At 62.8% G+C, this 57,671-nt stretch carries 30 protein-coding genes (1 of these 30 running past the window's edge); 11 read left to right on the top strand and 19 right to left on the bottom strand.

Annotated elements, in window-relative coordinates; translation table 11 throughout:
• Positions 1–36, top strand: partial view of an alpha/beta family hydrolase gene (locus AC07Y2_RS10585; protein WP_103386394.1) — the 3' end only. The gene continues 642 nt to the left of window position 1, outside the view; only the last 36 of its 678 coding nucleotides appear in the window; its start codon lies off the left edge, out of view; the stop codon is at positions 34–36.
• An 885-nt stretch (positions 37–921) separates the two neighbouring features.
• Positions 922–1,281 carry a DUF6124 family protein gene (locus tag AC07Y2_RS10580; RefSeq protein WP_039770060.1) on the top strand — a complete coding sequence of 120 codons (360 nt, stop codon included), beginning with the start codon at positions 922–924 and terminating at the stop codon, positions 1,279–1,281.
• Between the two features lie 116 nt (positions 1,282–1,397).
• Here AC07Y2_RS10580 and AC07Y2_RS10575 read toward each other — a convergent pair whose 3' ends face one another.
• The 5 genes from AC07Y2_RS10575 to inhA form a co-directional block, all read right to left on the bottom strand.
• Positions 1,398–1,817: a type II toxin-antitoxin system YafO family toxin gene (locus AC07Y2_RS10575; protein WP_039770062.1), complete on the bottom strand. Its 420-nt coding sequence runs from the start codon at positions 1,815–1,817 to the stop codon at positions 1,398–1,400.
• A gap of 6 nt (positions 1,818–1,823) precedes the next feature.
• Positions 1,824–1,970: a hypothetical protein gene (locus AC07Y2_RS10570; protein WP_165369536.1), complete on the bottom strand. Its 147-nt coding sequence runs from the start codon at positions 1,968–1,970 to the stop codon at positions 1,824–1,826.
• Between the two features lie 208 nt (positions 1,971–2,178).
• Positions 2,179–3,744, bottom strand: coding sequence for a methyl-accepting chemotaxis protein (locus AC07Y2_RS10565; RefSeq protein ID WP_039770064.1), 1,566 nt, complete (start codon positions 3,742–3,744; stop codon positions 2,179–2,181).
• A 102-nt stretch (positions 3,745–3,846) separates the two neighbouring features.
• Entirely contained in the window at positions 3,847–4,638 is a 792-nt protein-coding gene (locus tag AC07Y2_RS10560; protein WP_103386393.1) for a CPBP family intramembrane glutamic endopeptidase, read from the bottom strand.
• 133 nt (positions 4,639–4,771) lie between these two features.
• Entirely contained in the window at positions 4,772–5,458 is a 687-nt protein-coding gene (gene inhA, locus AC07Y2_RS10555; protein ID WP_103386392.1) for an isonitrile hydratase, read from the bottom strand.
• Between the two features lie 87 nt (positions 5,459–5,545).
• Here inhA and AC07Y2_RS10550 point away from each other — a divergent pair, with 87 nt between their 5' ends.
• Complete coding sequence (locus AC07Y2_RS10550; RefSeq protein WP_103386391.1) at positions 5,546–6,529, top strand: GlxA family transcriptional regulator; 984 nt, start codon at positions 5,546–5,548, stop codon at positions 6,527–6,529.
• Here the strand turns inward: AC07Y2_RS10550 and AC07Y2_RS10545 are convergent.
• The 6 genes from AC07Y2_RS10545 to AC07Y2_RS10520 form a co-directional block, all read right to left on the bottom strand.
• Positions 6,498–7,397, bottom strand: a complete 900-nt coding sequence (locus AC07Y2_RS10545) for an alpha/beta fold hydrolase (protein ID WP_103386390.1) — start codon at positions 7,395–7,397, stop codon at positions 6,498–6,500. The genes AC07Y2_RS10550 and AC07Y2_RS10545 overlap by 32 nt on opposite strands.
• A gap of 11 nt (positions 7,398–7,408) precedes the next feature.
• Positions 7,409–7,798, bottom strand: coding sequence for a hypothetical protein (locus AC07Y2_RS10540; RefSeq protein ID WP_074687651.1), 390 nt, complete (start codon positions 7,796–7,798; stop codon positions 7,409–7,411).
• A 453-nt stretch (positions 7,799–8,251) separates the two neighbouring features.
• The gene (locus tag AC07Y2_RS10535) at positions 8,252–11,230 is read right to left on the bottom strand and encodes an amino acid adenylation domain-containing protein (protein WP_103386389.1); all 2,979 of its coding nucleotides are present in this window, start codon (positions 11,228–11,230) and stop codon (positions 8,252–8,254) included.
• A gap of 165 nt (positions 11,231–11,395) precedes the next feature.
• A complete protein-coding gene (locus AC07Y2_RS10530; RefSeq protein WP_103386388.1) occupies positions 11,396–13,225 on the bottom strand; it encodes a glycoside hydrolase family 15 protein in 1,830 nt (609 codons plus the stop codon).
• Positions 13,218–14,018 (bottom strand): glucose 1-dehydrogenase, encoded by an 801-nt coding sequence (locus AC07Y2_RS10525; protein ID WP_103386387.1) that lies wholly within the window; start codon positions 14,016–14,018, stop codon positions 13,218–13,220. The genes AC07Y2_RS10530 and AC07Y2_RS10525 overlap by 8 nt, the downstream gene beginning before the upstream one ends.
• 115 nt (positions 14,019–14,133) lie before the next feature.
• Positions 14,134–15,138, bottom strand: a complete 1,005-nt coding sequence (locus AC07Y2_RS10520; RefSeq protein WP_103386386.1) for a terpene synthase family protein — start codon at positions 15,136–15,138, stop codon at positions 14,134–14,136.
• 295 nt (positions 15,139–15,433) lie between these two features.
• Here AC07Y2_RS10520 and AC07Y2_RS10515 point away from each other — a divergent pair, with 295 nt between their 5' ends.
• The 7 genes from AC07Y2_RS10515 (at position 15,434) to AC07Y2_RS10485 (ending at position 43,233) form a co-directional block, all read left to right on the top strand.
• Positions 15,434–16,606, top strand: coding sequence for an MFS transporter (locus tag AC07Y2_RS10515; protein WP_103386385.1), 1,173 nt, complete (start codon positions 15,434–15,436; stop codon positions 16,604–16,606).
• A gap of 71 nt (positions 16,607–16,677) precedes the next feature.
• Positions 16,678–17,418: a thioesterase II family protein gene (locus tag AC07Y2_RS10510; protein ID WP_039770083.1), complete on the top strand. Its 741-nt coding sequence runs from the start codon at positions 16,678–16,680 to the stop codon at positions 17,416–17,418.
• Between the two features lie 39 nt (positions 17,419–17,457).
• A complete protein-coding gene (locus AC07Y2_RS10505; RefSeq protein WP_039770085.1) occupies positions 17,458–18,441 on the top strand; it encodes a TauD/TfdA family dioxygenase in 984 nt (327 codons plus the stop codon).
• A gap of 186 nt (positions 18,442–18,627) precedes the next feature.
• The gene (locus AC07Y2_RS10500; RefSeq protein WP_103386384.1) at positions 18,628–22,029 is read left to right on the top strand and encodes a non-ribosomal peptide synthetase; all 3,402 of its coding nucleotides are present in this window, start codon (positions 18,628–18,630) and stop codon (positions 22,027–22,029) included.
• A complete protein-coding gene (locus AC07Y2_RS10495; RefSeq protein WP_103386383.1) occupies positions 22,026–29,861 on the top strand; it encodes a non-ribosomal peptide synthetase in 7,836 nt (2,611 codons plus the stop codon). The genes AC07Y2_RS10500 and AC07Y2_RS10495 overlap by 4 nt, the downstream gene beginning before the upstream one ends.
• A gap of 13 nt (positions 29,862–29,874) precedes the next feature.
• Entirely contained in the window at positions 29,875–42,201 is a 12,327-nt protein-coding gene (locus AC07Y2_RS10490; protein WP_103386382.1) for a non-ribosomal peptide synthetase, read from the top strand.
• A 75-nt stretch (positions 42,202–42,276) separates the two neighbouring features.
• Positions 42,277–43,233, top strand: coding sequence for an alpha/beta hydrolase (locus tag AC07Y2_RS10485; RefSeq protein WP_103386381.1), 957 nt, complete (start codon positions 42,277–42,279; stop codon positions 43,231–43,233).
• A 65-nt stretch (positions 43,234–43,298) separates the two neighbouring features.
• Here the strand turns inward: AC07Y2_RS10485 and AC07Y2_RS10480 are convergent, their stop codons facing one another.
• The 5 genes from AC07Y2_RS10480 to pvdM all read right to left on the bottom strand — a co-directional run bounded on the left by AC07Y2_RS10480 (position 43,299) and on the right by pvdM (position 51,223).
• On the bottom strand, positions 43,299–45,779 hold the full coding sequence (locus AC07Y2_RS10480) for a TonB-dependent siderophore receptor (protein WP_092163864.1): 2,481 nt from the start codon (positions 45,777–45,779) through the stop codon (positions 43,299–43,301).
• A 113-nt stretch (positions 45,780–45,892) separates the two neighbouring features.
• A complete protein-coding gene (locus AC07Y2_RS10475) occupies positions 45,893–47,542 on the bottom strand; it encodes a cyclic peptide export ABC transporter (RefSeq protein ID WP_085667888.1) in 1,650 nt (549 codons plus the stop codon).
• Between the two features lie 109 nt (positions 47,543–47,651).
• Positions 47,652–48,539, bottom strand: coding sequence for a dihydropyoverdine dehydrogenase (gene pvdO, locus AC07Y2_RS10470; RefSeq protein ID WP_039770096.1), 888 nt, complete (start codon positions 48,537–48,539; stop codon positions 47,652–47,654).
• A gap of 39 nt (positions 48,540–48,578) precedes the next feature.
• Complete coding sequence (pvdN, locus tag AC07Y2_RS10465; RefSeq protein WP_039770098.1) at positions 48,579–49,856, bottom strand: pyoverdine-tailoring periplasmic protein PvdN; 1,278 nt, start codon at positions 49,854–49,856, stop codon at positions 48,579–48,581.
• Positions 49,853–51,223, bottom strand: a complete 1,371-nt coding sequence (gene pvdM, locus AC07Y2_RS10460; protein ID WP_039770100.1) for a pyoverdine-tailoring dipeptidase-like protein PvdM — start codon at positions 51,221–51,223, stop codon at positions 49,853–49,855. Before pvdM ends, pvdN begins: the two co-directional genes overlap by 4 nt.
• Positions 51,224–51,442: 219 nt before the next feature.
• On the opposite strand from pvdM, the gene pvdP reads away from it, so the two are divergent.
• A complete protein-coding gene (pvdP, locus tag AC07Y2_RS10455; RefSeq protein ID WP_103386380.1) occupies positions 51,443–53,068 on the top strand; it encodes a pyoverdine maturation tyrosinase PvdP in 1,626 nt (541 codons plus the stop codon).
• A 57-nt stretch (positions 53,069–53,125) separates the two neighbouring features.
• Here pvdP and AC07Y2_RS10450 read toward each other — a convergent pair whose 3' ends face one another.
• The 3 genes from AC07Y2_RS10450 to AC07Y2_RS10440 are packed head-to-tail and all read right to left on the bottom strand — an operon-like array spanning position 53,126 to position 57,665.
• A complete protein-coding gene (locus tag AC07Y2_RS10450; RefSeq protein ID WP_103386379.1) occupies positions 53,126–54,520 on the bottom strand; it encodes an efflux transporter outer membrane subunit in 1,395 nt (464 codons plus the stop codon).
• A 7-nt stretch (positions 54,521–54,527) separates the two neighbouring features.
• Positions 54,528–56,501, bottom strand: a complete 1,974-nt coding sequence (locus AC07Y2_RS10445) for a MacB family efflux pump subunit (protein ID WP_103386378.1) — start codon at positions 56,499–56,501, stop codon at positions 54,528–54,530.
• Complete coding sequence (locus AC07Y2_RS10440) at positions 56,502–57,665, bottom strand: efflux RND transporter periplasmic adaptor subunit (protein WP_103386377.1); 1,164 nt, start codon at positions 57,663–57,665, stop codon at positions 56,502–56,504.
• Positions 57,666–57,671 lie beyond the last annotated feature (6 nt).

Raw genomic sequence — 57,671 nt, 5'->3', positions numbered from 1 at the left:
TTGGCGGCGGAGAGGGTTGCCGGGTTTCTTCGTTGAGGTTTGGTTTTGGGGTGTATATCCGTTGCTGCGGTTATGGCTGCTTAGGGTTCCGCCCTTACGGCGGGTCACTTTTGGCAAACGCCCCAAAAGTAACCAAAAGGTCTTGCTCCTACGTCCGGCCCGCTCGCTGAGGCTCGGGGTTCCTTCGCTCCGGGATTCATCCGGGGGCATCGCCTCCGGTTTGCTTCGCTGCACCTCCTCTCGATGTGTTTGGCTTCGCCAAACGGTCGCTGCGCTCCCACCCCCGGATAAATCCCTCCACTCAGCCTTCCGAAGTCGCCCGTGGATCAAGATCAAAAGCTGCAGCCGAGCTAACGCTCATCCTGTTGAGTGGTTAGGAGCCGATTGAAGTGCTGTTCAAAACCTGAGTTCAACTCGGTATCCCACGTCGGCGTACCTCGCCCAAACACTCCGTCAGTCCCCTCTCCCTCGGGGAGAGGGCTAGGGTGAGGGGTAAGGATTTCACTGACACACCACAAAAACTGAAAGCCCCCCAGCCCGGCATTTCCAGCGAATAAACACGATCGCGTCACCACGTTTAAAGTACACGAACCGTTACGCCATAAGGGCTACAACACCTTGCGTCGTTGCCTACGCGTACGCCAGAATCCGCCGGCTTACGCGGTTTGGAAAGGGCTATATCGTTTCCCTGTCACTGAAAAACAGTGATCGGGTTTGGTAGCCCGCTTCGAAACCGTCGTATGGCGTCACCATATGCAGTCCCTTATTTGGGGCTCAGATTTTATGGTGGGCATGCGCGGGGCTCCTTTGTGAGCGCCGGGTTTCCCGTTTCGACCGGTCTACCAACCCGCGTATGGCCACCACCCTTCGTTTGGTAGCGAGGGTGATGGCTCCTAAATATTCGAAACTGGAGTTAAATCTATGTTCAAAGCCACGCCTAACCCACCAGAAGCCGACCCAATCCTCCAAGACCCCGAGCTCGAGTCCCAAAAGACAAAAGAAGCCGCCGACCGCGCACTCGACTTTTACCTCGGCCCCGAAATTCCGAAGTACTTCCCACCCAAGGCCCGTCCCATCTACATGGTCGATCCCACGCTCGATGACGAAACACTGCTTGTCGAAGCCAGTGAATCACTGTCGTCAGCCAACGCCATGGCCGGCAATATCGCCAACTCGGTAAAAGGCCCGGAACGCAAACCGCTGCTGGCGCTGCAACAGCTGATCATGTTGAACGAGCTGCTGGTAAATCGACTGCTGGACAGGCTGCGCTTGCCACAGTAATCGCTGGTAACCGCGTGTAACGCCAAATCAAAAACAAAAAACCGGATAGCTCTCACTATCCGGTTTTTTGTTATCACCCACTAAATACATTTTCCGAGAACTGGCCAGCCAGTTAATCAAAAGTCGTCGAGGTCCAGATAGATGACTTTTCCCACGACCCATGGCTCAACAATCTCGTAATGCACCGTTCGCAGAAATGAACCCCACTCACTCCGGTTATGGGCATCCGGGCCAGTGATTGTCAGCAAAAGGTATTCATCCCGGAAAGCATCGTAGGCGTAGATAAGCCAGAAGTCGTTGTCAGGATCGTCAACCAGGGCAGTTCGATAATACTGGCGGTCTATTTTTGCCCACCGCGCCTGGGTCGCTTGGGTACTGGCCAGGTGGATGTGATGCATATCGCTGAGGTCGAGTCGTTCGTCTCGCCCAAAAATAGCGGGCAGTTCGCCGCACACTTTGTAGTTATAAAAATGAGCGGCGAAATTTTTCCAGTTGTTGATTTGTTCGAAAAGCGCAGAGATTTTGACTGCTGGCATCTATGGCTACTTTGTTATGGGTAGCTTGCCAGTGATCACATATTTATCGAACGCTTTCTGCCCATCACGCGCGGCTTGCCGGACATCAAGAAAAGTCAGTTCATCGCGAATGACTTTTTTGACTGGCTTGTCGATCTTTCTGGTGGTGGCCATCGGAGCCTCCAAAGGAGATGTATTCATACTGACCAGCTTAAGGGATTGGATTTCTACCGGCAAACGATAGAGCCGACCCCAAAGGTGCACCAGTCAGCGGATTCTGGCGTTCTTGTAGGGCATAGCGCCCCTATGTGTAGTCACGCGGTGAGCCACAATAAAAAACCCGGAAGCTCTCGCTATCCGGGTTTTTTGTATTGCAGAACAATCAGCGGTTAAACCGCTCCACCAACGAGTATTGCGTGTTGGCAGTCTTGGTCAGCTCTTCACTCAACAAAGCCGAGTTATGCGCCTGTTCCGAGGTCTGGTCCGCCAGTTCCGAGATGTTGCTGATGTTGCGGCTGATTTCTTCAGCCACGGCACTTTGCTCTTCGGTCGCGGCGGCGATCTGGGTGGTCATGTCGGTGATGTTGGCCACGGCTTCACTGATGCCGACCAGTGCCTGGTCTGCTTCCAGTACCCGCGCCACACCTTCTTCCGCCTGGCGATGGCCGGCTTCCATGGTTTGTACGGCGCTGGATGCAGTCTGCTGCAACTTGGCGATCAGGGCGTGGATCTGGCCGGTGGATTCGCTGGTGCGTTGTGCCAGTTGGCGGACTTCGTCGGCAACCACGGCAAAACCACGGCCCATTTCACCGGCACGCGCTGCTTCGATCGCGGCGTTGAGTGCGAGCAGGTTGGTCTGGTCGGCAATGCCTTTGATCACGTCGACCACGCCGCCGATTTCGTCGCTGTCCTTGGCCAGTTGGGTGACGGTCAGGCCGGTTTCACCGACCACGACCGACAGGCGCTGGATGGCTTCGCGGGTTTCGCCGGCGATGTCGCGGCCGCGGCCGGTCAGGCGATTGGCTTCCTGGGTGGCGTCGGCGGTGCGCTGGACGTGGCTCGCCACTTCTTGCGTGGTGGCGGCCATCTGGTTGACGGCGGTGGCGACCTGTTCGGTTTCCACGCGCTGACGTTCCAGACCGCTGGAGCTGTTGTGCGCCAGGGCGTCGGACTGTTTGGCCTGATCGGTCAGGTGCTCGGCGGTGTCCTGCAGACGGGTCAGGCAGGTTTTCAGGCGCGCTTCCTGGCTGAGGATCGACATTTCCAGACGCGCCTGGGCGCCACGGCTGTCGGTGTACATCTGCGCGATCAACGGGTCGGAGGTGGTCTGCTCGGCCAGACGCAGCAGGCGCTTGAGCCCGCGCTGTTGCCATTGCAGGCCCAGCAGGCCCAGCGGCACCGACAGACCGGCGGCGAGGGCGAAGCCCCACTGCGAGTTGAGGGTGGCGCCGATCATGAAGCTCAACTGGCTGACCAGAATGAACGGCAGCCAGTCCTGCACAATCGGCAGCCACTTGTCGCTCGAAGGAATCGCCGACTTGCCCTGGTTGATGCGTTGGTAGAGCGCTTCGGCACGGCGGATCTGTTCGGCGGTGGGTTTGACCCGCACCGACTCGTAACCGACCACCTGACTGCCATCGAACACCGGCGTTACATAGGCGTTCACCCAGTAATGATCACCGGTCTTGCAGCGATTCTTGACAATGCCCATCCATGGCAAGCCTTGTTTCAGTGTGCCCCACATGTGCGAAAACACCGCTGCCGGGACGTCGGGGTGACGGACCAGGTTGTGCGGCGCACGGATCAGTTCCTCACGCGAGAACCCGCTGATTTCGACGAAAGCGTCGTTGCAGTAAGTGATCACGCCTTTGGCGTCGGTTGTGGAAATCAACCGTTGCTGAGCCGGGAAAGTCCGTTCGCGTTGTGTAATGGGCTGGTTGTTACGCATGGTTTTTCAATCCGCAAGGCTTTGAAAGGTTGTCGGCGGGGTCGGCCATTTATTGAAATTTTTTTTCATTTATAAGTACGGCGTCGCAAAACGGCCCTTGCTTCAACCCGCGAGCATCGGATAGGTGAACAGGCCGAAATGCAGCAGGTTCAGACCAAAGTGCGTGGCGATCGCCGCGCCGAGCCCGCCAAAACGGTAGGCCAGACCATAGCCGACACCCGCCAGGCTCGCCAGCAACACCCAGTGCCAGCCGGCGCCCACATGCACCAGGCCGAACAGCAGGGACGCGAGCAGCAGCGCGAGGTTTTCGCCGTAGGGCAGGTGTTTGAAACGCCGGCTCAGGCCGCCCTGGATATAGCCGCGAAACAGAGCCTCTTCGACCAGCGTCACCAGCAGCAGATTGTTCAGCACCCACAGCCATGCCTGATCCGGCCACTTCGGCGCCCAAGTGATCATGCCCAGTAACACGGCGCCGCCCAACGCCAGAATCACGCTCAGCGTCAGTGCCAGCGCGGTGGCGTACACCGTCAGGCGCAATGAGCGTCGCGCGACGATCCACGGGCAGACCAATAGCAGCCAGAAGCCGATCAGCGGTTTGTCGAGATTCAGGTACATCGAGAACGGCACAGCGTTGTCGGTGAAGCGCTGGGGCTCGATGGCCCGGCCGTTGTAGAAACCCGGCAGCCAGTGCAGGGCCAGCGCCAGAGCCAGCACGATAAACAGGCCATGGCCGAGATAACGCCCGACCGGCACGGTTTGCTGGCGCACGGCGTAACCGGCGAAAACCAGCAGTGCAATGGAGATCAGCGCCAGCCAGCCGAGCTGGCCGAAACTCAGCGCCAATCCGTAACCAAGGCCGAGAAGCCCGAGATAGAGCCATGGCAGAGCTGTCATGGAAAGTCCTTGTGCACGATTTGTGGACAGGCTTTCTACACGGGTGGGGACGAGGGGACAAGTGAAGGTGTAGGGCTAAACCGGGACGCAGGCCCTGCGGGTTGGTCCCCGCAGGGCCTATGTTGCGCACGAATCAGCGCAGATTGAGCTTCGCCGCAGCACGCTCGGTGATTTCAGTGCGCAACTTCAATGAAGGCGCCGCACGCTTACGCGCCTCATCGACAACCGCACTCGGCGCCGTCTCCGGGCTGCCCGAATCAAACGGTGGCGCCGGCGCATATTCCAGCTGCAACTGCACCAGTTGCGCCGTATCGACACCGACCAGCTCTTGCGCCAACGTCAGGGCAAAATCGATCCCCGCCGTGATGCCGCCCCCGGTAAACAGATTGCCGTCGCGCACCACCCGATCCTTCACCGCAATCGCGCCCAGTGTCGGCAGCAGATCGTGATAAGCCCAATGCGTGGTCGCCCGTTTACCCTGCAACAGACCCGCCGCGCCGAGCACCAGCGAACCGGTGCACACCGACGTCACGTAACGCGCCTGCGCCGCTTGCGCCCTGATGAACGCCAGCGTCTGCTCATCTTCCATCAACGGCCCGACGCCTGCGCCGCCGGGTACGCAGATTACGTCCAGAGCCGGGCAATCCTCGAAGGTGGTGGTCGGTTTCAGCACCAGCCCGGTGCTGGCGGTGACCGGCACCAGATCCTTCCAGACCAGATGCACCTGCACCTCCGGCAACGAGGCCAGCACGTCGTACGGGCCGGTCAGGTCGAGTTGCTGCACCTGGGGAAACAACAGAAAACCGATCTGCAACGCCATGATTCTTCTCCGTGAAAGGGGTGGACGGCTTCACTGTAGGCGCGTAGGTTTTGGCGCATACGCCAATCAGCCCACGAATTACGCCAAATGCCGAAAACCATCCATGTCCTCGCATTCGCCAACGTGCAATTGCTCGATGTCACCGGGCCGTTGCAGGTCTTCTCCTCGGCCAACGACATTGCCCGCCAGCAGGGTTTGCCTGCGCCGTACGCACCGACGGTCATCGCCAGCGGCGGTGGGGCGGTGAACTCCTCTGCCGGGTTGGCGATGCTGGCCGAATCGCTGCCGGAGCAACCCAGCGATACGCTGATCATCGCCGGAGGCTGGGGCGTGTATGCGGCCTCTGAAGCTGCCGAGTTAGTGAGTTGGGTGCGAGAGCACGCGAACGGCTGCCGGCGCGTGGCTTCGGTTTGTACCGGCGCATTTCTGTTGGCGGCCAGCGGCTGGCTCGACGGTCGCCGGGTCGTCACCCACTGGACCCGCTGCGAACAACTGGCGCAGCAACACCCGCGCTTGCAGGTCGAGCCCAATCCGATCTTCATCAACGACGGCCCGGTCTGGACCTCGGCGGGCGTCACCGCCGGCATCGACCTGGCGCTGGCCATGGTTGAAGACGACCTCGGCCGCGACATGGCTCTGGACGTTGCCCGGCAACTGGTGGTGTTCCTCAAGCGCCCGGGCGGGCAATCGCAATTCAGCGTGACGCTGTCGCTGCAAAAACAGGGCAATCGCTTCGACGATTTGCACGCGTGGATCGCCGAACACCTGACTTGCGATCTGGGTATCCCGACCCTCGCCGAACAGGCCGGCATGAGCGAACGCAGCTTCGTGCGCCACTACCGCGCCGACACCGGCCAGACCCCGGCCCGCGCCATCGAACTGATCCGCGTTGAAACCGCTCGCCGGTTGTTGAGTGACACAGGTTTGCCGATCAAACGGGTCGCGGCCAACTGTGGATTTGGCAGTGAAGAAACCTTGAGACGCAGTTTCCTGCGGGCCATGGGCGTGACGCCGCAGGCGTATCGGGAGCGGTTTTCGGTCAGCGCTGCAGCAGATCCAGTAATGCCTTGAGCGTTTCGCCCGGCGCTTCCTCGGGAATGTTATGCCCGACACCCGCCAGCACCCGCCGCTCGTAAATCCCGGTGAAGTGGTGGGCATCTTCATCGTCTTCCGGCGCCGGGCCAACACCATCATCCGCACCGCACAGCGAAATCGTCGGCACGCCGATCGCCGGCTGTTTCTCCAGCGCCTGCTCCATCCCTTCCAGCGCCGGATCGCCCGGCGCATACATGAAGCGATGGCGATAAGAGTGAATCACCACCTCGACGAAATCCGGGTTGTCGAACGCCGGCGCGCTCAGCGGAAAACGCTCGGCGTTCCGCGCCCAGGTCGGTGACCACAATTGCCACAGCAACTCGCACAGCGCCCGACGATTCTGCGTCAGCCCTTCAACGCCACGGGGCGTGTGGAAGTAATACTGATACCAGAAGCGATGCTCGCTCTGCGGATCCAGCGGCTGGATCGAATTCGGAATGTCCTGCAGGTTGTAGCCATCGCCCGTCACCAACCCGCGCACCCGCTCGGGGAACAGCGCCGCCACAATGCACGCCGCCCGACCGCCCCAGTCGTAACCGCACAGCGTTGCTTGCTCGATCCCCAGTGCGTTCATCAAATCCAGCAGATCCTGCGCCAGCGCCGCTTGCTGGCCGGAACGCAACGTGTCCGGGCTGTTGAAACGGGTCGGGCCGTAACCGCGCAGATACGGCACGATCACCCGATAACCCTTGGCAGCGAGGGGCGGGGCGATTTCGTCGTAGGCGCGGGGGGAGTAGGGGAAGCCGTGGAGCAGGATGACCGGCATGCCGTTTTCCGGGCCGTGATGTTCATAGCCGATGGTCAGGCTTGGGGTCTGGCTGAATCGGATTTCGGCACGGGTCATGGAAAGTCTCCTTACACCTCGGCTTCCGCCACCTGATTGAAATACTTGCTGCGATCCGGGGTAAACGTCACCACCATCTTGGTCCGCGAGCAGGTCATGACCCGCTCGGCGCCCAGATCAATATCCAGATCCTCCCCGCGCAAACCCTGCCACTGGGCGAGGTATTTCAGTGATCCGTATTTTTCATTCTTCTTCAAGCTGCGACTGACCCCGCCTTTCCAGCCGAGTACCGGCAGTTCATCGGCACGGCAGCGTTGGGCGAGGTCGGGGAAGCGGGCGGCGCGCTGGCGGCCGATTTCCCAGCATTTGATCAGGCCCTTGTCGGCGGCTTCCCACAGTTCGTCGCGCTTGAGGCCGGTGCGCAGAGGGGTATCGATCTGGCGGTGGATGCGTTGGCTCATTCTGGTTCCTTGAATCGGGTTTTTATTGGACAGCTCCGCTGTGCCCGTTGCGGTGGATGGTAGGGGGGGATGTAACAGCTGGCAACAAGGTATTTCGGGGTGTAAGTGCGAAGGATGGGGAAGGCGTGCGGGGGGGGGATGAGTGTTTATCGGTGGTTAAACGCACATGGCGGCAGCCGGATGGCCGCTGATAACCCGCGTGGCCACGGTACAACAGGGTTCAGTGTTGGATGACTGAGGCGGGCATCAGGATATTCAAGTGGGGGGAGCTGACCCATTGACTCAGTCTTTTCCTACAAATTCTGAAGGGTAAAGGCATTTTTCTGACAATGTCTGGTGCTATTTCAGGTGGGAAGACAAGTACATAGATGACGGGAGATGACGGGAGATAACTGGACATGACGAAGTCGCATCGCGATGCGGTCATGCCCAGACGCACAATTGCAGTGTTGGTCACGCCACGAAAGGCGATTCCTGAATCTTTTTCAGGTACGGAGTCAGTAGTTTTGCGTCGAACTCCGGTTCTTGTATGCCACTGTCTTCAAGAAAACGCTGGACGTTGGTGCAGCCCCAAAGATAGGTGTTCTGGTAAAGCTCCACGGTGGACTGGTTGTTGACGATCTTGTCCCGAAACAGGCTCGACAGGGGGTAAAGCGGGGCTCGGGGGTTGGATTTCCAGAGATCGACCCAGTCGTTGAACGGCAGGCGGGTGAATGTCAGGCCGCAATGGGTTTCCAGACGAGCGAAAAAATCCTCAAGGGTCAGGTTTTTCTCGGGCGAGGGGATGAGATTGAATTTTTTGCCAAGGGCCAGCGGGTTGCGGGAAATTCTGCCAATTGCTTCGCACATGTAATCGACGGTCGTCAGTCCTTCGCGCAGGTTGGTCAGTGCGGGTATGGCTTTGAATGCCAGACAGGTCTGGATCAGACGGCTCCACCATTGATATTCGGCAAATTCGCCGGTACGGCTGTCGCAAGTGGCGTAACCCAGGCGAAAGGTCATCAGCGGCAGGCCTTTTTCCGCGGCCAGATCGGCAATCTTTTCCATGACCCATTTGCTGCGCACGTAGCCCAGGTCGGTCACGACGGCGGGCAGATTCTGATCGATGTCGTCGTGCTCATACATCGTGGTTTTACCCGTGTGCAAATGCCCCCAGCTGTACACCGAAATGGTCGACAGCAGGATCAGCGGTTTGAGTCGGCTGCGGGCGGCAAAGTCGATGATCTGTTTGAGCCCTTCAACATTGTCCTTCTTCATGTGGGAGTACGGCTGAATGAAATTGACCGCACTGGCGCAGTGGTAGACGACGTCAATCTGAATGCCCAACTGCGCGTACAACGACTGCTCCATTGCGAACTGCGGTTGTGACAGATCGCCGGGGAAAGTGACAATACGGGCCAGCGCATTGGCGTCGAGCTGAATTTTGTAGCGTTCAAGCGTGGCGGTCACACGTTGCCGGGCCAATGGAAGGCTGGCGGCCCTCACTGGACAATGAATCTTTGCATCGGTTGTCCTCAGCAGTGTTTCAAGCAAGTGAACTCCAATGAAGCCCGTTGCCCCGGTAAGCATGATGTGTTTCGGCTCTGTCAGTTGCGGCTCGCTGAAATGGTCGGGCGGAGCGAACGTCGACGGCAGGCTTATGTCGTCTTGCAGCGTGCGCACCGGCTCGCTTTGCGGTACTGGGGCACTGGCGTTCTTCCTTCGATTCAGCTCTGCGGCCAACGCTTTGATGGAGCGAAACTCGTAGAAATCCCGGACATACGCAGGGACCTGAAGGTGTTCCGAGATGTCGCGCAGCACTGCCGCCGCCATCAATGAGTGACCTCCGACCGCATAAAAGTCATCGCCAGTGGTGAAATCGGCATGGCCCAAATGCTTCTGCCAGATGGCAACGATGCGGGCCTCTGCTTCATTGGCGAAATCGATTGTCCGTACATCTCCGGATGCGGCGGCGAAGCGTGCCTGAAGTGCCTGTTTGTCCGTTTTGCCATTGAGGTTGCAAGGAATGGCATCCAGCAGAAAATAGCGCGCCGGCAACATATAGTCCGGCACTTCTTTTTTCATGCCGATTTTCAAAGCACTGATCAGGAGGCTTGCCTGTGCATCGGTCGTTGGCACGATGAAGGCAATCAGGCGTTTGCCGGCCGGCCCTTCGTTCGCGTCCACCCAGATGACTGCCGCCTTCACACCGGGCTGACGCGAGAGGACTGCCTCCACATCACCCAGTTCGATCCGGTAGCCGCGGATCTTCAGTTGGTCGTCGTTACGCCCCAGGTACTCAATGCTGCCGTCGGGCAGGAAGCGTGCGAGGTCGCCAGTGCGATAAGCCCGCAGGTTACAAGAAGGCAGTGTGATGAAGCGCTGCGCCGTCAGTTCCGGGCTGGACAGGTAGCCGCGCGCCAGGCATTGGCCGCTGATGAACAGCTCACCCATGCTGCCTGCTGAAACAGGCTCGAGTTTTTCATCCAGAATGAACACTCGTGTGTCAGCCACGGGAAACCCTATCGAGGACACACCTGGATCGCCGGACTGATCGAACCGCCGACACGTTGCATAGATCGTCGCTTCCGTGGGGCCGTAGTAATCCACCAATGTGTAGTTCAGGCGTTGAGTATCGATGGGCGGCAGTTTCTCACCCGCTGTAAACAGATACCGCAAGGCATGATTCGGGGTGTGGGGGTAGCCGATCAGTTCTCTGACCAGGGCCGTCGGAACATAGGCGTGGGTGATCGAGTGTTCGCGGTAGAAATCATGCAGGTCAGCAACGCTGCTGCGTATTTCATCCGGCAGGATGTACAGCCTGGCGCCTGCGCACAGCGTTGCCCAGATCTCCCATTGCGAAACGTCAAAGCTGGGGCCGACCATCATTGTCGTACGGCAGTCACTGTTCATCCCAAATCGGTCGTTGTGCCATTCGATCAGGTTCAGCAACGAATGGTGTTCAATCTCGACCCCTTTGGGCTGTCCCGTCGTGCCAGACGTGAAAATCACGTACACGACATCCTCGGCCTTGAGCATGAGCGATGGGGGGAGAGCAGATGAAGGGGCCTCGAGCAGGGTCTTGATGGATTGCTTGGGTACTGCACTATCCGTGGCATCGTCGCTGTCGGTCACCAGTACCACGTCAGCCCCGCATTGATCGATGATGCTGCGTTTGCGGCTATCCGGCAGGCGGGCATCGATCGGCACATGACAGGCGGTGGACTTGATGACCCCGAGCTGAGCGACGATCAGCTCGATGGACCGGTGCCCGATGATGGGCACCCGTTGACCCTGTTTGATGGCGTTCTGAATCAGATAGCTGGCGACTTTCTCACTTTCGCTATCGAGTTCAGCGTAAGTGACCTGTCGTTCAGGACTGTGGAGGGCAATGTGATGGGGAAGCTGCTTAACGTTCTGTTTGAAAAGCTCCAGGACAGTTTGAGGTTGCATGATGACGCTCCGGTCAGTGCCCCGTCCAAACCGCATTTTGTTCTTCGTAGCCAAAATATTGTGGGGCATCCTCATTTTAGGAAGCTGTGGGGAATCACGGTCCTTGCTGCCTAGAGCGTGTTTTCATAGGGGATAGCCAAGTGTGGAATATAAGGAAACGTTCACTCACGGCTGCCAGTAATTCTTCTCCCCACTCAACTTGCGATCAAGAAAACTCGCCGCACTGATCAACGCCAGATGGGTTAACGCCTGGGGCGTGTTGCCCAGATGCCGGCCGCGGTTGTCGAATTCCTCGGCGTACAACCCCAGCGGATTGGCGTAGCGCAGCAGTTGCTCGAATTCCAGATGAGCCTTTTCAACTTGCCCGGCGCGGGCCAGGCATTCGACGTACCAGAACGAGCACGCGGCGAAGGCGCCTTCAGTGCCGGACAAACCGTCGATGCCGGCATCGTCGTTGCGGTAGCGGTAAACCATGCCGTCGCGCACCAGATGTTTCTCGATGGCTTCCAGCGTCGCCAGCCATTTCGGATCCTTGGCGCTGACGAAGCGCACCAGCGGCATCAGCAGCATCGAGCCATCCAGCGCCGTGCCGCCCTGGTATTGCACAAAATGTCCGCGCTCTTCGTTCCAGAAGTTGTCCCAGATGTCGGCGTGGATCGCCTGACGGGTCTGGTCCCAGCGGGCGAACGGTGCCGGCAGCGAGCGTTTTGAAGCCAGGCGGATCGCCCGGTCCAGCGCCACCCAGCACATCAGTCGCGAGTGCAGGAAGTGATGTTGCTCACCGCGCATTTCCCAGATGCCTACATCCTTGGTCTGCCAGGTCTCACAGACCTGGTCGACCACTTCCATCACGTGTTTCCAGCCTTCGTGGGAAATCGCGTCGCCGTATTTGTTGACCAGATAAACGGCGTCCATCAGTTCGCCGAAGATATCCAGTTGAATCTGGTCGTACGCGCCATTGCCGATCCGTACCGGTTTCGCGCCGCCATGGCCGGACAAATGCGTGAGTTCGGTTTCCGGCAGTTCCTGGCGGCCGTCGATCGCATAGAGGATGTTCAGCTTCATCGACGACTGGCCGCAGCAGTCGCTGACCCGCCCGCGCAGCCAGCGCATGTAGGCGTTGGCTTCGTCGACAAACCCCAGGCGCATGAAGGCGTAGACGGTGAACGAGGCGTCGCGGATCCAGGTGTAGCGATAGTCCCAGTTGCGTTCGCCGCCGGGTGTTTCCGGCAGGCCGAAGGTGGCGGCGGCGAGGATTGCGCCGTGCTGGCGTGAGGTCAACAACTTCAGAGCGAGGGCCGAGCGGTTGACCATTTCCCGCCAGCGACCGCGATAGTTGGACTGGCCGATCCAGTCGCGCCAGAACTTCAGCGTGCGTTCGATGCACAGCTGCGCGGCGCCTTCGGCAAAGCGCGGATCGTCGCTGGCGCCGAGCATGAATGCGGCAGTCTGATTCTGCTTGAGGGTGAATTGCCCGACCGCCGCAGCGTGATCGACGCTCAAGGTTTGATCCGAGGCCAGGCGCAGCGTCGGCTGCCCGCTGGCGCTGAACAGCACATCCTGTTTATCGATGACGGCGCGGGTCTCAGCGCGGGCGTAGTCATGCCGAACGGCGCAGCGCAGGTGAAACGTCGCCTGCCCGCTGACCACCCGAACTCGGCGCATCAACAGCGGCAAGGCATCGTCGTTGTCGCCAATCGGCAGCAGATCGGTGATTTCCACCACGGCGTGGTCGCTGAGCCAGCGGGTTTGCAGGACATTGGTGTCCGGCAGGTAGATCTGCTCGCGCCGGGCATCGGGCAGGTCCGGCGCGAGCTGAAAAATCCCCGCGTCGGGGGTATCGAGCAGCGAACAGAAGATCGATGGGCTGTCGAACTCCGGCCAGCAGAAAAAATCCACGCTGCCCTTGTCATTGACCAGCGCGGCGCTGCGCAGGTCGCCAATGATGCCGTGGGCGTCGATGGGGCTTTGTCGTTCGGATTGATGCTCAGCCATTGCCACGGAACTCCGGATAGAGGCTCATGCCGCCGTCGATGAACAGGGTGGTGCCGACGATGTAGTCGGAGGCATCGGAGGCGAGAAACACCACCGCGTTGGCCACGTCCTCGACATCGCCGATGCGCCCGTAAGGGATGAGTTTGAGCAGGGCCTGGCCCGCATCGCCTTCGGTGGCGTCCTTATTGATGGCCGTGCTGATCGCCCCCGGCGCGATGCCGTTGATGCGGATGCGCTGGTGGCTGACTTCCTGAGCCAGGGTCTGCATCAACTGATCGACGCCGCCCTTGGACGCTGCGTAATTCACGTGTCCGGCCCATGGAATGCGCTGGTGCACCGAACTCATGTGGATGATCTTGCCGGCAGCCCGGGACACGCCTTCGCGCACGCCCTGGCGGTTGAAGATCCGCAGCGCGGCGCGGGCGCAGAGGAACTGGCCGGTGAGGTTGACGCCGATCACCGCGTTCCAGTCGGCCAGCGACATATCCACAGCCGCCGCGTCTTTTTGCAGGCCGGAGTTGGCCACCAGAATGTCCAGCGTTCCAAAGGCGTCGAGGGTCTGTTGGAACAGCCGCTCAACGTCTTCCTCCTTCGAGACATCGGCGCCGATGGCGATGGCTTGGCCACCGTCGGCGACGATCTGCCGGGCCAGCGCTTCGGCGGGCTCGGCCTGACGGTTGTAGTTGATGACCACGGCAGCACCGGCAGCGGCCAGGGCTTTGGCGGCACCGTGGCCGATGCCGGAACTGGCGCCGGTGACAAGAGCCACTTGGCGGGCGAGGGAAATCTGCATGAACGGTCGCGCCTTATGCGGGGATCTGATCTGCTGACCGGCATCCTTGAGTCAGAGTTCAGCGTGAATGCGAAGGGGCACGTAATCAAGTCGAGCCCCGCAGGGCTGGACGGGTTCAGATATGGTACCGGGCACTGTGTTTATGCCACTCCAGATTGCCACCGATCCATGTACTCAATCCTGTGAGATAGCGCCGCAATACCGGCGAGCGCGTGCCTTTCATCAGCGTTCCATGCAGGCGTTCGTATTCTTCCATCACTGCGTCATGGATATCGGCTGCCAGGTCGATTGCCTCTTGAAGCGAACAGTTGTGCCTGGCTGCCAGCAGATAAGGCAGCTTGAAGTCGCCGGTTTCGTTCAGGTGCTCTTTGTAAGCGGAATACAGATCGTTGACCAGAGTGGTCGCCAGCGAAGCCAGTGCGGTGATGTGGTGAATCTCTGGACGGGAATATGTGTTGGCCGGGACTTCGTAGCCGCCAATCGGATCGATCAATACCAGGCAAGGCCAGAAGCTGTTGACCTGCCGACTGGCCAGGTATTCGGCGACGGTGGGTTGAGTGCCATAGAGGCGCCAAGGACCTTCCGCCGCCATGGTGACGAACATGGCGATGGTGATCTGGCGTACCCGGGCGACTTGCGAGGGCGTGCAGAATTGGGCGACCCGTTTCATGTAAGCCAGCAATCCTCTGATCACTGGGTCGCGTATCTGCTGTTTTACGAGTTCTTTGTCGAACGGTGCAGGCACATAGGGCGGGTCGATCGCGGTGAGGGCGAACGATAAGTGTTCGGCCACTGTCTCGGGGCGACCGCCGAGGGATTGATCGTCGCAATAGTGATCGTCCACCGCAAACAACGCCGCAAAGCATTGCGCTGCGAGTAACAGTCGATTCGGATCATTCGTGTCGGCGTGGCACAGCATTGCATAGCGACCGAAGTCGCTGGCGCGGATTTTTTCCTCTTTGCCGGCAAAGATTCCCACGCTCGGTATCCAGGCCATCAGGCGATCGTTGACTTCCTGGCCCAGCGCATCATCAATGCGCGTAGGCGGCGGGCAGCGTACGGCGCGGATGATAAAGGGTGCAGTCGCGCTGCGTGGTGTCGGGGCAATGGATTGATTCATGGTGCGATCCTTTATTCGCGGTCGATTGTGGTGCTCACCGACGCGGTTCCTGGGCAGGGGTGACAGGTCCATGTAAAACCTTTGGCAGAATTTACGCACCTGTCAGGTTTGACAGGTGCGCAGCTCAATGGACGAGCGGTCAGCGACCCGCCCGAAGCGTCAGGCAGGCAATTGGCGAAGCCAAGACCCTGAACTTTTCGCGGGAGCACTCCCTTCACACTCCACCAACAATTCCTCGCTTCCCCGCCCGTCAGGCTTTGTGGCAACTTGGCCGCCCCTGATGAGGCTGCATCCGATGGCAAACCCTTACCGCGAACTGTTTAACGCCCCCGGCGCCCGGGCTTTTGTGATTGCCGCGATGATCGCGCGCATGCCGATTTCCATGACCGGCATCGGCGTGATCACCATGCTCTCGCAATTGACCGGCGGCTACGCGTTGGCGGGTGGGGTGGCGGCGACGTTTGCGCTGGCCACGGCGTTTTGTGCGCCGCAGGTGTCGCGACTGGTGGATCGCTTCGGTCAGGGGAGGGTGCTGCCGGTGGCGGCGCTGATCGGTGGGGGCGCGTTGTTGATGTTGCTGTTGTGCACCCGTTTGCAGGCGCCGACCTGGACCCTGTTTGTCTGCGCAGCACTGGCCGGTTGCATGCCGAGCATGTCGGCGATGGCACGGGCACGCTGGACCGAAATCTATCGCGGCCAGCCGCAGTTGCAGACGGCTTATGCGTTGGAGTCGGTGCTCGACGAAGTCTGCTTTATCGTCGGCCCGCCGCTCTCGGTAGGCTTGTGCGTCGGCGTGTTTCCCGAGGCCGGGCCGCTGGCGGCGCTGTTGATGTTGGCCATCGGCGTCACGGCGTTCGTCGCCCAGCGCAGTACTGAGCCGCCGGTGCATCCGCACGAATCGCAGCATCAGGGTTCGATCATTCGTTCGAGCGACGTGCAATGGCTGCTGGCGTTGATGCTCGCCATGGGCGTGATTGTCGGCGTGGTGGATGTGGTCAGCGTCGCGTTCGCCCAGCAGCAGGGTCAGCCGGCGGCGGCGAGCATCGTGCTGTCGGTGTACGCCATCGGTTCCTGTCTGGCCGGTATCGCCTTCGGTGCGATGCGCTCGAAGCTGCCGTTGCCGCGCCTGTTTCTCTACGGCGGTCTGGCGACCGCGGTGACCACTTTGCCGCTGTTGCTGGCGAGCAACATTTTCGGGTTGGCCGTCGCGGTGTTCATCGCCGGCCTGTTCTTCTCGCCGACCCTGATCGTGGCGATGGCGTTGATCGAGCGCATCGTGCCGCCGGCCAAACTCACCGAAGGCCTGACCTGGCTGGTGACGGGTTTGAGTATCGGTGTGGCCATCGGCGCGGCGGGTTCCGGCGCACTGGTGGATGCGTTCGGCGCCCGCAGCGGCTTCTGGCTGGCGATTGCCGCCGGGGCGGTGGTGCTGGGCTCGGCGGTGCAGAGTTTCCGTCATTTGAAGTGATCGTCACCCGGACTAATTCCCGTCGTGCCTCATCCGTTCTCTTTTACAGATAACCCATTGAGGTAAACGCGGTGACAAAGCTGACACTGCTGTGCCTGCCCTATTCGGGCGCCAGCGCCATGGTCTACAGCCGCTGGCGGCGCCAGTTGCCGTCGTGGATGCAACTGCAACCGGTGGAGTTGCCCGGACGCGGCGCGCGCTACGACGAACCCCTGCAAATCGACATGCGGGCCCTGGCCCGGCAACTGGCTCGCGAGCATAAACCTTCGCTGCAGGCGCCCTATGCGCTGTTCGGGCATAGCCTGGGCGCGCTGCTCGCGTGCGAGCTGGCCCACGCCTTTCGCGATCTTGGTGCACCCGAGCCGGTGGCGCTGTTCGCCTCCGGCACGGCCGCCCCGAGCATGCGCAGCGATTACGACCGAGGTTTTTCCGAGCCGCGCAGCGACGAAGAGCTGATCGAACAGCTGCGCACCTTTCAGGGCACCAGCGAGGAAGTACTGGCCAATCAGGAGCTGATGAGCCTGACACTGCCGGTCCTGCGCGCCGATTTCATGATGTGCGGACGCTTCACGCCGATCGAGCGGCCACTGCTCAATTGCCCGGTGCATGTGCTGGGCGGCAAGGAGGACCGCGCAACCACAGAACAGTTGATCGGCTGGAGCAAAGAGACGCTGGGCAGTTTTTCGGTGGACATGATGACCGGTGGGCACTTCTTCATTCATGAGCATGAAGCCCGGGTCATCCGCACGCTCAAGAATCACCTGGAAGCCCATCACCGGCGCCATGCGCTGTCGGCGGCACCGGCGCTGTAAGGCGCGGTTCACCTATCGAGTGTTTTGAGGAGGCCAGTCATGGCTGTTGCTGAGGGATTTTCCGTCCGTCCGTTGTTGCCGCATCGCGGTCGCCTGCCGCTGCTGGTGGAGGCGAGCGACGCCGATACCGATTTGCTGGCGGTGTTCGACGAATTGAAAGCGCTGGTCGATGAGCACCTGCTGCAAGACGGCGGTGTGCTGTTTCGCGGGTTCCGGCTGGAGGGTGCGGAGCGCTTTCGCGAGTTTGCGGCGAGCTTCGGCCATCCGCTGCTGAACTACGAGTTCGGCTCCACGCCACGTACCAACGTGACGCAGGGGGTATACACCTCCACCGAATACCCGGCGCACCAGAGTATTCCGCTGCATAACGAGCAGGCCTACTCCCGGGACTGGCCGATGAAGATCTGGTTCTACAGCATGATCGCGGCCAGGTCCGGTGGCGAAACGCCGATTGCCGACAGTCGCGAAGTGTATCGCCGGATTCCGCTGGCGATCCGCGAACGCTTTGTCAGCAAGGGTCTGATGTATGTGCGCAACTTCGGCAACGGCCTGGATGTGGCCTGGGAAGATGTGTTCAACACCGAAGATCAGGCAGAGGTCGAAGCCTACTGTCAGGCCCACGGCATTGTCTGCGAGTGGAAGGACGACGGTGAGCTGCGTACCCGCCAGACCTGTCAGGCGGTTGCCCGGCATCCGGTCACCGGGGACATGGTCTGGTTCAATCAGGCGCACCTGTTCCACATCTCCAACCTGCAACCGGAGGTGCGCGAGAGCCTGCTGGACATCGTCGATGAAGAAGACCTGCCGCGTAACGTCTACTACGGTGACGGTTCGCCCATCGAGGATGAAGTGTTGAGCCAGATTCGTGCGGTGCTCGACGAATGCGCCATCAGCTTTCCGTGGCAGGAGGGTGATGTACTGATGCTCGACAACATGTTGTCGGCCCATGCCCGCTCGCCGTTCGAAGGCCCGCGCAAGGTGATCGTGGCCATGGCCGAAGGTCACTCCCAGGACGCACTCTGACCCGTCGCATCAGTTGAGCGGGTGATTGTCGAAGCCGGTCGTGAGCCGGCTTCGGCGTTTGTGCGCCAGTCCCGGCAACCGTCGGCCGGTGATTGCCCGGCCCGCTAAATCATTGCGTTTGTCATTCGTTCTTGTTGATACGACCGGGCCTCCTGGTCACGCCGCCGATCAGCAAGGACCCAATGCATGAATGCCGCAGACGCACAGAAACTAGCCCGCCGCTTTATCGAATTGCCTCAGGACAAACGTCGTTTGTTTCTCGCCGGCATGGCCCGTGAAGGGATCAATTTTGCGCAGCTGCCCATGACCGCCTGCATTGGGGCCGCCGAGCGTGACGGCCTGTCCTATGCCCAGCAGCGGATGTGGTTTCTCTGGCAGATGGATCCGCAAAGCGCCGCCTACAACCTGCCGATGGCTGTGCGCCTGAACGGTGAGTTGCAGCCCGAGGCGCTGGAGCAGGCGTTCAGTCTGCTGGCGGCGCGGCATGAGTGCCTGCGCACCACGTTCGGTCAGGAGGGCGAGCAAGCCTTTCAGAAAGTCGCCGAACCGCAGCCCGTCAAGCTGACCCTCACTGACTTGAGCGCGTTGCCCGAGGAACAGCGCTGGCCGCTGGCCCGACAGCACATGATGGCGGAGGCCACGCAAGCCTTCGATCTGGAAAACGGGCCGTTGCTGAGCCTGCGTCTGCTGCGGCTGGACGCACAGGAACACGTGCTGTTGCTGACGTTGCACCACATCATTGCCGACGGCTGGTCGATGAACATTCTCATCGATGAATTCATGCGCACCTACGATGCGCTGGTGGCCGGGCGCGAGCCACAATTGCCGGCGATCACCGTGCACTACCGCGACTATGCGCTGTGGCAACGCAGCTGGCTGGAGGCGGGCGAGCGCGAGCGTCAGCTCGACTACTGGCGCGCGCAACTGGGCGACGAACACCCGGTGCTTGAATTGCCGACCGATCGTGCGTACCCGGCCCAGGCCAGTCACCGTGGCGCGCGTCTGGAAACGGTCATCGACGCCAGCCTGCGCCAGGATCTGAAGAACCTTGCCCAACGTCAGGGCGTGACCCTGTTCGTGGTCCTGCTGGCGGCGTTCAAGACCTTGCTGCATCGCTACAGCGGCCAGACCGACATTCGCGTCGGCGGCCTGATCGCCAACCGCACCCGCAGCGAAACCGAAGGCTTGATCGGCTTCTTCGTCAATACGCAGATCCTGCGCAGCGTGGTTACCGCGAACAGCCGTTTCGCCGATCTGTTGCAGAGCCTGCGCCAGTGCGCGGCCGGCGCGCAGTCCCATCAGGATCTGCCGTTCGATGCCTTGATCGAAGCCCTGCAACCGGCCCGCAGTCAGAGCCATAACCCGCTGTTCCAGGTGATGTTCAACCACCAGCCGCTGGTGACCGATTTGCAGCAGGCGCAGCTGGCATCCGGCTTGCGGGTCGGTTACCTGACCGAGGAACAACTGACCGGCAGCGGCCGGGAGCATGCGGCCACCAGCGATCTGATGCTCGATACCCGTGAAGAGGGCGAGCAACTGTTCGCCGCGTTCACCTACGCCACCGACATTTTCGACGAGTCCACCATCGCCGCGCTGGCCGGGCACTGGCGCAATGTGCTGGTGTCGGTCTGCCGTGATCCGCAGCAGTTGATCGGCAACCTTTCGATGCTGGACGTCGCCGAGCAGGAAAGTCTGATCCAGGCCACTGAAGAGAGTCCGCGACTGGACAGCTTTCAGACCCTGTTCGAAGCGCAAGTGGCGCGTACGCCCGAGGCGCCGGCGGTGATTCTGGCGAGCGAGCCGTCACCCTCGATCAGCTATGCCGAACTGAACCGGCGCAGCAATCGCCTGGCCCATCAACTGCGCGCCCGGGGTGTCGGCCCGGACGTGCTGGTCGGCGTGGCGCTGGGGCGTTCGCTGGAACTGGCTGTCGCCTTGCTCGCCGTGCTCAAGGCCGGCGGCGCCTATGTGCCGCTGGATCCGCAGACGCCGGGCGAGCGTTTGCGCCATGTGCTCGACGACAGCGGACTGAACCTGTTGCTGACCGACCGTCAGACGCTGGCCGCTCTGCCGGCTCTCGATGGCGTGCAAAGCCTGTGTCTGGATACGCTGCCGGAGGATGGGCTCAGCGACAATCTGCCGGTGACGGTCGAGCCGCAGAACCTGGCCTACGTGATCTACACCTCCGGTTCGACCGGTCGGCCCAAGGGCGTGTCGATCAGTCATGCCGCGCTGAGCGAGTTCATCGAGCGCGCCATCGACTACAGCGACCTGCGCGAAGGCGACCGGGTCTTGCAGTTCGCGACCAGCAGCTTCGATGGCTTCGTCGAGCAGTTTTTCCCGCCGCTCTGTCACGGCGCGAGCGTCGTGCTGCGCGACGCACGGCTGTGGGACAGCGCGACATTGCATCAGGTGATCCTCGAGCACGGCATTACCCTGGCCGACTTGCCGGCGGCGTACTGGTACTGGCTGGTGCAGGAATACGCCGCCCATCCTCCAGCGCATTTCGGTGCGCTGCGCCAGATACACGTGGGCGGCGAGGCGATGGCGGTGGACGGTCTGCGCCTGTGGCAGCAGGCCGGGCTGGGTCATGTGCGCCTGCTCAATACCTACGGGCCGACCGAGGCCACCGTGGTGTCGACGATCCACGACTGCTCGGCGCTGACCGCTGACGCCGTGTCGTGGCGCGGCATTCCGATTGGTCACGGTCTGGCCGCACGTCGTCTGTACGTGCTGGACGATGACTTGAACCTGCTGCCGCAAGGCGCGGTGGGCGAGTTGTACATCGGTGGTCCGGGCCTGGCGCGCGGCTATCACCGACAGCCGACCCTGAGCGCCGAGCGCTTTATTGCCGACCCGTTTGCCAGCGGCGAGCGCCTGTACCGCACCGGCGACCGCGCACGTTTGCGCGCCGATGGCGCGGTGGAATACGTCGGTCGCGTGGACCATCAAGTGAAGATCCGCGGTTTCCGTATCGAGCTGGGTGAAATCGAATCGCGCCTGCAGCAATGCCCGGGCATCCGTGAGGCCGTGGTGCTGGCCTTGCCGCTCAATGGCAGCCTGCAACTGGTGGCGTATCTGGTGGCCGATCAGGACGTGCTCGACGGGGTGGCCGGTCAGTCGGCGTTCCGTCAGCAGGTCAGGGCTTCGCTGCAAGCCAGGCTGCCGGACTACATGGTGCCGGGCCATCTGCTGCTGTTGGCGGAATTGCCACTGACGCCGAGCGGCAAGCTCGATCGCAAGGCCTTGCCGGCGCCGGACATGGACCAATTGCAGGTCGATTACCGCGCCCCGCAATCGGACGTCGAGCAAGCCCTGGCGCAGATCTGGGCGGATGTCCTGCAAGTGCCTCGCGTCGGTCTGGACGATCACTTCTTTGAGCTGGGCGGCCATTCGCTGCTGGCGGCGCAAGTGATCGGCCGGATCAAGAAACAGCTGAACGTGGTGTTGCCGCTGCGCAACCTGTTCGAAAAGCCGCTGCTCGGTGAACTGGCCCAGGCAGTGGCGCAGTTGGCCGACGGTGCAGCGGATAACGACTGGTCCGACATGGACCTGTTCATGAATGAATTGGAAGGAGAAGAAGTATGAGCGGCACCATGGCGGAGCGCATCGCTAAAAGGTTCGTCGGCTTGCCGCTTGAGCAGCGTCGGCTGTTTCTGGCCAGGCTGCGCGAAGAGGGCAAGGATTTCAGCCTGCTGCCGCTGCCGGTCAGTCGTCACGACTGCGCGCAGATCCCGCTGTCGTTCGCTCAGCAGCGTTTGCTGTTTCTCTGGCAGCTCGAACCGCAGAGCGCCGCGTACAACATGGCCGCCGGCCTGCGCCTGAAAGGACGGCTGGACGAAGCAGCGCTGACCCGCTCGTTCGATCACCTGCTGGCGCGCCATGAAGTGCTGCGCACGGTGTTCCGCACCGACGGCGACCAGCCGCATCAGGTGATCCTTGACCCGCAGGGTGTTGCGCTGGAACGCATCGACTTGACCGGTGTTGCCGCGCAAGAACGCGAGCAGGCGCTGGCCGAGCACGTGCAGAAGGTGACGGCGCAGTCGTTCGATCTGCGCCACGGCCCGTTGCTGCGCGCCAGTCTGTTTGGCCTGGCGGACGATGAGTTCGTGCTGGTGGTGAGCATGCACCACATCGCCTCCGACGGCTGGTCGATGGACGTGATGGTCAAGGAATTCGTGCAGTGCTATCAGGCGTTCAGCCTGGAGCGCGAACCGCAGTTGCCGGCGCTGGCCTTGCAATACGCCGACTACGCCATCTGGCAGCGGCGCTGGCTGGAAGCGGGCGAGGGCGAGCGTCAACTCGATTACTGGCGCCAGCAACTGGGTGAGGAGCATCCGCTGCTGGAAGTCGCCCCGGACTTCGCCCGGCCGCTGACCCAGAGTTTTGAAGGCCAGACCCTGAGCTTCGATTTCGGCGCGGATCTGTCGCGTCAACTCAACGGCTTTGCCCGTGCTCAAGGCATCAGTCTGTTCATGCTGGTGCTGGCCGGTTTTTCGCTGTTCCTCTCGCGTCACGCCGGCGAGCGTGACATCCGTGTCGGCGTGCCCAACGCCAACCGCAGTCGCGCCGAGGTCGAAGGGCTGATCGGCTTCTTCGTCAATACCCAGGTGCTGCGCTGCGAGGTGGATGAGCGAGGCAGTTTCGAGGACTTGCTGGCGCGGGTGCGCGAGGCGTCATTCGGCGCGCAGGCCCATCAGGAGCTGCCGTTCGAGCAACTGGTGGACGAACTGGTCGCCGAACGCACGTTGGGGCACAACCCGTTGTTCCAGGCCAAGTTCAACCAGAACGTCGGCATGCAGAAACAGCGTTCGATGGCGTTGCCGGGCCTGACCGTGGCGGAGTATCCGCTGGACAAGGACGGCACGCACTTCGATCTGGCGCTGGACATCACCGATGACGGCACGTTGATCCACGGGCAGATGACCTACGCCAGCGACCTCTATCGACACGCGACGGTTGAAGGTTTTGTCCCGGCGCTGCTTGGTCTGTTCGGTGCTCTGCTGAAAGCGCCACAAGCGCCGCTGCACACCGTGGCGACGGCATTGCCGAGTGCGCTCGCGGCACCGCGTGAACCGGCACTGTCGGTGTTGCAGCACTGGGAACGCGAAGTCGCGCGCCAGCCGCAAGCGCTGGCCGCGCGGGATCTGAATGGCGGCTTGAGCTTCCAGGCGCTGGATCAGGCTGCCAATCGCCTCGCGCATCATCTGCTGGCCCAAGGCGCGGTTGCCGGTCAACCGGTGGCGGTGCTGATGGAGCGTTCGCTCGACTGGCTGACGTGCGTGCTCGCGATCTTCAAGGCTGGCGCGGTGTATATGCCGCTGGACGTCAAGGCCCCGACCGCGCGCTTGCAGCAGATGCTCGGCGCCGCGAGGGCTCGCGCAGTGGTGTGTGTCGAGGGGGATTCGCGGGTGTCGGAACTGGCGGTCGCCGGTTGTCAGGGGCTGGCGTTCGATGCACAGCAATGGCAACACCAGCCGGTGACGGCCCCGGTCTGCGAGCTGTTGGCGCAGTCGCCGGCCTATGTGATTCACACCTCCGGTTCCACCGGCCAACCCAAGGGGGTGCTGGTCAGCCACGGTGCGTTGGCCAGTTACGTGCGCGGGGTGCAGGAGCGTCTCGATCCGGCGCCGGACACCAGCATGGCACTGGTCTCCACCATCGCGGCGGACCTGGGGTTCACCGTGCTGTTCGGCGCGCTGTGCTCGGGCCGTTTGCTGCATGTATTGCCGGAAGAGCTGGGCTTCGATCCGGATCGCTTCGCCGAGTACATGGCCGGGCACCGGGTGGGCATGCTGAAAATCGTTCCGGGACATCTGGCCGCCTTGTTGCAGGCGTCGCGGGCCGCCGATGTGCTGCCGGAGCAGGCGCTGATTGTCGGTGGCGAAGCGTGTTCGCCGACGCTGGTGGAGCGTGTGCGTCAGCTCAAGCCGGGTTGCCGGGTCATCAACCACTACGGCCCGAGCGAAACCACCGTCGGTGTACTGGCCCACGAAGTCGGTTCGCTGGAACCGGGGGCTCACAGTGTGCCGGTCGGCACGCCATTGGCCGGGGCCCATGTGTATGTGCTCGACGATGTGCTCAACAGCGTGGCCGATCAGGTTGCGGGCGAGCTGTACATCGGCGGCGACAGTGTTGCCCTCGGTTATCTGGGGCAGCCGGGGCTGACGGCCGAGCGCTTCGTTCCCGATCCGTTCGGGCCGGCCGGTGCACGGGTCTATCGCAGTGGTGACCGGGTGCGTCGCAATCGCCAGCAGGCGGTGGAGTTCATCGGGCGCGCCGACGATCAGGTCAAGGTGCGCGGGTATCGGGTGGAGCCGGCGGAGGTCGCCCGGGTGCTGCTCGGCCTGGACGGTGTCAGCGAAGCGGCAGTACTCGCGTTGGCGCTGGATGACGACCCGGCACGCCTGCAATTGGTGGCCTGGTGTGTGCCGGCGGCAGATGCAGCGCTGAAGGCGGAAACACTGCGCGAGCAACTGCAAGCCCGTCTGCCGGATTACATGGTGCCGGCGCAAATTGTCCTGCTGGAGCAATTGCCCCTGACCGCCAACGGCAAACTGGACAAGCGCGCCTTGCCGGTGCCGGGCGTGGTGACGCAGCGCTTCATCGCGCCGGTGGGCGAGATCGAGGAAAAACTCGCGGCGATCTGGGCCGATGTGCTCAAGCTCGAGCGTGTGGGCAGCACCGACAACTTCTTCGAACTGGGCGGGGACTCGATCCTCAGCCTGCAAATCATTGCCCGGGCCAAACGTCAGGGCATCAAGTTGAGCCCCAAGCAATTGTTCGAGAAGCAGACCGTCGGCCAGTTGGCGGCGGTGGCCAAACTGATCGAAGCCAAACCCGTGGCGGCAGCGCCGCAGAAGGTCGGCGGGCAACTGGCATTGCTGCCGATTCAGGCGCGCTTTTTCGAAACGCCGATTGCCCGGCGTCAGCACTGGAACCAGTCAGTGATGCTGCAGCCGCAGGTGCCGCTCGATGCCGGCCATCTGCAGGCCGCGCTGGCGGCACTGATCGAACAGCATGATGCGCTGGCCTTGAACTTCCAGGCGTCGGGCGATGTGTGGCAGGCAACCTTCCAAAAGCAACGCGACCCGGAGCTGCTGTGGGTGCGTGATCTGGACAGCCTGGATCAACTGACGGCGCTGGCGGATCTGGCTCAGCGCAGTCTGGATCTGCAACAAGGGCGACTGCTGCGGGTGGTGCTGGCGAATCTGCCCGGCGGTGAACAGCGCCTGTTGCTGGTGATCCATCACCTGGTGGTCGATGGCGTGTCCTGGCGCGTCCTGCTGGAAGACTTGCAGCTCGGTTACACCGCACTGGCCTCGGGCAAGCCGCTGGTGTTGCCGGGCAAGAGCAGCACGCTGCAGAGTTGGGCCGAGCACCTGCACCGTTATGCCCAGAGCGAAACACTGAGCCGCGAGCGCGAGTATTGGCTGACGACCCTGAGCGCGGGTGACGTGGAGTTGCCACGGGACTTTGCCCAGGACGTGCAGACTCAGGAACAGGCACTACGCGTCAGTTCACGCCTGAGCCAGGCACTGACCCACAAGTTGCTCAAGGTCGCCCCGGCCGCGTATCGCACCCAGATCAACGATCTGCTGCTCACGGCGCTGGCGCGGGTGTTGTGTGACTGGAGCCGACAGCCGTCGGTGCTGATCCAGCTTGAAGGCCATGGTCGCGAAGACCTGTTCGACGAGCTCGACCTGAGCCGTACGGTGGGCTGGTTCAGCAGCCTGTTCCCGGTGCGTCTGACACCGCAGGCAGTGCCGGGCGAATCGTTGTGCGCGATCAAGGAGCAACTGCGCGCCGTGCCAGGCAAAGGCATCGGCTATGGCGTGCTGCGCTACCTGACCGGCGCCGCCGAGCTGCGGTCACTGGCCTCACCACGGGTGACCTTCAACTATCTGGGCCAGTTCGATGGCGACTTCGGTGCCGCCGACGGCGCACTGTTTGTGCCGTCTGGCGAAAGCACCGGCGCCAATCAGGACCCTGCGGCACCGTTGGGCAACTGGCTGAGCATCGACGGTCAGGTGTATGGCGGCGAGCTGGAACTGACCTGGACATTCGGTTCGGGCATGTACCGCGCCGACACGGTGCAGGCACTGGCCGAGGCTTATCGCCTGGAGCTGGAACGGCTGATCGAGCACTGCTGCGACAGCGGCGAGGCCGGCGTGACGCCGTCGGATTTCGATCTGGTGACCCTGACGCAGGCGCAACTTTCGGCCCTGCCGATTCCGGCCCGGGAGATCACCGATCTGTACCCGCTGTCGCCGATGCAGCAAGGCATTCTGTTCCACAGCCTCAACGACCCCGACAGCCCGGCGTACACCAACCAGCTGCGGGTCGACGTGCAACATCTGGAGGTCGAGCGTTTCCGTCAGGCCTGGCAGCAGACCCTCGACGCCCACGACATTCTGCGTACCGCGTTTGTCTGGCCGAGCGACGCCGCTGCAGCGGTGCAAGTGGTTCGCCAGAGCGTGCAAATGCCGTGGAGCGTGCAGGACTGGCGTGGTCGAACCGACCTCGACGCAGCGCTGGAAAAACTGGCCGGCGATGATCTGGCCAGCGGTTTCGAGCTGACGGGGGCGCCACTGTTGCGGGTTTCGCTGGTGCGTACCGATGATTCGACGCATCACCTGATCTACACCTGCCACCACATCCTGATGGATGGCTGGAGTACCTCGCAGTTGTTCGGTGAAGTGCTGCAGCGTTATGCGGGCCTGACTCCGGTTGCTGCCCAGGGACGTTATCGCGACTACATCGAATGGCTGGGTCAGCGCGATCAGCCGGCGAGCCGGGAGTTCTGGAAGCACGCGCTGGCCGAGCTCGAAGAGCCGACGCGTCTGGTTAGTGCCGTGCCGACGCAGCCGTCCGGCGTCAGCGGTTATGCCGATCACCAGCACGTGTTCAGCGAACAGCTGACGGCGGACCTGAACCGTTTCGCCCGGGAGCAGAAAGTCACCCTCAATACCCTGGTGCAAGCGGCGTGGCTGGTGCTGTTGCAGCGTTACACCGGTCAGGACAGCGTGGCCTTCGGCGCTACGGTGGCCGGACGTCCGACCGATCTGCCCGGCGTCGAGCAGCAGATCGGCCTGTTCATCAACACCTTGCCGGTCGTGGCGGCGCCGTCCGCCGAGATGCCGGTCGAGCGCTGGTTGCAACACGTGCAGGGCCTCAACCTGGCGCTGCGCGAGCACGAGCACACGCCGCTCTACGAGATTCAGCGCTGGGCCGGACTCGGTGCGGGAGCGCTGTTCGACAGCATTCTGGTGTTCGAGAACTACCCGATGGCCGAAGCCCTGCAACAGGGGCCGGATACCGGTCTGGTGTTCTCGGCGATCCGCCGTCAGGAGCAGACCAACTACCCGCTGACGCTGGTGGCGGTTACCGGTCGCGAGCTGAGCCTGGGCGTCAGTTACGATCAGGCCCTGTTCGATGCTGCGACGATCGTCGGCCTGAGTCGTCAGCTCGAAAGTCTGTTGAGCCAGTTCCTCGGCAACGCCGCGCAACCGTTGGGCACCTTGCAATTGCTCGACGAGCCTCAGCGCAAGCAAGCGATCGACTGGGGCAAGGCCGGTGTCACGGCGACCGATTCGCGCACGGTGCTCGAGTTCATCGAGGCCCGTGTTGCACAGCGACCGGATGCGGCGGCGGTGATCTACGCCGAACAGCAGATCGACTATCGCCACCTCGACCGGCGGGCCAATCGGCTGGCGCACAAGCTGCAAGCGCTGGGCGTGGGGCCGGAGGTGCGCGTCGGTGTGTGCATGCGCCGTACCCCGGACATGCTGGTCGCGCTGTTGGCGATTCTCAAGGCCGGTGGCGCCTATGTGCCGCTGGATCCGGACTACCCGCAGGAACGCCTGCTGCACATGCTCGACGACAGTCGTGCGGCGGTATTGCTGACCGAGCCGGCGGCGCAGGCGATGCTGCCTGACACGTTGAGCGCCCAAGTGGTGCTGGTCGAGGAAAGTGAGCAATCGTTGGCCGAGTATCCGTCCACCGCGCCAATGGCCGGGATCACCGGGCAAAACCTGGCTTACGTCATTTACACCTCGGGTTCCACCGGCAAACCCAAGGGTGTGGCCATCAGTCACGCCAACCTCACTGCGCTGATCCAGTGGTCGCAAGGGGTGTACCGCGAGGAGCAGTTGCGCGGTGTGCTGGCGTCGACTTCGATCTGCTTCGACCTGTCGGTCTGGGAGATCTTTGTCACCCTGGCCAGCGGTGGCTGCATGGTGCTGGCGGACAACGCGCTGGCCCTGGCGGAGTTGCCGGCCCGCGAGCGGGTCACGCTGATCAACACGGTGCCGTCGGCGATTGCCGCGCTGCAACGGGCCGGGCAGATTCCGGCGTCGGTCGCGACCATCAATCTGGCCGGCGAGCCGCTGAAACAGAGCCTGGTGGACACGCTGTACGCGACCCCATCGGTCAAGCAGGTCTACGACCTGTACGGGCCGTCGGAAGACACCACGTATTCGACGTTCACCCTGCGCACCGCGCACGGTCAGGCCAACATCGGCCGGCCGCTGGACAACACCGTGGCGTACCTGCTCGACACGCAACTCAATGGTTTGCCGGCCGGTGTGGCGGCCGAGTTGTACCTGGGCGGCGCCGGCGTAACCCGGGGCTATCTGATGCGCCCGGGGCTGACCGCCGAACGCTTCGTGCCCAACCCGTATGCCGGCAACGGCGAGCGGCTTTACCGCACCGGCGACCTGGTGCGCCAGGGCGCGGACGACAACATCGAGTACCTGGGCCGCGCCGACCATCAGGTGAAGATCCGTGGTTTCCGTATCGAACTGAGCGAGGTCGAAGCGCGCCTGCTGGAGCAGGACGAGGTGCGCGAGGCGGTGGTGCTGGCGCAGGACGGCGCGGCGGGCAAGCACCTGCACGGCTACGTCGTGGCGGCGCAACCGGCGACCGACCCGGCGGCGCTGGCCGAGCGTCTGCGCGCAGCGTTGGCCAGTCGTTTGCCGGCGCACATGGTGCCGGGGCATCTGCATCTGATCGAGGCGGTGCCGCTGACCCCGAACGGCAAGCTCGACCGCAAGGCGCTGATGGCATTGGGCGACAGCCCGACGCAGCAGCAGTACGAAGCGCCGCAGAGCGACTTGCAATGGGAGGTGGCGACGGTCTGGCAGGAAGTGCTGGAAGTCGAGCGCGTGGGCCTGGCGGACAACTTCTTCCAGCTCGGCGGCCATTCGTTGCTGGCGACGCTGGTGGTGACCCGGATCAAGGAGCGTCTGGGCGACAAGGTGCCGCTCAAGGAGCTGTTCGAAGCCGATACGCTGAAAGCGTTCTGCAACCGGATCGAGGCGCTGCGCGTCGAAATGTCGCCCGTTCAGGATGAATTGGCTAAATCCCTGGAGGCCCTCAAACGTCTATCCCTCGATGATCTGGAAAAACTGATTTCTTGAGAGGGAAAAACGCGTGCAAGAGTTAATCGAGTCGGTAGGACAACTTTCGGCTAAGCAAAGAAAGGCTCTGGCGGTTCTGCTCAAGCAGAAAGGCGTCAACCTCTTTGACATTGCCCCGGTTTTCAAGCGCACGGCCGAAGAGCCGCTGCTGCTGTCCTACGCCCAGCAGCGCCAGTGGTTTCTCTGGCAGTGGGCGCCGCACAGCGCGGCCTACAACATTCCGACGGCCCTGCGCTTGCAGGGTCCGCTGGATGAGTCGGCGCTGGAGCGCAGCCTTCAGGCGCTGATCGAACGACACGAAACCTTGCGCACGGTGTTCTCCCAGGAAACCGAACAACCGCTGCAAACGATCCTGCCGCCAGGATCGTTTGCACTGGAGACCTACCCACTGAGCCCTGAGCTGGCGAGCGACCCGGAGGCCTCGATCCAGGCGTTCGTCCAGACCCAGAGCCAGAAGACTTTCGATCTGCAGCAAGGCCCGCTGTTGCGCGCGGCCCTGTTGCAGGTCAACCCGAACGACCATGTGCTGGTGCTGACCCTGCACCACATCGTCTCCGATGGCTGGTCGCTGCAAGTGATGATTGAAGAACTGGTGCAGCTCTACGCCGGTTTCAGCCTCGGTCACGATGCCGGTCTGCCGGCCCTGCCGATTCAATACGCCGACTACGCCCTGTGGCAGCGCCAGTGGATGGAAGCCGGCGAGCAGGCGCGGCAACTGGCCTATTGGCAGGAGAAACTTGGCGGCGAACAACCGGTGCTGGAACTGCCGCTCGATCGCGCGCGCAGTGTCGATCAGAGCTTTGCCGGGGCCAGCCACAACCTGATTCTCGATGCACAGCTGAGCCAGGGCCTGAAAGCCTTTGCGCGGCAGGAAAACGTCACGCTGTTCGTCTTGCTGCTGGCATCTTTCCAGGCGCTGTTGCACCGCTACAGCGGGCAGTCGGACATCCGTGTCGGCGTGCCGGTGGCCAACCGTGGCCGGGTGGAAATCGAGCGTCTGATCGGGTTCTTCGTCAACACGCAGGTGCTCAAGGCCGACGTTGACAGCCAGACCCCGTTTGTCGATTTGCTGCGTCAGGTCAAACAGACCGCGCAGGAAGCCCAGGCCCATCAGGACTTGCCCTTCGAGCAACTGGTGGAAGCCCTGGAACCGGGTCGCAGCCTGAGCCACAGCCCGCTGTTTCAGGTCATGTTCAACCATCAGGCCGAACGCCGCAGCAGTGTCGAGACGCGCCTCAATGGCCTGAGCATCGAGCCACTGGAATGGCAGAGCCAGACCGCCCAGTTCGACCTGACCCTGAACACCACCGAACAGGCCCACGGCATCGAAGCGGTGTTCAAGTACGCCACGGACCTGTTCGACGCGGCGACCATCGAGCGTCTGGCGCAGCACTGGACCGCGCTGTTGCAGGCGATCGTCGCCGACCCGTCGCGCAGCATCGGGCAGTTGCCGATGCTCGATGACGCCCGTCAGCAACAACTGTTGGGCCAATGGAACCCGACGCGGATCGAGCACCCGGTCGAGCAGTGCATCCATCAGGTAATCGAGGCTCAGGCTGAGTGCCATCCCGATGCGGTCGCCGTGACCTTTGCCGGGCAGCGGCTGACCTACGCCGAACTCAATCGCCGGGCCAATCAGTGGGCGCACCGGTTGATCGCGAACGGCGTCGGCCCGGATGTGCGGGTCGGTGTGGCGGTCGAGCGTTCGCTGGACATGATCGTCGCCATCGTCGCCGTGCTGAAGGCTGGCGGTGCCTACGTGCCGCTGGATCCGGGTTACCCGCAAGACCGCCTGAGTTACATGATCGAGGACAGTGGCATCGGTCTGCTCCTGACCCAAGGCCATTTGCAGGCACAGCTGCCGATTCCTCCGGGGCTCACCTGCCTGGACCTGAGCCAGGCACTGGAGCCGGGCAACAGCGAAAACCCGGCGTGCCTGACCACGCCGGACAACCTGGCGTACGTCATCTACACCTCCGGTTCGACCGGCAAACCCAAAGGTGCATTGCTGCCGCACAGCAACGTCATCCGCCTGTTCAGCGCCACCGACCACTGGTTCGGTTTCGGCCCGGACGACAGCTGGACCCTGTTCCATTCCTTCGCGTTCGACTTCTCGGTCTGGGAAATTTTCGGTGCGCTGCTGTACGGCGGAAAACTGGTGGTCGTACCCCACGACGTCACCCGTTCCCCGGAAGATTTCTACACCCTGCTGTGCGATGAACACGTCACGGTGCTGAACCAGACGCCGTCGGCGTTCAAGCCGCTGATGCAACTGGCCAGTGAATCCTCGCGCGACCATTCGCTGCGTTACGTGGTGTTCGGTGGCGAAGCGCTGGAAGTGCAGAACCTGCGGCCATGGTTCGAGCGTTTCGGCGACCGTGCACCGACGCTGGTGAACATGTACGGCATCACTGAAACCACCGTGCACGTGACGTACCGCCCATTGTCGATGGCCGACCTTGAGCAAAGCCACAGCAGCCCGATCGGCGAGCCGATTGTCGACCTGTCGTGGTACCTGCTCGACAGCGCGCTGAACCTGGTGCCGCAAGGTTGCATCGGCGAGCTGTACATCGCCGGTGCCGGTCTGGCCCGGGGTTACCTGAATCAACCGGGCATGAGCGCTACGCGTTTTGTGCCCGACCCGTTCAACCCGCAGGCCGGCGAGCGTCTGTACCGCACCGGCGACCTGGCGCGCCTGCGCGGCGACGGGGTGATCGAGTACATCGGTCGTATCGACCATCAAGTGAAGATCCGCGGTTTCCGTATCGAGCTGGGGGAAATCGAAACCCGGCTGCTCAAGCACCCGGCGGTGCGCGAGGCGGTGGTGCTGGCGGTCGAAGGCCCGAGCGGTCAGCAACTGGCGACCTGGATCGTGCCGAACGAGGCACTGCAAGCCGATGCCGAGGCGACGCTGCGCGATTCGATCAAGGCGCAACTGCGCGACGCCTTGCCGGACTACATGGTGCCGGTCAGCTGGGCATTCCTCGAGCGCCTGCCGCTGACCGCCAACGGCAAACTCGATCGCAAGCAACTGCCGCAGCCGCAGGTCGCTCAGGTGCAGGAAGCGTATGCCGCGCCGCGCAGTGAGCTGGAACAGCAACTGGCCGCCATCTGGCAGGACGTGCTGAAGGTCGAGCGTGTCGGCCTCAACGACAATTTCTTCGAGCTGGGCGGCGACTCGATCATTTCGATTCAGGTGGTCAGCCGCGCACGTCAGGCGGGCATCCGTTTCACGCCCAAGGACATCTTCCAGCATCAGACGGTGCAGCGCCTGGCCACGGTCGCGCAGCAGAGCGACGTGGTGCTCGCGACCCAGGGCGATGTGCTCGGCGAGGCGGTGCTGACGCCGATCCAGCAGTACTTTTTCCACAGCGATATCCCGGCGCGTCATCACTGGAACCAGTCGATCCTGCTGACTCCGACCAAACCACTGGCGGCGGCTGCACTGGAGCAGGCGTTGCAGCACCTGCAACGGCACCATGACGCCTTGCGTCTGCGTTACCGCGACCTCGAGGGTGGCTGGCAACAGACCCACGCGCCGGTTGAACAGAACCTGGAACTGCTGCGCACCGTGACCTTGCAGGAAAGCGCGGCTTTGCCGGCGCTGTGCCAGGAACTGCAACGCAGCCTCGATCTGGACAACGGTCCGCTGATCCGCGCGGTGCTGGTGGACTTGCCTGACGCCAGCCAGCGCCTGTTGCTGGTGATCCATCACCTGGTGGTCGACGGGGTGTCCTGGCGGATCGTGCTGGAAGACCTGCAAACCGTTTATCAACAGCTGACGGCGGGGCAGGTTGTGCGCCTGCCGGCCAAGACCACCGCGTTCAAGGACTGGGGCGCGCGCCTGCAAGGGCATGCGCGCAGTGCCGTGCTGGAAGCCGAGCTGGATTACTGGCGCGGGCAGTTGAGCGGCGCGGGCATCGAGCTGCCGCTGGACAACCCGCAGGGTCAGTTGAGCAACCGTTTCGAGCGCAGTGTCGATACGCGTCTGGATGCCGAGCGCACCCGGCAGTTGCTGCAACAGGCCCCGGCGGTCTATCGCACCCAGGTCAACGACCTGTTGCTGACTGCGCTGGCCAAGGTGCTGTGCGAATGGACCGGTGCCGAGAGCGCGCTGGTACAGCTCGAGGGCCATGGTCGTGAAGACCTGTTCGACGATGTTGACCTGAGCCGCACGGTGGGCTGGTTCACCAGCATGTTCCCGGTGCGTCTGACCCCCGGCGCCGGTGTCGAAACGTCGATCAAGGGCATCAAGGAACAACTGCGGGCGATCCCCAACAAGGGCATCGGTTATGGCCTGTTGCGTTATCTGGGCAGCGCCGAGGCGCAGGCCGTCCTGGGCGGCGCGGCGCAGCCGAAGGTGACGTTCAACTACCTCGGCCAGTTCGACAACAACTTCGATGAAGACGCGTTGTGGGTGCCGGCCACTGAAGACAAGGGCGCCGGGCAGGACGAGCGCGCGCCGATGGCCAACACGCTGACCATCGATGGCCGGGTTTATCAGGGGCAGTTGAGCCTGACCTGGACCTACAGCGGCGATGTGTTCGAAGACGCGACCATCCATGCGCTGGCACGTGCCTATGAAGAGGCGCTGGCCGAATTGATCGACCATTGCCTGAATCACCCGAGCGGTGGTCTGACACCGTCCGACGTGCCGCTGGCCGGGTTGTCCCAGACCCATCTGGACAACCTGCCGATCGTTGCCCAGCGGATCGAAGACATCTATCCGCTGGCGCCGATGCAGCAGGGCATTCTGTTCCACAGTCTCTATGACGCCGATGCCAGCGCTTATGTCTATCAGATGCTGCTGGACATCGAAGGTCTGGACGTCGCGCGCTTCCAGCAAGCCTGGCAGCGGGTGGTGGATCGTCATGAAGTGCTGCGCGCCGGTTTCATCTGGGGCCGCGACGGTCTCGACACGCCGCTGCAAGTCATTCATCGCCAGCTGACCCTGGAAATGCCGGAAGTGGACATGCGCCACGAGCCGGACCTGGCCGTGGCCATGGAGGCGCGGGCCCGGGCTGATCTGGAGCGCGGTTTCGATTTGCAGAATCCGCCGCTGCTGCGTCTGTGCCTGTTGCGTACGGCCGATGATCGCCATCGTCTGATCTTTACCTGCCACCACATCCTGATGGATGGCTGGAGCAACTCGCGGATGTTCGGTGAGGTGCTGCAGGATTACGCCGGTCATCCGGTGCCGGGAGCGCAGGGCCGTTACCGGGACTTCCTGGCCTGGCTGCAAAGCCAGGACAAGCAGGCCGCGCAGGCTTTCTGGCGCGGGCAACTGGCCGAGCTCAACGAGCCGACCCGTCTGGCCTCGGCATGTCCGGGCAAGGTTCAGCCGGGCGCGGGCAAGGGCGTGCATCGCCTGACCTTCGACGCCGCTTTCACCCGTCGCCTGAACAGCTTCTCCCGGCAGCAGCAAGTCACCCTCAACAGTCTGGTGCAGGCAGCATGGCTGCTGATTCTGCAGCGTTACACCGGCCAGGCCACGGTCGCGTTCGGCGCCACGGTGTCCGGGCGTCCGGTGGATTTGCCGGGCATCGAGCAGCAACTGGGGCTGTTCATCAACACCTTGCCGGTGATCGCCAGCCCGCAACCGGGCGTCAGCGTGCGCGACTGGGTGCGCAGCGTGCAGGACAAGAACCTGCAGTTGCGCGACTTCGAGCAGACGCCGCTGCAAGACATTCAGCGTCTGGCCGAACTCAACGGCGAAGCGTTGTTCGACACCTTGCTGGTGTTTGAAAACTACCCGGTGTCGGAGACGCTGGAGGCCAATCCGGGCGGCCTGCGCTTCGGTGGTCTGGAACACCGCGAGCAGACCAACTACGGCCTGACCCTGATCGCCGGTGCCGGCGAGGTCCTGAGTCTGGACTTCAACTACCTGACCGAGCAGTTTTCCGAGCGCGGCGTAGTTGGGTTGGCCACGCACCTGGAAGTGGTGCTGCAACAGTTCCTTGAGTCGCCGCAACGCCTGTTGGGTGAAGTCGGGCTGCTGTCGGGTGCCGAGCACAACACGCTGGCGCAATGGAACGACAACCACGCCGCGTATCCGGCTGAGCGTCTGATTCATCAAAGCTTCGAGGCGCAGGTCCAGGCCCGTCCGCACGCTGTGGCCCTGAGCCATGGCGGTGTGGCCCTGAGTTATGCCGAACTCAATCGTCGGGCCAACCAACTGGCCCGTCATCTGTCGACGCTGGGCGTCGGCGCCGAGGTTCGGGTGGGCGTGGCGATGCCGCGCTCGGCGGAACTGGTGATTGCCTTGATGGCGGTGCTCAAGGCCGGTGGCACCTACGTGCCGCTGGATCCGGACTACCCGGCCGACCGCGTGGCGTACATGTTGGAAGACAGCCAGGCGAAGGTCCTGCTGACGCAACAATCGCTGCTGGGGCAACTGCCGCAGACCGACGCGCAGGTGGTGCTGGTGGAGGCGGGCGGCGAGGCCTTTGCCGATGCGGCTGCCGATAACCTCGACGTGCGTGGCGATTCGGCGAACCTGGCCTACGTCATCTACACCTCCGGTTCCACCGGCAAACCCAAAGGCGTGGCGATTGCCCATCGTAACGTCCAGGCACTGATCCACTGGTCCGCCGACGTCTACAGCGAGGCTGACCTGCAAGGCGTGCTCGCCTCGACGTCGGTCTGCTTCGACCTGTCGGTGTGGGAGATTTTTGTCACCCTCGCGCGTGGCGGTTCGATCGTCATGGCGCGCAATGCCCTGGAGCTGCCGGACCTGCCGGAGCGCGATCAGGTGCGCCTGATCAACACCGTGCCGTCGGCGATCGCTGCCTTGCACCGTGCCGGGCATATTCCGAATGGCGTGCGGATCATCAATCTGGCTGGCGAGCCGCTCAAGCAAAACGTGGTCGACAGCCTGTATCGCGAGACGTCGGTCGAGCACGTCTACGACCTGTACGGGCCGTCGGAAGACACCACCTATTCGACCTGGACCCGCCGCGAAGCCGGCGGCCAGGCGAACATCGGCCGGCCGCTGGTCAACACCACCGCCTACCTGCTGGACGGGCAACTGCAAGCGTCGCCGATCGGGGTGGCGGCCGAGCTGTATCTGGCCGGTGACGGCATCACCCGCGGTTACCTGTTCCGTCCGGGCCTGACCGCCGAGCGTTTCGTGCCGAACCCGGCCTCGACCAGCGGCGAGCGTATGTACCGCACCGGCGACCTGACGCGCCTGTGGGACGATGGGCGGATCGAATACGTGGGCCGCATCGACCATCAGGTCAAGGTGCGCGGTTTCCGTATCGAGCTGGGTGAAATCGAAGCGCGCCTGCTGGCCCAGGGCAGCGTGCACGAGGGCGTGGTGCTGGCGGTGGACGGTCTCAGCGGTCAACAACTGGTGGCGTATGTGGTGCCGACCCGATCCGGCCTCAGCCTTCAGGAACAGGATGAGCTGAGCGAATCGCTGCAGTCCGCCCTCAAGACGCACCTGCCGGATTACATGGTGCCTGCGCAGTGGCTGTACCTCGAGGCGCTGCCGCTGACCCCCAACGGCAAACTGGACCGCAAGGCCTTGCCGGCACCGGACGTCAATCAGTCGGCCCGGGACTATGTCGCCCCATCAACGGAGCTTGAGCAACAGCTGGTTGTGGTCTGGCAAGACATCCTGAAGATTGACCGGGTCGGTGTGACCGATAACTTCTTCAGCCTGGGCGGTGATTCGATCATCTCCATCCAGCTGGTCAGCCGTGCGCGCCAGCAGGGCATCCGCTTTACCCCCAAGGATCTGTTCCAGCAACAGACCGTGCAGAAACTGGCGACGGTGGCATCGGTGGAGTCCGCGCATCAGGCCGACGGCACGCCGGAAAGCTACCCGCTGGCGCGTCTGGAGCAGGCGCAGCTCGATGCGTTGCCGGTGCCGGCGGATCTGATCGAGGACGTTTATCCGCTGTCGCCGATGCAGGAGGGCATGCTGTTCCATACGCTCTCGGACAATGGCAGCAGCCTGTACGTCAACCAGGTCAGCTTGCCGATCCAGGGCCTGGATGTGGAGCGTTTCCGGGGCGCCTGGGAATTTGTGATCGATCGCCAGGCGATCCTGCGGACCAGTTTTCACTGGCAGGACGGGCTGGCCAAGCCGTTGCAAGTGGTCCATCGTCAGGCCCCGCTGCAAATGCAGGTGCTCGACTGGCGCGAGCGTGAGGTCAGCGATGAATCGATCGCCGGGTTCGCCAGCGATGATCGTGCCCTCGGCTTCGACTTGTCCCAGGCGCGTTTGCAGCGGGTGACGCTGTTGCGCCTGAGCGATGACCGCTATCAGATGATCTGGACCAGCCACCACATCCTGATGGACGGCTGGAGCAGCTCGCGCCTGTTCGGCGAAGTCTTGCAGTATTACTCCAAGGGCAAGGTCAGCGGTGAGAACGGTCGTTACCGCGACTTCATCGCCTGGTTGCAGGCACAGGATCAGGACGCGCAGGAGCTGTTCTGGAAAGCGCGTCTGGCGGCGGTCAACGAGCCGACGGCGTTGAGCCAGGCGATCCATCCGCGGCACTCGGCCGATGTCTCCGGCCACGATGCGATCTACTCGAACTGGGATCAGGCGCAAACCGCACGCCTGTTGCAGTTCTGCCGCGACCTGCGCATCACCCCCAACACATTGATTCAGGGCGCCTGGCTGCTGCTGTTGCAGCGTTACACCGGGCAGCGCACGGTCACGTTCGGTGCCACGGTTTCGGGGCGTCCCGAAGGGCTGGCGAATGTCGGCAACATGCTGGGGCTGTTCATCAACACCTTGCCGATCATCCAGACGCCGCAGGCCGATCAGCGCCTGGCGGACTGGCTCGGCGAAGTGCAGGCCTACAACCTGGACATTCGTGACTATTCCCAGGCGCCGCTGGCCGATGTGCAGCGCTGGTCCAACCTCGGTGGCCAGGCGCTGTTCGACAGCATCATCGTGTTCGAGAACTTCCCGATCGATGATCGCCTGCAAGAAGAAAACGACACCGACCTGACCTTCGGCAAATCCATCGGCCACGGTGTGACCAACGTACCGATGGACCTCGCGGTGATGCTGGGTGACGAGCTGTCGATCGAGTACCTGTACCTGCGCAGCCACTTCAGCGCCGAGGCCGTGGAAGGCATTCGCCTGACACTGGAAAACACCCTCGAAGCGATGATGCGTGCGCCTTACGAGCGACTGGGCAATCTGCAGCGCCTGTCGAACGAGCAGTGGCAGGCGATCCACGCCTGGAGTGCCGAACCGGTCTCCAGCCACGAACCGGTGTTGCTGCCGCAACTGATCAGCCGGCATGCACAGCATCAACCAGAGGCTATTGCCCTGCAGTGCGCCGGATTGAGTCTGAGCTATGCCGAACTCGAACAACGGGCCAATCGTCTGGCCCACTGCCTGACCGAACACGGTGCGGGCCCGGAGGTGGTGATCGGCGTGGCGCTGCCGCGCTCGCTGGAAATGGTCGTCAGCTTCCTCGCCGTGCTCAAGAGCGGTGCGGCGTACGTGCCGCTGGACATCGATTATCCGCCTGAGCGACTGGCGTACATGATCGAGGATTCGGGCATGGCCCTGTTGCTGACCCAGAGCAGCCTGCGCGCCACCTTGCCGGCGCCCGAAGGACTGTTGCGCCTGGAAATCGATCACCTCGACGAGACCCGTTACCCCGATCACGCGCCGGTTTGCCGCGTGCAGGAGCAGGGGCTGGCGTATCTGGTCTATACCTCCGGTTCCACCGGTCGGCCGAAGGGCGTTGCGGTCACGCAAGGGCCGTTGAGCATGCACTGTCAGGCTATCGCCGAGCTGTATGAAATGGACGCCAGCAGCTGCGAGCTGCACTTCATGTCATTCGCTTTCGACGGTGCCCATGAGCGCTGGTTGAGTACGCTCTACAGCGGTGGCCGTCTGGTGATTCGCGACGGTTGCCTGTGGACCCCGGAGCAGACCTACGCCGCGTTGCACGAGTATGGCGTCACCATCGCCTGCTTCCCGCCGGCCTATCTCAAGCAGTTGGCGGAGTACGCGGCGGCCAGCGGCATCGCGCCACCACCGGTGCGCATTTACTGCTTCGGCGGCGATGCCGTGCCGGACCAGACCTTCGAACAGGTGAAGGCGGCCCTGCGCCCCGAGTACTTCACCAACGGTTATGGCCCGACGGAAACCGTGGTCACGCCGATGCTCTGGAAGGTACCGGTGAGCCAGCAGTGTGACGCGGCCTATGCACCGATCGGTCGTGCCGTGGGCGCACGTTCGCTGTACGTGCTGGACGAGGATCTGAACCCGCTGCCGCCAGGTTTTGCCGGTGAGCTGTACATCGGCGGTTATGGGGTTGCCCGTGGTTACCACGGCCGTGCGGATCTGACCTGCGAGCGCTTCGTACCCAATCCGTTCGCGGTCGGCGAGCGCCTGTATCGCAGCGGCGATCTGGTGCGTTTGCGTCAGGACGGCGTGGTCGATTACGTCGGGCGCATCGACCATCAGGTCAAGGTGCGCGGTTTCCGGATCGAGCTGGGTGAAGTCGAGGCCAGCCTGCGCCAACTGGAGGGTGTGACCGATGCGCTGGTGATTGCCCGGGACAATGCGTCCGGCAAGCAACTGATCGGTTATGTGGTGACGCCGACGGGCGAAGACGTGGGCGATGAACTGAAGGCTGGGCTGCGCGCCTCGCTGCCGGAGTACATGGTGCCGGCGCAGATTGTCTGCCTGAGTGCTTTCCCGGTCACGCCCAACGGCAAACTCGACCGCAAGGCGCTGCCGGAGCCGGACTTCAAGAGCGAGGAATATGTCGCCCCGCGCAACGAGCAGGAAACACTGCTGGCCGAGATCTGGGCCCAGGTGCTGCAAGTCGAGCAGGTGGGCATCACGGATAACTTCTTCGAACTGGGCGGCGATTCGATCCTCAGCCTGCAGGTCATTTCCCGGGTCAGGAACCATCCGACGTTGCAGATGGAGCTGAAGCTGCGCGATCTGATGCGCTATCAGACCATCGCCGGCATCGTCGAACAGAACGTGACGAAGGAAGGCGCCGGACAGCCACTGGTGGACGTCACGCAGGTGGCGGGCGAGGGCTTGTTCAATCTGTTGCCGATCCAGGAGTGGTTCTTCGCCGAGGGCATGTCCGAAGCCCATCACTACAACCAGTCACTGCTGTTGAGTGCGCGCCAGCCACTGGATCTGGATGCGCTCGAACAGGCCCTGGGCTGGATCGAGCAACACCACGACTCGCTGCGCCTGCGCTTCACTCAGGAGAACGGGCGCTGGCTGCAACGCTACTGCACAGCCACCGAACAGGGCGATGCGGTGCTCTGGCGCCGTGAGGCCGAGAACAGCGAGCAGGTCGAAGCGCTGGCCAACCTTGCCCAGCGCAGCCTCAAACTGGACGACGGGCCGGTCTGGCGGGTGATGCATGTCGCCCTGCCGGATGGTCAGGCGCGACTGCTGGTGGTGATTCATCACCTGGTGGTCGACACCGTGTCCTGGCGGATCCTGCTCGATGACCTGAAAACCGCTTATGAAGCGTGTGTGCAAGGGCTGACGCCGCAACTGCCGATTCGTACCAGCAGCTATCGTTCGTTTGCCGAGGCCTTGCAGGCGAAGGCCCCGGCGATTGCCGAACAGGAACTGGCGTACTGGCTGGAACAACTGGATCAACCGGGCGTCGATCTGCCGTGCGACAACTACCGTGGCAAGAACCAGGTGCGGCAGCAGGCGCAGGCGCGGCTCAAGTTGTCCCGCGAGCACACCGAACAATTACTCAAGCAGGCGCCGGCGGTCTATCGCACGCAAATCAACGACCTGCTGCTGTCGGCACTCGGTCGGGCCCTGTGCCGCTGGAGCGGCCAGCCATCGGCGCTGATTCTGCTGGAAGGGCACGGCCGCGAGGATCTGTTCGAATCCATCGACCTGAGCCGCAGCCTTGGCTGGTTCACCAGCATGTTCCCGGTGCGGTTGCGTCCGGACAGCGACGATATCGGACGTTCGATCATCGACGTACAGGCGCAGCTGGCGGCGGTGCCGCAGAAGGGCATCGGTTACGGCGTGCTGCGTCATCTGGCGGGCGCCGAGGTATCCCGGCAACTGGCGGATCTGCCGCAGGCGCGGGTGACGTTCAACTACCTGGGGCAGTTCGACCAGAGCTTCGACGAGCAGGCTCTGCTGGTGCCGGCGCTGGAGGAGACCGGTGACAACTACAGCCTGAAGGCGAACCTGGGCAACTGGCTGGAAATTGTCGGCCAGGTGTATGACGGCCAGTTGGCGTTGCGCTGCATCTACAGCAGCCAGCGTTACCGCGCCGGCACCATGGACGCACTGATGCAGGATTACCAGCGTGAACTTGAAGCGCTGATCGAGCATTGCATGGCGCGTGTGGGCTGATCGCTGCACGCTGGATCAATTTTGGGGGGCGTCGCCGAGGCGCGCCCCTTTTTTGCTGATACAAGGATCTTCGCGATGTCGTTACACCCTGATCTGGAAGCCTTTCTCGATCTGGCTCAAGACAGCCAGGATGCCGGTCTGCCGGCGCTGCACCAAATGACCCCGGCCCAGGCCCGGGACACCTTCGAACAGACCACTGCGCAGTTGCGCTGGACGGCGCCCGAAGACCTGGACGTGCAGGCCATCAGCGCTACCGCCCGGGACGGTGCGTCTCTGGCACTGCGCTTGTATCGCCCGCACGGTGTGGCAGCGCCGATGCCGGTACTGGTGTATTTCCACGGTGGCGGGTTTGTGGTCGGAAGCCTCGATTCCCATGACGGCGTGTGTCGCGAGTTCTGCCGGCGCACGCCGTGCGCGGTGCTCTCCGTGGGCTATCGACTGGCGCCGGAGCACCGTTTCCCGACGGCACTGGAAGACGGTGAGGACGCTTTGTCGTGGCTGGCCGAACACGCGGCTTCGTTGGGCCTGGACTCGGGCCGGGTCGCCTTCGGCGGTGACAGCGCCGGGGCCACGCTGGCCACCGTACTCGCGGTGCAAGCGGTGGTTCAGCCGCACACCGTGGCCATCGCGCCCAAGGCTCAGTTGTTGTGCTATCCGGTCACCGACGCTTCGCGTGCCCATGATTCGCGTACCTTGTTCAGCGAAGGCTATCTGCTGGAAGACGAGACACTGGACTGGTTTTACGGGCATTACGCGCGCACCCCGGAAGATTATCAGGACTGGCGTTTCTCGCCGTTGCTGGCCGAAGATCTGCGTGGCGTCGCCCCGGCCATTGTCGTGCTGGCCGGGTTCGATCCGCTGCTCGATGAGGGCCAGGCGTATGTCGACAAGTTGCGTGAGCACGGTGTGAGCGTCGAGCTCGAGCACTGCCCGGGGTTGACCCACGATTTGCTCAGGCTGGCGTCGGTGATGCCCGATGTCCTGCAGGTACACGAAACCCTGAGCCGTGCGCTGAATCGCGCGTTGAACTGAACCCCAGACAAATTCGCAGACCAGAAAAAACCCCGCAATGCGGGGTTTTTTCATGGGCGCTGTAATCAGAAGTCGGCTTTGACCGACATCACGAAGTTGCGCGGATCGCCGTAGAAGTTACCGAAACTTTCGGTGCCCACCGTGGCGTAGTAGCGTTTGTCGAACAGGTTGTTGCCGTTGAGGGCGACGGACCAGGTGTCATCGATGCGGTAGCCGATGCGACCGTTCCAGACCGCATAACCCGACTGGGTGATGTTGTCACCGCCCAGTGGCGAGGTGCGGTAGTTGCCGCTCTGGGCGTTGACGCCGGCACCGATGGTGACGCGATCCAGAGGGCCGCTCAGGCTGTAGTCACCCCAGACGCGCAGCAGGTGGCGCGGTACGTAGGAGTTGTAGACCACGCCGTCCTGGGTGGCGTCGGCATCTTCCAGCACTTTGGTCTGGGTGTAGGTGTAGCCGGCCAGCAGTTGCAGGCGATCGATCACTTCACCGCTGACTTCCGCTTCGAAGCCCTGGGCGCGGACCTTGCCGGAGTTCAGCGAGCAGGAACTGTCTTCACAGCGCGGGTCATCCTGGGCCGCATCTTTCTGAATGGTGCGGAACAGGTTGAAGGAGCTGTTCAGGCGACCGTCGAACCACTCGCCCTTGATCCCCAGCTCGTAGCTCTGGCCGATCAGGGGTTTGAGGGTGCTGCCGTCAATGGTCTTGTAGCCGCCTTGCGGGGTGAAGATATCGGTGTAGCTGGCGTACGCGGTCAGGTTGTCGTTGAGGTCGAACAACAGCCCGGCAAACGGGGTGACCTGTCCGGTTTCGGTGGACTTGGTGCTGACCGGGGTGCCTTCGCCGCGGAAGTACTGCACGGAGTCGGTATCGGATTTGTACCAGCTGACACGGCTGCCCAGCACGAAGGTCAGTGGGTCCGCCAGTTTCAGGCGGGCGGTGGAGTAAACGCCGTATTGCTTGATGCGCATGTCCACCGGACCGCCCCGGGAGGCGTTGGCCAGGTAGTAGCTTTCGTCAGGCTGGGGCAGGTGATGGTTCGGGTTCAGCACGTTCTGGCGCTGTGGCAAGGCCGCCACGGCGTAGAAGTCATCCTTGTGGGAACGGCTGGCGTTGGCGCCGACGGTGAGTTCATGCTGCTGGCCGAACGCGTCGAATTTGCCGTCCACGTAGGCATCGAAGCCGTAGTCGGTCTGCTCGTAGTCGTAGATGCTCCCCAGCATCAGCGTGTTGGAACTGGTGGCGCCTACCGGCACCGCGCCGCTCGGGAACGCGTATTCCATGTCCTGGGTGTTGCGCGAGAAGACCCCGGCCACTTTCAGGGACCAGTCGTCGTTGAACTGGTGTTTCACGTCGCCGAAGTAGGTGGCGCGTTTGCTGCGCTGGTTGTTCCATGAGGTGTTCAGGCAGGTGGAGCGCTTGAGGTGCAGGTCGGAGCCATCGGCATAGCGCGGCAGACCGCCCCAGCAAGGTGTGGCGTCGACGTCTTCATAGGCCATGCCCAGGCCCAGGGTAGTGTCGGGGCTGAGGTCGAAGTCCAGTGCACCGTAGTAGATCTGGTCCTTGCGGCTGGCCACGTCATAGAAGTACTGACGGGTCTGCTGGGTGACCACGGCGCGGCCACGGATGGTGCCGGCGTCGTTCAGCGGGCCGCCGGTGTCGACCTGACCACGATAGTTGTCCCACGAGCCTGCCGAAAGCGACAGTTGGGTGTGCGGGGTGTCCTGGCCGCGCTTGCGCACGAAGTTGACGCCACCGGCCGTACCGCCTGCGCCTTTCATCATGCCGGCAGCACCGCGCAGCACTTCGACGCGGTCATAAATGGCCATGTCGCTGTTGAAGCTGTCGGCCTGTACGTAGCTGCTGCCGATGTCCAGCGGCACGCCGTCGTACTGGTACTGGCCGGTCATGCGGAAACCGCGCGAGTAGAAATACTTGCCGCCCATGGGCGAGTCGTAAACGGTGATGCCTGGAGTCTTTTCCATCACTTGTTCGATGGTGTTGAGGTTCTGGTCGTCCAGCATCTTGCGGGTCATGACCGTGACCGACTGCGGGGTTTCCTTCAGCGAGTGCACGCCCTTGCCGATGGTCACGCCACCGGTGGTGTAAGAATTGCTGCCTTCGGTAGTGGCCGTCAGTCGTTGCCCATCGATGTTGGTCGGTGCCAGTTCCATCGCGCTGCCGGTGGCGGGTGCCAGCAGGGTCACGGTATTGCCGTCACGCTGGTGACGGATGCCGGTGCCCTTGAGCATGGCCGCGATTGCGCTGTCGTCCGCATACCGGCCGTTCAGGGCGGCGGAGCGCAGCCCTTGCAGGCTTTCCGGGCTGTAGATGATTTGCAGGCTGGTCTGCTGACCGAGCGATTGCAGGGCCTGGACCAAAGGTTGCGCCGGGATGTTCAGATTCCATTCCTGAGCCTGGACATACGGGGTGACGGCCAGCGTCATTGCCAGTCCCAGGCCGGTGGTGGCCAGACGGGAGCGGGTAGCACCGTGCATGAGCAGGGCTCGGGTCAGTGGGCGAAGCATGAAGCGGGATGCGGACATGAGGTTAAGACCTTGGCAGGTATAGTTGTTAATGGTTCTTATTCATCTCATTAAGACGAGAAAGCCGCGGTAAACCGGAAAATATTTTTCCGGTCTGGCCGCGGCTTCGTCGATCAAGCGGTTTGCAGTTCGCTTTTGACCTTTCCGGCCTCCATGCGGACCAGTTGATCGGCAACGTCGAAGTAACGGTCATCGTGGGAAATCACGATGATGGTCTTGCCCAGCCGTTTCAGGTCGGGCAGGAGTTCGGTGTAGAAAATCCGCCGGAATGTCGGGTCCTGATCGGCGGCCCACTCGTCGAACACCAGCACCGGGCGCTCTTCGAGCCAGGCGTTGACCAGTGCCAGACGCTTGCGCTGGCCGGTGGACAGATCGGTGGTGGTGAAGGCGCCATCGCGTACGCTGACTTTGTGCGCGATCTCCAGGCGTTCGAGGTAGCGGGTAGCGTCCTGCGGTACTTCGCGGTCTCCCTGAATCAGGTCGTCGAACAGGTAGTAGTCGGCAAAGATCGTGGTGAAGTTCTGGCGGTAGTCGTCACGGTTCAACGCGGTGATTGGCTGGCCGTTGACCCGGATTTCGCCTTCGGTCGGCGCATACAGGCCCAGCAGCAGTTTGATCAGGGTGGTTTTGCCGCAGCCGTTTTCACCGACGATAAACACGATGTCGCCTTGCTCGATGCGCAGGTTGACCGGTCCGAGGCGGAACGGTTCGCTGCCTGCCACTGGCGGGAAGGCATAACGCACATTGTTCAATTCCAGACGGTTGACGACACCGGGCTTGTTGCCCTGGTCTTGCAGCAGCAGGTGCGGCTCGGGCGAGGAGAATTGCTCGCTCAATTCGGCAATCCGGCGGAAGGCGATTTGTGCGCGGCTGATGATCGGCAGCGTGCTGACCAGATGTTCCAGCGGGCCCTTCATGTACAGCAGCACCAGCACGAAGCCGCTCATCACGGCCTTGTCACCGCTCGGCCAGAACGATTGCAGGGCCAGTGCCATACCGATCACCACGAAGAACAGCATCGAACCGAAGGACTTGGCAATCACGAAGGTGTTGATCGATTTGATCTGGGTGTCGCAGATCTTTTCGGCAGTCTTCTGGATACCCGACACAAACATGCGCTGGCGGCGCGGGCGATGGATGCGCAGCTCCTTGGCACCTTCGGCGATCGCGTTGTAGTGCTTTTGCAGCTCGTCTTCGGAGTCGCGCGCAGCGTAAAACCCGCGCATGCCCTTGGCCCGGGCAATCGCCTGAATGGTGGTGCCGATGGCGATTGCCACCAGCATCATCAGGAACATCGGCCAGGACAGCATCGCCAGATAACCGAGGCAACCCAGGGTCACGGTCATGGAAATGGCCAGCGGTGCAAACGCGAAGGCGAAGTCGCTGATGGTGTCCACGTCGTGGGTCAGCACCGGAATCAGGCGGTGGCTGCGATAGCGTTCGATCTGGTCGATCGGCGCCGACAGCACTTTCTCCCCCAGCTCTTTGCGCAGGCGGGCAATGATGTGTTGGCCGACGTAGTTGGTGCCGATGTCGGACAGGATCGTGGTCAGCAAGGCCAGGGCGCACAGCCCGGCGAAAATCATGACCACGGTGCGGGTCAGTCCGTCGGCCGAGTGCAAGGCGTTGTTGATGGTCGCCAGCAGCACGGTGACGCTCAGGCCGCCGATCATGCCGAGCACGATGGATACGCAGACAATCAGGCGGAAGGGCTTGAGCAGGGCGAACAATTCGTTGATCGCCCCACGCGTTGGCTTGGTCATGGAGGATTCCTGCTTCGGTGCGGAGGGAGTGCCGGTATGTAAGGAAAACGAATGGTCACGGGGTTTCTTTAAACGACCGCAGACGGGCTGCGGTCGCTGACAGTCGGGCTCAGAGGTCGCGCACTACGCGAAAGCCCAGCCAGTCGCCCTTGCTGGTCGGCCAGCTGCTGTTGCGGTTGCCGGAACGGGAAAACACCGGTGCCTCGCCCCAGTCGTTGCCGCGCATGACCTGGCGTTCGCAGTTTTCCTGTACCCACGGACGGCCGTCACTGGGTACGCCGGAGTAATCCTTGTGATAACAGTCGGCTGTCCATTCGTAGACGTTGCCGTGGGCGTCGTACACGCCAAAGGCGTTGGCCGGGAAGGTGCCGGCCGGGGACGTGAAGTTGTAACCGTCGGCGGCGCCGTAGGTGTTGGCGTGTTTGGAAATCTGGTAATCGCTGCCTTCGTCGAACGGGAAGGGGAACGATCCGGTGCTGCCGCCACGGGCCGCGTATTCGCGGATCGACTCGCTCGGCAGGCGATAGCGGTGGCCGGTCTTTTTCGACAACCAGTCGATGTAGCCCTGGGCTTCGGCCACGTTCATGCAGACGGCCGGGTCGCGTTTGGTCTGTTTGAACTCGGGCTTGCCGGCGGTGCAGCGGCGGCCCGGGCGATCATCGAAGTCATAGGGTTTGGCGCCGGTCTCGCGGACATATGCGTCCCACTCGCCGACCAGCACCTGAAAGCGGCTGATGGCGAACGGTCGGGTGAAGGTCACTTCGTGTCGCGGGCCTTCGTCGGGTTCACGGCCGACTTCGTCGTCCGGTGTGCCCATGGTGTAACTGCCGGTCGGCAACACCACCATTTCCGGACAGTCCTTGCAGTCCTTGAACACTTTACCGGGTGCCGGCGGGGTGGCTGCCAGGGCAGTGCCCGGCAGCAGGCCCGCGCACAGGGCGGTCAGCGCCAGTGCGGACAATGCCTTGAAGGCGGTTGAGGCGTGAGGCTTTTTCATGAGTCGTCTCTGTTTAAAGTAAAACCGGGGGCGCAGGGCTCAGGCGCGCAGCGTCTTGCCCAGCACATCGAGGAAACGGTCCACTTCGGCTTCAGTGTTGAGCAGACCGGGCGCGGTACGGATCACCGGGCCGACGTCGCGGCTGACGGCATCGCAGACCACGCGGTGTTTCATCAGGCGGGCGGCGATGTCATCGCTGTCACGGCCCTTGACCCGGAAGAAGCTGAAACCGGCGGAGAACTTCGGCTCGACCGGGGTCACCAGCTCGACGCCCGGTTGCTCCTGCAAGCGCTGTTTCAAATAGCTGTTGAGCTGGTGGATGCGGGCTTGCACATCGGCCTTGCCCACTTGCAGGTGCAGCTTGAACGCTTCGTCCACCGCCCAGCGATGTTCGAAGGCGTGATAGCCGCCGGGCGTCATGGTCTTGGCGAAGGTCGTGGCTTCGGAGAAGGTCGGCACGCTGGGGCTGACGTATTTCACCTCGTCGCTGCGACTGCAGACGATGCCGGTGCCGCGCGGGCCGAACATCCATTTGTGCGTGCCGGCGATGAAGAAATCGCAGTTCATCTGCGGGAAGCTCAGGTCTTCGACACCGAAGCCGTGCACGCCGTCGACCACGTAAATGATCCGGTCCTTGTCGTCGCGGTTTCGGTTGTGTTCGTCGACGAGGCGGGCAATGTCGGCGATCGGCAGTTTCACGCCGCTGCCCGAATGCACCCAGGTCATGCCGAGGACGCGGGTTTCGGGGCGGATGTTGCGATTGATGGTGTCGAGCACCTGATCCGTCGAAACGCTTTGCGGGTTCTCGAACAGCGTGAGCTTGCGCACCCGGGTGCCGTCGCGGGCGGTGCGGAAGTCGAGGATGTTGCGGGTGGAGTAATGCTCGTGAACCGTGGTCAGGATTTCCTGGTCCGGGCGCACGTGCACACTGCCGTAGATCATCGCCAGACCTTCGGTGGTGCTGCCGGTGAGGGCGATCTGGCTCGGCCTGGCCTGCAAGTAGTGGCCGGCCCAGACCCGCACGTTTTCTTCGCGCTGTTCGGTGACGCCCAGATCCCAGTCCATCGCCAGGCCCGGATTGCGGTCGATGTCCGCACGATGGCGGGCAATGGCTTCGCGCACCGGCCTTGGGTGCGATGTCACCAGAAAGTTGGCGAAGTGGATCGCGTCCGGGTCCTGTTCGAACAGCCCGCGCAGTTTCACCCATTTGTCCTGCGGCGAAGCGGCGGCGCGGGCCGGCTCAGCCAGGCTCACACCCAGAGGCAGAGCGGCGGCCAGTACGCCGGCCTGTTTCAGAAAAGTACGGCGGTCAGTCATGGTCGGGTCGCGTCCTGACGGGAGAGCAGTGCGGGTTTGGCGGCTTTCTGCACCTGATCCCAGACCCGCAGGAAGTTGCCGCCCCACAGCTTGGCGATGTCGGCTTCGGAGTAACCGCGCTGGATCAGTTCGGCGGTGACGTTGCGGATTTCGCCGACGTTCTCCCAACCCTTGATTCCGCCGCCGTCATTGAAGTCCGAAGAGATGCCGACGTGATCGATGCCGATCTTGCGTACGGTGTAGTCGATGGCGTCGCCGAAGTCCTTCAGGGTGGCTTTCGGTTCTTCTTCGAGAATCCCGTACAGGCCGCTGGCGTACTGGCCGAGTTTCTGTTCCGACCAGGCGGTGATGATCGGGTCGCCCGGCATCAACGCCATGGCCAGGTTCGGCAGAGGCGGCAGATCGAAACGGGCGCGCAAGGCATTGAGTTTGTCCTGGGTGCCTTGGGTCAGCGGTTTGAGGTACTGCGAGAAACCGACCACCTGCACCACGCCGCCGCTGTTCTTGATCAGTTGCAGCTCCTTGTCGCTGAGGTTGCGCGGAATGTCCACCGCCGCCCTCGGCGCCGAGTGCGAAGCCACCAGCGGTGTACGGCTCAGTTGCGCGACCTGCTCCAGGCCCTTGGTCGACATCTGCGAGACGTCGATGATCACGCCCAGGTCGTTCAGGCGGTGCACGGCCTGTTTGCCGATATCCGACAGGCCGTCGAGCGCATCCGGGGAATCATTGAAAAACGGCAGCGGGCGCGAGGAGTCTGCCCAGCTGTTGTTGCCGATGTAGCTGAAGCCGAACATGCGCATGCCACGACCGGCCCACAGGTCCAGTTTGCTCAGGTCGTTGCCCAGCGGGTAGGCGTTGAGCATGCTGATGAAAATCGCAAACTTGCCTTCGCCGTGCAGACGGCGGAAATCGTCGGGGGTGTAGGCGATGCCGACCTGGTTGGGGAAGTCGCGCACCAGGCCCGAGATGATCTTGTAGCGCACTTCCTGTTGATTGCGGGCCTCTTCGACGAAACCGTCGGTAGGCCGGTGCGGGGCGTTCGGGCCGTTCCACATCTCCGGCCAGCCGAAGACCGTCAATGCGGCGCCGGACAGCCGTCCGCGGTTGGCCTTGATCAGGTCGAACTGCCCGGAGCCGTCCTTGTCGGCTTCATTGCCATGGGTGCCGAAACTCAAGGGCACGGTGATATGGCTGTCGAACGACAGGATCCGTTCCTGCAGTTCGGTGGCCTGTTTCATCACCTTGACCGGGTAGCCGGGGTTGTCCCTGAACCAGTAATCCCAGGCCAGGAAGCCTGCACCGGCGCTGATCGCCAAGGCCAGCGGCAGGCCGATGTATAGAGCCTTTTTCGAACGCGGTTTTGTCATTGCCATCTCATTCAGGTTCGCCGTCGAGGTACAGGCGCAGGGGCCTTTGCTATCTGGGAGGAACGACTGGGGAGGCAAACAATTTAGCGAGGCGGCAAAAGAACGCGCGAACGCGGTCCGGACCTTCGGAGGATCTTTTCGGGCAGGCGATAAATTTGTCGCACCAGCAAACGTTCTAGCTTGGATAAAGCCTGCTTCATGGCTGACACAGGTAGGGCAATGACGATCTCTCGACGCTGGTTCATGGCGGGCATGGCACTCACGGGCGCTGCGCTGCCTGCCGCTTTTTATGCACATCGTGAGCTGACCCGCGAGGAGGAGCCGGTCACGCCGGGCGAGGCCACGGTGGATCTGGCAGACACTGCCGGCCAGCAGTTGGCCGACAACCTGCGCGGTGTCTGGGACATCCGCTTCACGGGCGCCGATGCCGGGCTCGACGGCCTGCCCCGTGAGGGCCTGGAATTGTTTCTCGATATTGCCCAGCGCGGGCGCGGCTTGCGCGGCTGTCTCGACACCGGCGCGCGGTTGCGGAGCGACGGGTTGCCCCGCTATGACGTCATTGGCGATCTGGTCTCGGGTAATGGCGCGCAGCTGTACTGGCGTCTGATGCGCACGGACCAGCCACAGACGCCGGCGGTCTACGAGCTCGATGTCAAACTGGACGAAGTCTGGGCGGCCTTCGGCAATGCCGGCAGCGGCACGTTCACCGGGCAGGTGCTGCGCCTGGATCGGCCGCTGGGTCTGCCGGAACTCGATAACCGTTTCATCGCCATCAAACGCCGTTTCCCCGAGGCTCGTGAGCGAACCGGTCTGAACCCGACGTTGCTGGCGTGGCTGGTATCGCCCGAGCATCGCCTGTTTCACCAGCTCTGGCATGCCTCGCGGGACAAGTGGCACAAACTGTCCGAGAAAAAACGCGATGCGTTGCGCGGCATCGGCTGGCAACCCGGCCCGCGTTACAAGGAGCGCGATGCGCGCGGTCCGCGCAAGGATCGCAACGGCTCGGGCATCGACTTCTTCTTCATGCACCGGCACATGCTGGGCACTGCACGTTCGATGCAGGACTTGCCGTCCTGGTTGAAATTCCCCGCGCCGCAACCGGAGCTCGAGCGCGATCGTCAGGGTTTTGCCCGCTACTTCGACAACCATGACGGCGACGCCTTGCCACCCACCTGGCTGACCGAAGGCGATGACGAATACACAAAGTGGGTCAGCGACATCAAGACGGCCGAGACCTACCACAGCAACTTCCAGGTCTGGGAATCGCAGTACACCGATCCGCGCTATCTCTCGAAGCTGACGCTCGGCCAGTTCGGCTCGGAAGTCGAGCTGGGTCTGCACGACTGGCTGCACATGCGCTGGGCATCGGTGGCCCGTGATCCGTCCAACGATATTCCGGTGCCGATGGCCCGGGATCAGGCTGACTTCGCGGCGCGCTGGTACGCGCCGGAGAACGACTTTCTCGGCGACCCGTTTTCCTCCCATGTGAACCCGGTGTTCTGGCGATTCCATGGCTGGATCGACGACCGCATCGAAGACTGGTATCGCGCTCACGAACGCTTTCATCCGGGTGAGGTGAGCCGTCTGCAAGTCAACGGCGTGCCATGGTTTGCACCGGGGCGCTGGGTCGAGGTCGATGATCCGTGGCTCGGCCCGGACACCCATGGTTGCAGCACCGTTCCGGGCCTTCAGGTGGGGCGTTCGGTGGAGATGGATCCGGAAACCATGAAGCTGGCATTGCGCATCACGTTCGGCGATGAAGACAACATGGCCGACCTGTTCCGCAAAGTGCCGCAGCGACCGTGGTACGCCAGGCACCTGAAGGTCAAGGGTCGGCAGCTCTGAAGGCAAAAAAATCGCAGCGTCGGGCTGCGATTTTTTTTGCCTTGAACAAGGCGCTGTTCAGATGACTTGCCAACCCCCGCCCAGCGCCTTGTACAGCGCAATGCTGGCCTGCAGGCGTGACAGCCGCAGCTGCACGTTCATGTCCTGGGCGGCATACAGCGTGCGTTGAGTCTGCAACACCGTCAGCAGATCCTCGGCGCCGGCCTGATAGCGGCTCTGGGCGATGTCGAACGCGGTCTGTGCCTGGCGCAGTTCCTCGCCTTGCCATTGACGCTGTTCATCGAGGCCGCGAATGCTCGTCAGGGCTTTTTCCACGTCCGCGAAGCCATTGATGATTGCGCCGCGATAGGTCTCCAGCAATTCTTCCTGGCGCGCCGTGGCCTTGTCGCGTTCGGCACGCAGGCGGCCATTGTTGAAGATCGGTGCCACCAGACCTGAGGACAGGTTGTAGAAGGTCGTGCGCAGCAGATCCGATGCGAGGTCCGCGCCGGTGCCGAGGCTGGCGGTCAGCGTGACCTTGGGCAGCATGGCGGCGCGGGCCACGGTCACATCGGCCTGGGCGGCGGCCAGTCTGGCTTCGGCGCTGGCGATGTCCGGGCGCCGTTGCAGCAGATCGCTGGGCACACCACTGGCGATGTCCGGCCATTGCAGTTGGGCGAACGCCTGTCGGGGTGTCGGCAACTCCTGCACCGGATGGCCGAGCAGGGCGGCCAGGGTGATCAGTGCCTCGCGGGCCTGTTGTTGTACCAGCGGCAGTTTGCGTTGTTGTTCGGCGACCAGGCTTTTCTGCTGAGCCAGTTCCAGCGCGGTGGCGCTGCCGGCGTCGTGGCGGGTCTGCACCAGATGCAGAACACTTTGCGCATTGACCAGATTGAGTTCGGCGATCCGCGCCTGTTCGCGCAGCGCCAGGGCCTGGGTGTAGCTGTTGGCGACGGCACTTTGCAGGGTCAGTTCCACCGTTGAACGGTCGAATTCGCTGGCCTGCACACCGAGCACCGCGCTGTCCCGGGCGGCGCGTTTGCCGCCCCAGAAATCGATTTCGTAACTGGCACTCAACTCGGCGTCGTAGTAATCCAGCGAGCGGTTGTCGGGGTTCACGTCGAGCTGGCTGTAGCCTTTGCCGTGCAGGAGTTTCTGCCGATTGGCATTCAGCCCGGCCTTGACTTCGGGCAGCAGCGGCGCGCCGGCGATGGTCGCGCTGGCCTGCGCCTGCCTCACCCGGGCGACTGCGGCGGCCAGGTCATGGCTACCCAGCCGGGCCTGTTCGATCAGATGATCGAGTTCCGTGCTGCCGAAATGCGTCCACCATTGTCGATCGCTTTGGCTGGCGCCGGGATGTTCGGGCGATTGCCAGGCGGGCGGTGGTTGCAGGCCGCTGTCGGGGCGTGGCGCGGGGCTGCCGCACGCCGCCAGCAAAACGCTGGCGGCGAGAAGTGTCAGGTGGGCTTTCATAGGTCGATCATTCACTGGTGAGGGCCTTGACCGGATCGAGCCGGGCGGCCTTGCGGGCAGGCATGAAGCCGAAGATGACGCCGGTGGCCAGCGCGCAACCGAAGGCGCCGAACACCGCAATCCACTGGAACGCCATGGCGACGCCGCTGAGTTGCAGCACACCGCCGACCAGCATCGCCAGGCTGATCCCGGCAACGCCGCCGACCACCGAAAGCATCACTGCCTCGGTCAGGAACTGGCGCAGGATGTCGCGCTGACGGGCGCCGGTGGCCATGCGGATGCCGATTTCCCGGGTGCGCTCGCGCACGGTCATGAGCATGATGTTCATCACGCCGACACCGCCCACCAGCAAGGAAATGGCGGCGATCGCGCCGAGCATCAGCGACAGCGTGCCCTGGGTTCGCGCCTCGGCCTGAATCATGGCGGCGTTGTTGGTCAGCTCGAAATCCCTTTTGCCGTTGTGCCGGCGCAGCATCGATTGCTCGATGGCCTGCTCCGCCTCCTTGACCTTGCGGGCGTCCCGCGCGGCGATGACCACATATTCGGGGTTGCGGCTGCCGAACAGGCGCATGCTGGCGGCGGAGTAGGGCACGGCGATCCGGTTGTCACTGTCCGAGTCGCCGGAGCTGGAGCCTTTTTCCGCAAGCACTCCGAGCACCTGGAACGGTACGTTTTCGATCAGGATGTATTGACCGACAGGATCGGCGACATCCTTGAACAGTTTGTCGCGAACCTTGGTGCCGATCACCGCCACGGCAGCGGCGCTGTCTTCGTCGGCTTGCGTGAAGTAGCTGCCCTGGACCACCGGCCAATTGAAAATGGTCGGAAAGTTGGTGTCATTGCCGCCCACGTAACTGGTGTGGTCGGCATTGCCGAAGCGCACGCCGGCGGTCGAGCCGTTGACCGGCATGATGCGTTCCACCTGGGGCAGGGCGGCCAGTTCGGCGACGTCATCGAGGGTGATGATGCCCGGTGGCGTGCGCGGGTTGGGGGCAGCGCCGCTGAGATAAATGATGTTGGAGCCGAAGGCGCCCATTTGCGCCATCACCTGGCGCTTGCTGCCTTCGCCCACCGCCAGCATCACCACCACAGACGCGACGCCGATGACGATGCCCAGCAGGGTCAGCGCGGTGCGGAAGCGGTTGACCCACATCACTCGCCACGCCGCTTGCACGGCGTCCACCAATTCGCCTTTCCAGGCGCCGGTCTGGGTGCTGCCGGTGTTCAGACGCTCGCGCAGATCCACGGCCTGCAATGCGCCGGAACCGACGGCGGGCAAGGGGGGCGATGACGGATCGGCGGTGTCGCTGATGATCATGCCGTCGCGGATTTCGATGATGCGCTTGGCACGTTGCGCGACTTCGCGGTCGTGGGTGATGAGAATCACCACATGGCCCTGATCTGCCAGTTCATCGAGCAGGGTCATGACCTCGGCCCCGCTGTGGCTGTCGAGCGCACCGGTGGGTTCGTCGGCGAGAATGATATGACCGCCATTCATCAGCGCACGGGCAATCGACACCCGCTGCTGCTGCCCGCCGGAGAGTTGGTGCGGGCGATTGGCAGTGCGGCCGGCAAGGCCCAGGCGAGTCAGCAGCGCGTGGGCCCGGGCGTGGCGTTCGGCGGCCGGTGTGCCTGCGTAAATGGCCGGCATTTCGACGTTTTCCTGGGCCGAGCCGGACGGAATCAGGTGATAGCCCTGGAACACGAAGCCGAACGCCTCGCGTCGCAGCCAGGCCAGAGCGTCGGTGTCCAGCCGCGCGACCTCTTCACCGGCAAACAGGTATTCGCCGCTGGTCGGTCGGTCGAGGCAGCCGAGGATGTTCATCAGTGTCGACTTGCCGGAACCGGAGGCGCCGACGATCGCCACGAATTCGCCGGCATGAATCGACAGATCAATGCCGCGCAGCACTTCCACCCGCGGACTGTCGCCACCGCCATAGGCTTTGCGGATCTGCCGCAGGTCAATCAGGGGCGTTTGCATTCAGCCTCCGTTGCCGGTGGCCGGGCTGCTCAGGACATGATCGCCTTCGACAAGCCCTTCAAGAATCTGCGTGCGCAAGCGGTCGCGGATGCCGGTGCGCACTTCCCGGGATTGAACCTCGCCATTGGCGGCGACCACCTGCGCCAGTTGCCAGTCCGCGCGAGCGCTGCGTTGCAGGGCGGCGGTGGGCACGGTCAGGGTGTTTTGTGCCTGTTGCGAAACGAAGAACACCTGGGCGGTCATGTCGGTCATCAGGGTGTTATCGGCGTTATCGACATCCAGCAATACCGTGTAAAGCACCACCCGTTCGCTACCACTGCGACCGCTGGTGGGGCTGGCGCCCTGGCTCTGTTCCAGCGGACGCGGCGGCACCGGCAGGATCTGCCGTACGGTGCTGCTCCAGCGCCGGCTGCCGCCGCTGAGGGTGGTGAAGTAAGCGGTCATGCCCGGTTTGACGTGACCGATGTCGGCTTCGGAGACCTCGGCCCATACGGTCATCGGAGAGAGCCGCGCGATCCGCAGAATCAGCGGGGTCTGCTGTTGCGCGTTGAGTGTCTGGCCTTCCCGGGCGCCTACTGCCACCACCGTGCCGGACATCGGCGCATAGATGCGTGTGTAGCCGAGCTCGGCTTCGTCGCTGCGCAGGCTGGCCTGTGCCTGGCGGATCTGCGCCTGAAACATGTCGATGCGGGCCTGCGTGGCGCGCACTTCGGCCCGGGCGGTCTGGACGTCTTCCTCGCGGGTGGCGCCGCCGGCGGCGAGTTTTTGCTGGCGCTGGTACTTTTGCTGCGCCAGCTCATGCTGGGCTCGTTGCTCCTGCAACTGCGCCTTGAGGTTCTCGATGGAGAACCGGCCTGCGTCGAGCTTGGCCTTTTGCGTGGACGGGTCGATCTCCACCAGCAACTGGCCTTCCTTGACCGCATCGCCGGCCTCGACATGAATTTTCTGGATCTGCCCTGACGCCTGGGCGCCCACATCCACATAGCGCCTCGGTTGCAGGGTGCCGAGTGCGGTCACGCTGTTTTCGATATCGCCGCGTGTCACTTGAACAGTGGCGAGGGTCTCACGGCCCGGCGGCAATACCTGCCACGCGGCAACGGCGATGACAGGGATCAGGCAGAGGGCAACGAACAGGGCGCGTCGGGCGGGGCGGGGACGTTTCATGCAGGG

The organism is Pseudomonas sp. GW456-12-1-14-TSB6 (assembly GCF_059424205.1).
The sequence above is the reverse complement of the archived record's forward strand: the minus strand, read 5'-3'. Positions and strand labels throughout refer to the sequence as shown.

Bases quoted from the DNA above. Each gene is read 5' to 3' on its own strand.
- AC07Y2_RS10580 (WP_039770060.1), top strand. From the start codon at position 922: ATGTTCAAAGCCACGCCTAACCCACCAGAAGCCGACCCAATCCTCCAA.
- AC07Y2_RS10575 (WP_039770062.1), bottom strand. From the start codon at position 1,817: ATGCCAGCAGTCAAAATCTCTGCGCTTTTCGAACAAATCAACAACTGG.
- AC07Y2_RS10570 (WP_165369536.1), bottom strand. From the start codon at position 1,970: ATGGCCACCACCAGAAAGATCGACAAGCCAGTCAAAAAAGTCATTCGC.
- AC07Y2_RS10565 (WP_039770064.1), bottom strand. From the start codon at position 3,744: ATGCGTAACAACCAGCCCATTACACAACGCGAACGGACTTTCCCGGCT.
- AC07Y2_RS10560 (WP_103386393.1), bottom strand. From the start codon at position 4,638: ATGACAGCTCTGCCATGGCTCTATCTCGGGCTTCTCGGCCTTGGTTAC.
- inhA (WP_103386392.1), bottom strand. From the start codon at position 5,458: ATGGCGTTGCAGATCGGTTTTCTGTTGTTTCCCCAGGTGCAGCAACTC.
- AC07Y2_RS10550 (WP_103386391.1), top strand. From the start codon at position 5,546: ATGCCGAAAACCATCCATGTCCTCGCATTCGCCAACGTGCAATTGCTC.
- AC07Y2_RS10545 (WP_103386390.1), bottom strand. From the start codon at position 7,397: ATGACCCGTGCCGAAATCCGATTCAGCCAGACCCCAAGCCTGACCATC.
- AC07Y2_RS10540 (WP_074687651.1), bottom strand. From the start codon at position 7,798: ATGAGCCAACGCATCCACCGCCAGATCGATACCCCTCTGCGCACCGGC.
- AC07Y2_RS10535 (WP_103386389.1), bottom strand. From the start codon at position 11,230: ATGCAACCTCAAACTGTCCTGGAGCTTTTCAAACAGAACGTTAAGCAG.
- AC07Y2_RS10530 (WP_103386388.1), bottom strand. From the start codon at position 13,225: ATGGCTGAGCATCAATCCGAACGACAAAGCCCCATCGACGCCCACGGC.
- AC07Y2_RS10525 (WP_103386387.1), bottom strand. From the start codon at position 14,018: ATGCAGATTTCCCTCGCCCGCCAAGTGGCTCTTGTCACCGGCGCCAGT.
- AC07Y2_RS10520 (WP_103386386.1), bottom strand. From the start codon at position 15,138: ATGAATCAATCCATTGCCCCGACACCACGCAGCGCGACTGCACCCTTT.
- AC07Y2_RS10515 (WP_103386385.1), top strand. From the start codon at position 15,434: ATGGCAAACCCTTACCGCGAACTGTTTAACGCCCCCGGCGCCCGGGCT.
- AC07Y2_RS10505 (WP_039770085.1), top strand. From the start codon at position 17,458: ATGGCTGTTGCTGAGGGATTTTCCGTCCGTCCGTTGTTGCCGCATCGC.
- AC07Y2_RS10500 (WP_103386384.1), top strand. From the start codon at position 18,628: ATGAATGCCGCAGACGCACAGAAACTAGCCCGCCGCTTTATCGAATTG.
- AC07Y2_RS10495 (WP_103386383.1), top strand. From the start codon at position 22,026: ATGAGCGGCACCATGGCGGAGCGCATCGCTAAAAGGTTCGTCGGCTTG.
- AC07Y2_RS10485 (WP_103386381.1), top strand. From the start codon at position 42,277: ATGTCGTTACACCCTGATCTGGAAGCCTTTCTCGATCTGGCTCAAGAC.
- AC07Y2_RS10480 (WP_092163864.1), bottom strand. From the start codon at position 45,779: ATGTCCGCATCCCGCTTCATGCTTCGCCCACTGACCCGAGCCCTGCTC.
- AC07Y2_RS10475 (WP_085667888.1), bottom strand. From the start codon at position 47,542: ATGACCAAGCCAACGCGTGGGGCGATCAACGAATTGTTCGCCCTGCTC.
- pvdO (WP_039770096.1), bottom strand. From the start codon at position 48,539: ATGAAAAAGCCTCACGCCTCAACCGCCTTCAAGGCATTGTCCGCACTG.
- pvdN (WP_039770098.1), bottom strand. From the start codon at position 49,856: ATGACTGACCGCCGTACTTTTCTGAAACAGGCCGGCGTACTGGCCGCC.
- pvdM (WP_039770100.1), bottom strand. From the start codon at position 51,223: ATGACAAAACCGCGTTCGAAAAAGGCTCTATACATCGGCCTGCCGCTG.
- pvdP (WP_103386380.1), top strand. From the start codon at position 51,443: ATGACGATCTCTCGACGCTGGTTCATGGCGGGCATGGCACTCACGGGC.
- AC07Y2_RS10450 (WP_103386379.1), bottom strand. From the start codon at position 54,520: ATGAAAGCCCACCTGACACTTCTCGCCGCCAGCGTTTTGCTGGCGGCG.
- AC07Y2_RS10445 (WP_103386378.1), bottom strand. From the start codon at position 56,501: ATGCAAACGCCCCTGATTGACCTGCGGCAGATCCGCAAAGCCTATGGC.
- AC07Y2_RS10440 (WP_103386377.1), bottom strand. From the start codon at position 57,665: ATGAAACGTCCCCGCCCCGCCCGACGCGCCCTGTTCGTTGCCCTCTGC.